Source organism: Kangiella taiwanensis, assembly GCF_020005165.1.
GTDB lineage: Bacteria > Pseudomonadota > Gammaproteobacteria > Enterobacterales > Kangiellaceae > Kangiella > Kangiella taiwanensis.
Genome location: NZ_JAHCLT010000003.1, coordinates 1 through 57,671, shown reverse-complemented (window position 1 = coordinate 57,671; position 57,671 = coordinate 1). Strand labels below are relative to the sequence as shown.

56 protein-coding genes and 1 tRNA gene (1 of these 57 running past the window's edge) are annotated in these 57,671 nt (G+C 43.2%); 22 read left to right on the top strand and 35 right to left on the bottom strand.

The annotated features are described in order from the left end of the window. Positions 1 to 1,010 carry the 3' portion of an alkane 1-monooxygenase gene (locus KFK88_RS09505; protein ID WP_223578967.1) on the top strand. Its footprint begins 94 nt before the window's first position, so only the last 1,010 of its 1,104 coding nucleotides appear in the window; the start codon falls outside the window, past its left edge; its stop codon occupies positions 1,008 to 1,010. A 74-nt stretch (positions 1,011 to 1,084) separates the two neighbouring features. Here the strand turns inward: KFK88_RS09505 and KFK88_RS12035 are convergent, their stop codons facing one another. Next, positions 1,085 to 1,834, bottom strand: a complete 750-nt coding sequence (locus KFK88_RS12035) for a glutaredoxin family protein (RefSeq protein ID WP_223578964.1) — start codon at positions 1,832 to 1,834, stop codon at positions 1,085 to 1,087. 157 nt (positions 1,835 to 1,991) lie between these two features. On the opposite strand from KFK88_RS12035, the gene KFK88_RS09495 reads away from it, so the two are divergent. Continuing rightward, positions 1,992 to 2,375, top strand: a complete 384-nt coding sequence (locus KFK88_RS09495; protein WP_223578961.1) for a MerR family transcriptional regulator — start codon at positions 1,992 to 1,994, stop codon at positions 2,373 to 2,375. Positions 2,376 to 2,435: 60 nt separating this feature from the next. Here KFK88_RS09495 and KFK88_RS09490 read toward each other — a convergent pair whose 3' ends face one another. Both KFK88_RS09490 and KFK88_RS09485 read right to left on the bottom strand, forming a co-directional pair. Continuing rightward, entirely contained in the window at positions 2,436 to 3,167 is a 732-nt protein-coding gene (locus tag KFK88_RS09490; RefSeq protein WP_223578958.1) for a hypothetical protein, read from the bottom strand. 50 nt (positions 3,168 to 3,217) lie between these two features. Beyond that, positions 3,218 to 3,736 carry a CinA family protein gene (locus KFK88_RS09485; protein WP_223578956.1) on the bottom strand — a complete coding sequence of 173 codons (519 nt, stop codon included), beginning with the start codon at positions 3,734 to 3,736 and terminating at the stop codon, positions 3,218 to 3,220. 132 nt (positions 3,737 to 3,868) lie between these two features. Here KFK88_RS09485 and mutS point away from each other — a divergent pair, with 132 nt between their 5' ends. Then, positions 3,869 to 6,475, top strand: a complete 2,607-nt coding sequence (mutS, locus tag KFK88_RS09480; protein WP_223578953.1) for a DNA mismatch repair protein MutS — start codon at positions 3,869 to 3,871, stop codon at positions 6,473 to 6,475. A 75-nt stretch (positions 6,476 to 6,550) separates the two neighbouring features. After that, positions 6,551 to 6,874, top strand: coding sequence for a ferredoxin FdxA (fdxA, locus tag KFK88_RS09475; protein WP_046561234.1), 324 nt, complete (start codon positions 6,551 to 6,553; stop codon positions 6,872 to 6,874). Positions 6,875 to 6,935: 61 nt separating this feature from the next. On the opposite strand, the gene arsJ is transcribed toward fdxA, so the two are convergent. The 6 genes from arsJ to KFK88_RS09445 all read right to left on the bottom strand — a co-directional run bounded on the left by arsJ (position 6,936) and on the right by KFK88_RS09445 (position 13,307). Continuing rightward, the gene (gene arsJ, locus KFK88_RS09470) at positions 6,936 to 8,183 is read right to left on the bottom strand and encodes an organoarsenical effux MFS transporter ArsJ (RefSeq protein WP_223578951.1); all 1,248 of its coding nucleotides are present in this window, start codon (positions 8,181 to 8,183) and stop codon (positions 6,936 to 6,938) included. A 5-nt stretch (positions 8,184 to 8,188) separates the two neighbouring features. Next, positions 8,189 to 9,208 (bottom strand): ArsJ-associated glyceraldehyde-3-phosphate dehydrogenase, encoded by a 1,020-nt coding sequence (locus tag KFK88_RS09465; protein ID WP_223578948.1) that lies wholly within the window; start codon positions 9,206 to 9,208, stop codon positions 8,189 to 8,191. Between the two features lie 34 nt (positions 9,209 to 9,242). Continuing rightward, positions 9,243 to 9,581, bottom strand: a complete 339-nt coding sequence (locus KFK88_RS09460) for a metalloregulator ArsR/SmtB family transcription factor (RefSeq protein WP_223578946.1) — start codon at positions 9,579 to 9,581, stop codon at positions 9,243 to 9,245. A gap of 193 nt (positions 9,582 to 9,774) precedes the next feature. After that, entirely contained in the window at positions 9,775 to 11,928 is a 2,154-nt protein-coding gene (locus KFK88_RS09455) for an amidohydrolase family protein (RefSeq protein WP_223578945.1), read from the bottom strand. A gap of 146 nt (positions 11,929 to 12,074) precedes the next feature. Further along, positions 12,075 to 12,848 (bottom strand): DUF2884 family protein, encoded by a 774-nt coding sequence (locus KFK88_RS09450; RefSeq protein WP_223578943.1) that lies wholly within the window; start codon positions 12,846 to 12,848, stop codon positions 12,075 to 12,077. 174 nt (positions 12,849 to 13,022) lie between these two features. Next, entirely contained in the window at positions 13,023 to 13,307 is a 285-nt protein-coding gene (locus KFK88_RS09445) for a DUF4404 family protein (protein WP_223578941.1), read from the bottom strand. Positions 13,308 to 13,443: 136 nt separating this feature from the next. Between KFK88_RS09445 and KFK88_RS09440 the strand changes: the two genes are divergently transcribed. Further along, positions 13,444 to 15,207, top strand: coding sequence for a hypothetical protein (locus KFK88_RS09440; protein WP_223578939.1), 1,764 nt, complete (start codon positions 13,444 to 13,446; stop codon positions 15,205 to 15,207). Between the two features lie 88 nt (positions 15,208 to 15,295). Here KFK88_RS09440 and megL read toward each other — a convergent pair whose 3' ends face one another. Together megL and KFK88_RS09430 are read right to left on the bottom strand one after the other, a co-directional pair. Further along, positions 15,296 to 16,510 (bottom strand): methionine gamma-lyase, encoded by a 1,215-nt coding sequence (gene megL, locus KFK88_RS09435; protein WP_223578937.1) that lies wholly within the window; start codon positions 16,508 to 16,510, stop codon positions 15,296 to 15,298. A gap of 30 nt (positions 16,511 to 16,540) precedes the next feature. Next, positions 16,541 to 17,023 (bottom strand): Lrp/AsnC family transcriptional regulator, encoded by a 483-nt coding sequence (locus tag KFK88_RS09430; RefSeq protein ID WP_223578935.1) that lies wholly within the window; start codon positions 17,021 to 17,023, stop codon positions 16,541 to 16,543. Between the two features lie 182 nt (positions 17,024 to 17,205). Here KFK88_RS09430 and KFK88_RS09425 point away from each other — a divergent pair, with 182 nt between their 5' ends. Further along, positions 17,206 to 17,889: an alpha/beta fold hydrolase gene (locus tag KFK88_RS09425; RefSeq protein WP_223578931.1), complete on the top strand. Its 684-nt coding sequence runs from the start codon at positions 17,206 to 17,208 to the stop codon at positions 17,887 to 17,889. Here KFK88_RS09425 and KFK88_RS09420 read toward each other — a convergent pair. From KFK88_RS09420 to KFK88_RS09410, 3 genes are all read right to left on the bottom strand, one after another. Further along, the gene (locus KFK88_RS09420) at positions 17,886 to 18,278 is read right to left on the bottom strand and encodes an ACT domain-containing protein (RefSeq protein WP_223578928.1); all 393 of its coding nucleotides are present in this window, start codon (positions 18,276 to 18,278) and stop codon (positions 17,886 to 17,888) included. The genes KFK88_RS09425 and KFK88_RS09420 overlap by 4 nt on opposite strands. A gap of 90 nt (positions 18,279 to 18,368) precedes the next feature. Then, positions 18,369 to 20,438, bottom strand: a complete 2,070-nt coding sequence (locus KFK88_RS09415; RefSeq protein WP_223578925.1) for a S9 family peptidase — start codon at positions 20,436 to 20,438, stop codon at positions 18,369 to 18,371. A gap of 281 nt (positions 20,439 to 20,719) precedes the next feature. Beyond that, positions 20,720 to 20,983 carry a chorismate mutase gene (locus tag KFK88_RS09410; RefSeq protein ID WP_223578922.1) on the bottom strand — a complete coding sequence of 88 codons (264 nt, stop codon included), beginning with the start codon at positions 20,981 to 20,983 and terminating at the stop codon, positions 20,720 to 20,722. A 95-nt stretch (positions 20,984 to 21,078) separates the two neighbouring features. Here KFK88_RS09410 and cmoA point away from each other — a divergent pair, with 95 nt between their 5' ends. From cmoA to KFK88_RS09390, 4 genes are all read left to right on the top strand, one after another. Further along, on the top strand, positions 21,079 to 21,807 hold the full coding sequence (gene cmoA, locus KFK88_RS09405) for a carboxy-S-adenosyl-L-methionine synthase CmoA (protein ID WP_223578919.1): 729 nt from the start codon (positions 21,079 to 21,081) through the stop codon (positions 21,805 to 21,807). An 11-nt stretch (positions 21,808 to 21,818) separates the two neighbouring features. Beyond that, entirely contained in the window at positions 21,819 to 22,814 is a 996-nt protein-coding gene (gene cmoB, locus KFK88_RS09400) for a tRNA 5-methoxyuridine(34)/uridine 5-oxyacetic acid(34) synthase CmoB (protein ID WP_223578916.1), read from the top strand. Between the two features lie 4 nt (positions 22,815 to 22,818). Beyond that, positions 22,819 to 23,493 carry a pseudouridine synthase gene (locus KFK88_RS09395; protein WP_223578914.1) on the top strand — a complete coding sequence of 225 codons (675 nt, stop codon included), beginning with the start codon at positions 22,819 to 22,821 and terminating at the stop codon, positions 23,491 to 23,493. A gap of 286 nt (positions 23,494 to 23,779) precedes the next feature. Further along, positions 23,780 to 23,856, top strand: a tRNA-Arg gene (locus tag KFK88_RS09390). A gap of 1 nt (position 23,857) precedes the next feature. Here the strand turns inward: KFK88_RS09390 and KFK88_RS09385 are convergent. Then, positions 23,858 to 24,337, bottom strand: coding sequence for a DUF2489 domain-containing protein (locus KFK88_RS09385; RefSeq protein ID WP_223578911.1), 480 nt, complete (start codon positions 24,335 to 24,337; stop codon positions 23,858 to 23,860). 319 nt (positions 24,338 to 24,656) lie between these two features. Here KFK88_RS09385 and pheA point away from each other — a divergent pair, with 319 nt between their 5' ends. Together pheA and KFK88_RS09375 are read left to right on the top strand one after the other, a co-directional pair. Beyond that, the gene (gene pheA / locus KFK88_RS09380; RefSeq protein WP_223578909.1) at positions 24,657 to 25,874 is read left to right on the top strand and encodes a prephenate dehydratase; all 1,218 of its coding nucleotides are present in this window, start codon (positions 24,657 to 24,659) and stop codon (positions 25,872 to 25,874) included. A gap of 11 nt (positions 25,875 to 25,885) precedes the next feature. Beyond that, positions 25,886 to 26,914, top strand: coding sequence for a 3-deoxy-7-phosphoheptulonate synthase (locus KFK88_RS09375; protein WP_223578906.1), 1,029 nt, complete (start codon positions 25,886 to 25,888; stop codon positions 26,912 to 26,914). Between the two features lie 44 nt (positions 26,915 to 26,958). Here KFK88_RS09375 and KFK88_RS09370 read toward each other — a convergent pair whose 3' ends face one another. The 8 genes from KFK88_RS09370 to lrp form a co-directional block, all read right to left on the bottom strand. Then, entirely contained in the window at positions 26,959 to 28,353 is a 1,395-nt protein-coding gene (locus tag KFK88_RS09370) for an amidohydrolase family protein (protein ID WP_223578903.1), read from the bottom strand. Positions 28,354 to 28,368: 15 nt separating this feature from the next. Continuing rightward, positions 28,369 to 30,624, bottom strand: a complete 2,256-nt coding sequence (locus tag KFK88_RS09365) for a mechanosensitive ion channel domain-containing protein (RefSeq protein ID WP_223578900.1) — start codon at positions 30,622 to 30,624, stop codon at positions 28,369 to 28,371. Between the two features lie 182 nt (positions 30,625 to 30,806). After that, positions 30,807 to 32,075: a serine--tRNA ligase gene (gene serS, locus KFK88_RS09360; RefSeq protein ID WP_223578898.1), complete on the bottom strand. Its 1,269-nt coding sequence runs from the start codon at positions 32,073 to 32,075 to the stop codon at positions 30,807 to 30,809. Between the two features lie 25 nt (positions 32,076 to 32,100). Then, positions 32,101 to 32,484 carry a fluoride efflux transporter CrcB gene (gene crcB, locus KFK88_RS09355; protein WP_223578896.1) on the bottom strand — a complete coding sequence of 128 codons (384 nt, stop codon included), beginning with the start codon at positions 32,482 to 32,484 and terminating at the stop codon, positions 32,101 to 32,103. A 7-nt stretch (positions 32,485 to 32,491) separates the two neighbouring features. Beyond that, positions 32,492 to 33,832: a replication-associated recombination protein A gene (locus KFK88_RS09350; protein ID WP_223578894.1), complete on the bottom strand. Its 1,341-nt coding sequence runs from the start codon at positions 33,830 to 33,832 to the stop codon at positions 32,492 to 32,494. A 17-nt stretch (positions 33,833 to 33,849) separates the two neighbouring features. Beyond that, positions 33,850 to 34,524, bottom strand: a complete 675-nt coding sequence (gene lolA, locus KFK88_RS09345) for an outer membrane lipoprotein chaperone LolA (RefSeq protein WP_223578892.1) — start codon at positions 34,522 to 34,524, stop codon at positions 33,850 to 33,852. Positions 34,525 to 34,849: 325 nt separating this feature from the next. Beyond that, complete coding sequence (locus KFK88_RS09340; protein ID WP_345252517.1) at positions 34,850 to 37,204, bottom strand: DNA translocase FtsK; 2,355 nt, start codon at positions 37,202 to 37,204, stop codon at positions 34,850 to 34,852. Positions 37,205 to 37,321: 117 nt separating this feature from the next. Then, a complete protein-coding gene (gene lrp / locus KFK88_RS09335) occupies positions 37,322 to 37,825 on the bottom strand; it encodes a leucine-responsive transcriptional regulator Lrp (protein WP_223578889.1) in 504 nt (167 codons plus the stop codon). 150 nt (positions 37,826 to 37,975) lie between these two features. On the opposite strand from lrp, the gene ald reads away from it, so the two are divergent. Next, complete coding sequence (gene ald / locus KFK88_RS09330; protein WP_223578886.1) at positions 37,976 to 39,109, top strand: alanine dehydrogenase; 1,134 nt, start codon at positions 37,976 to 37,978, stop codon at positions 39,107 to 39,109. 68 nt (positions 39,110 to 39,177) lie between these two features. Here ald and KFK88_RS09325 read toward each other — a convergent pair whose 3' ends face one another. Then, positions 39,178 to 39,384 carry a cold-shock protein gene (locus tag KFK88_RS09325; protein ID WP_046561259.1) on the bottom strand — a complete coding sequence of 69 codons (207 nt, stop codon included), beginning with the start codon at positions 39,382 to 39,384 and terminating at the stop codon, positions 39,178 to 39,180. 286 nt (positions 39,385 to 39,670) lie between these two features. On the opposite strand from KFK88_RS09325, the gene KFK88_RS09320 reads away from it, so the two are divergent. Continuing rightward, on the top strand, positions 39,671 to 40,306 hold the full coding sequence (locus tag KFK88_RS09320) for a DsbA family protein (protein ID WP_223578885.1): 636 nt from the start codon (positions 39,671 to 39,673) through the stop codon (positions 40,304 to 40,306). A 3-nt stretch (positions 40,307 to 40,309) separates the two neighbouring features. Continuing rightward, on the top strand, positions 40,310 to 40,738 hold the full coding sequence (locus KFK88_RS09315; protein ID WP_223578882.1) for a DUF1801 domain-containing protein: 429 nt from the start codon (positions 40,310 to 40,312) through the stop codon (positions 40,736 to 40,738). An 18-nt stretch (positions 40,739 to 40,756) separates the two neighbouring features. Here KFK88_RS09315 and KFK88_RS09310 read toward each other — a convergent pair whose 3' ends face one another. Further along, positions 40,757 to 40,936 (bottom strand): hypothetical protein, encoded by a 180-nt coding sequence (locus KFK88_RS09310; protein ID WP_223578880.1) that lies wholly within the window; start codon positions 40,934 to 40,936, stop codon positions 40,757 to 40,759. Between the two features lie 231 nt (positions 40,937 to 41,167). On the opposite strand from KFK88_RS09310, the gene trxB reads away from it, so the two are divergent. Beyond that, on the top strand, positions 41,168 to 42,115 hold the full coding sequence (trxB, locus tag KFK88_RS09305) for a thioredoxin-disulfide reductase (RefSeq protein ID WP_223578877.1): 948 nt from the start codon (positions 41,168 to 41,170) through the stop codon (positions 42,113 to 42,115). A gap of 74 nt (positions 42,116 to 42,189) precedes the next feature. Here trxB and KFK88_RS09300 read toward each other — a convergent pair whose 3' ends face one another. Next, positions 42,190 to 43,365 (bottom strand): fatty acid desaturase, encoded by a 1,176-nt coding sequence (locus tag KFK88_RS09300; RefSeq protein ID WP_223578875.1) that lies wholly within the window; start codon positions 43,363 to 43,365, stop codon positions 42,190 to 42,192. A gap of 152 nt (positions 43,366 to 43,517) precedes the next feature. Here KFK88_RS09300 and fabR point away from each other — a divergent pair, with 152 nt between their 5' ends. Continuing rightward, entirely contained in the window at positions 43,518 to 44,153 is a 636-nt protein-coding gene (fabR, locus tag KFK88_RS09295) for an HTH-type transcriptional repressor FabR (RefSeq protein ID WP_223578872.1), read from the top strand. Here fabR and ltaE read toward each other — a convergent pair. Continuing rightward, complete coding sequence (gene ltaE / locus KFK88_RS09290) at positions 44,140 to 45,153, bottom strand: low-specificity L-threonine aldolase (RefSeq protein WP_223579962.1); 1,014 nt, start codon at positions 45,151 to 45,153, stop codon at positions 44,140 to 44,142. The two genes, fabR and ltaE, sit on opposite strands and share 14 nt — an antisense overlap. Before the next feature lie 219 nt (positions 45,154 to 45,372). Between ltaE and KFK88_RS09285 the strand changes: the two genes are divergently transcribed. Then, the gene (locus KFK88_RS09285; RefSeq protein WP_223578869.1) at positions 45,373 to 45,930 is read left to right on the top strand and encodes a MarR family winged helix-turn-helix transcriptional regulator; all 558 of its coding nucleotides are present in this window, start codon (positions 45,373 to 45,375) and stop codon (positions 45,928 to 45,930) included. A gap of 35 nt (positions 45,931 to 45,965) precedes the next feature. Here the strand turns inward: KFK88_RS09285 and KFK88_RS09280 are convergent, their stop codons facing one another. After that, entirely contained in the window at positions 45,966 to 46,643 is a 678-nt protein-coding gene (locus tag KFK88_RS09280; protein ID WP_223578865.1) for a nitroreductase family protein, read from the bottom strand. A 130-nt stretch (positions 46,644 to 46,773) separates the two neighbouring features. Then, positions 46,774 to 48,999 carry an NADP-dependent isocitrate dehydrogenase gene (locus tag KFK88_RS09275; protein WP_223578862.1) on the bottom strand — a complete coding sequence of 742 codons (2,226 nt, stop codon included), beginning with the start codon at positions 48,997 to 48,999 and terminating at the stop codon, positions 46,774 to 46,776. Between the two features lie 232 nt (positions 49,000 to 49,231). On the opposite strand from KFK88_RS09275, the gene KFK88_RS09270 reads away from it, so the two are divergent. Genes KFK88_RS09270 through hflD form a run of 4 tightly spaced genes read left to right on the top strand, consistent with a single transcriptional unit; the run spans position 49,232 to position 52,103 of the window. Then, complete coding sequence (locus KFK88_RS09270; RefSeq protein WP_223578859.1) at positions 49,232 to 49,840, top strand: pseudouridine synthase; 609 nt, start codon at positions 49,232 to 49,234, stop codon at positions 49,838 to 49,840. Positions 49,841 to 49,876: 36 nt separating this feature from the next. Continuing rightward, on the top strand, positions 49,877 to 50,374 hold the full coding sequence (locus KFK88_RS09265; RefSeq protein ID WP_223578856.1) for an NUDIX hydrolase: 498 nt from the start codon (positions 49,877 to 49,879) through the stop codon (positions 50,372 to 50,374). A 6-nt stretch (positions 50,375 to 50,380) separates the two neighbouring features. Further along, positions 50,381 to 51,487, top strand: coding sequence for a tRNA 2-thiouridine(34) synthase MnmA (gene mnmA / locus KFK88_RS09260; RefSeq protein ID WP_223578853.1), 1,107 nt, complete (start codon positions 50,381 to 50,383; stop codon positions 51,485 to 51,487). Position 51,488: 1 nt separating this feature from the next. After that, on the top strand, positions 51,489 to 52,103 hold the full coding sequence (gene hflD / locus KFK88_RS09255) for a high frequency lysogenization protein HflD (protein ID WP_223578850.1): 615 nt from the start codon (positions 51,489 to 51,491) through the stop codon (positions 52,101 to 52,103). Between the two features lie 19 nt (positions 52,104 to 52,122). Here the strand turns inward: hflD and KFK88_RS09250 are convergent, their stop codons facing one another. From KFK88_RS09250 to KFK88_RS09225, 6 genes are all read right to left on the bottom strand, one after another. Continuing rightward, positions 52,123 to 53,424: a Do family serine endopeptidase gene (locus KFK88_RS09250; RefSeq protein ID WP_223578847.1), complete on the bottom strand. Its 1,302-nt coding sequence runs from the start codon at positions 53,422 to 53,424 to the stop codon at positions 52,123 to 52,125. A gap of 3 nt (positions 53,425 to 53,427) precedes the next feature. Then, positions 53,428 to 53,946 carry a hypothetical protein gene (locus KFK88_RS09245; RefSeq protein WP_223578844.1) on the bottom strand — a complete coding sequence of 173 codons (519 nt, stop codon included), beginning with the start codon at positions 53,944 to 53,946 and terminating at the stop codon, positions 53,428 to 53,430. Next, a complete protein-coding gene (locus KFK88_RS09240; protein WP_223578841.1) occupies positions 53,939 to 54,511 on the bottom strand; it encodes an RNA polymerase sigma factor in 573 nt (190 codons plus the stop codon). The genes KFK88_RS09245 and KFK88_RS09240 overlap by 8 nt, the downstream gene beginning before the upstream one ends. 69 nt (positions 54,512 to 54,580) lie before the next feature. Beyond that, on the bottom strand, positions 54,581 to 55,165 hold the full coding sequence (locus KFK88_RS09235; RefSeq protein ID WP_223578838.1) for a hypothetical protein: 585 nt from the start codon (positions 55,163 to 55,165) through the stop codon (positions 54,581 to 54,583). Positions 55,166 to 55,291: 126 nt separating this feature from the next. Then, on the bottom strand, positions 55,292 to 55,861 hold the full coding sequence (locus KFK88_RS09230; protein WP_223578836.1) for a hypothetical protein: 570 nt from the start codon (positions 55,859 to 55,861) through the stop codon (positions 55,292 to 55,294). Positions 55,862 to 55,955: 94 nt separating this feature from the next. Next, entirely contained in the window at positions 55,956 to 57,566 is a 1,611-nt protein-coding gene (locus tag KFK88_RS09225) for a tetratricopeptide repeat-containing sulfotransferase family protein (protein WP_223578834.1), read from the bottom strand. Positions 57,567 to 57,671: the final 105 nt, after the last annotated feature.

Sequence of the window (57,671 nt, the reverse complement as noted above, 5' to 3'; positions counted from 1 at the left end):
TTATTGCCTTCGCTCTGGCTGAATCACAGTTACTCTCGCTAAATCAAGCGCCCTACCTTATCCTGCTGTTCTTCTTTGGGGTTATTCCAGTTCTTGATGCGTTACTGGGTCGTGACAGCCTCAATGCGCCACAAGAATTGACGAAAGATATCTCTAACGAGTGGTTCTACAAAGCATTAACGCTTCTAACCGTTCCAGTCATGTTTGCAGTGCTGACGTTAGGGTTACTACAATTCGCGAGTTCAGAAGTACAGGTCTTTGGACAAATTGGCTGGCTACTCGGGATCGGCGTGGTCAGTGGCGTATTGGCAATCAATGTTGCCCATGAACTGATTCATAAAGACAGTAAGTTGGAGCGCTTCTGTGGAGGGTTGCTACTGAGTCTTGTGTGCTATGGCGGTTTTAAGGTTGAGCATGTGCGCGGCCATCACGTTAATGTCTCGACACCAGAAGATCCCTCTTCGGCCGACTACAACCAAACCCTTTACCATTTCCTACCCAGAGCTATTTGGCACAACATCACCAATGCTTGGAAACTTGAAGCGACTCGATTAAAACGTAAAGGCAAGTCTATCTGGAGTTTGGATAATGAGTTATTCACTTGGTACGGACTCAGCGCGCTATGGGCAGTTGTATCATTCATCGCCTTTGGCTGGTTAGGTTTGGCCTTCTTCTTAGGCCAGAGCATCGTCGCTTTCGTGTTACTCGAAATCATTAATTACGTCGAGCACTACGGTTTGCGCCGCAAAAAACGAGACAATGGCAAATATGAATACGTCACGCACCACCACTCGTGGAATTCTAATTTCTTCCTAACTAACATTCTGTTGATTCACTTGCAGCGACACTCGGATCATCACGCCTTCCCTAAACGTCGCTACCAAGTCTTGCGTCATCACGAGGATAGCCCACAGTTACCCGCAGGCTACGCAACCATGGTGTTATTAGCTTTAGTGCCACCACTATGGAAAAAAGTCATGAATCCGATTATTGATAAGTACTATAAATAAATACGGTGGCTTTAAGATCTTCGCAATTCGTAGGCTGGGTTAGGAGTTGTCGACCTAACCCAGCAACTAATCTTTTAGAGTAACTTACTGCCCATATAAATCCCCATACCAACCATCATGAGGTTCTCAGTTAAGGAAATAAATCCGAGCGGCACATTATTACCACCACCGACGCAGGCACACTTCAATTCGCGCTTGTCGATATACACCGCTTTAAAGACTGATACGGCACCCACCGTACCGATAAACAAAGCAATAGGCGCAGAAATCCAAGTTAGCGCGCCCGAAACCATCAATGCGCCAGCCAAGCCCTCGGCGAAGGGATAGACGTAGCCATAAGGCACCCAGCGCTTAGCCAATAAGTCATAGTTCAAGAACATGGTGGAGAACTTTTCGACATCCTGCAACTTCAGCATCGCCAACAACACCATCGCGAAGCTCACAAACCATTCGGCTGTTTTAATTGTAAACGCATCACCTGAGCTCGAAAAGCTCGCCGCAATGGCCGTCAACGCCGCCATCACAAACAACACAATGACTGGGCGATACGTTTTCTTGTCCGGATCCTTAACTTTCTTGCCAAGGTGCCTTCTTAAATCTTCATAACCACCGATACGCTCACCATCGACAAACGTCTGTGGCGTTGTTTCCACACCATGTTTTTCCTTAAAAGCATCCGTTTCCTCACGGTTGGCTAAAATATTATCCTCAACCTCAAAGCCTTCGCGCTTTAGCAAGTCCTTAGACTTTAAGCCAAAAGGACAAGTGTGTTTATCCGTCGACATGCGGTAAAGCTGCGCCGTCTTCTTATTGGTAGTGCTCATACAATCAATACTCCTTCATTCAAAAGAATTGTGCATATAACTTGATTCAAACAATAAGCACACTATAAACTCTGTACCATGGTACGGAGTCAAGCACTCTTTATCAAACCCTAACCCGGCTATAAATTTAAACTAAAGTAAAATTTAGGACTGCATCATGTTAACCATTGGAAAGTTAGCCAAAGAAGTGAATATCGGCGTCGAAACCGTCCGCTATTATCAAAGAAAAGGCTTAATCAAAGTTCCAAGTAAAACCGAAGGCTTCAGAAAATACAGCCAAGACGATCTACGACGACTGAAATTCATCAAAGAAGCACAAAAAGCAGGCTTCACCCTCAATGAAATCAAAGAACTGTTAGCGCTAGACACCAGCCATGACCATGAGCGCGCCCAACAACTCGCCAGCGCCAGAATTAAAGAACTCGATGAAAAGATCGAAGAAATGCAGCAAGCCCGCGACCGGCTCAAAACCCTATTTCATCAGTGTGAAACAAGCGGAACGCATAAACCCTGCGCGATTTTAAAGGCTTTTGAGGTTTAGTTAACAGTCTTTAGCCACAATAAAGCAGATGTGACCTGAGACTATACTTATTCATACCCATTAAAAGTAAGGTATATAGCCATGTTCATTTAGTTTTTGATAGACCTCATACACTAAAATGCCTATAGTGGGAAAACCCAATGAAAAAATTACCCAAACCTCACACCATTCAATAAAGTTCAAAGTTTTATGCGGTGAGCTCAAGTTTTCGCTATATAGATTAATTGCTTCTAAAGCATCACTATCAGAGTAGTCTGGATTTACCCCTCTTCTGAAATCATCAAGTAACTCTTGAGCAGAATTACAACCTTCGGTCTCAGCTGCAACACGATTAAGCTCATCACGAGTAGCGATACACGGTTTAATAACTTCTAACGCTCTTTCTATCTGAGTATTTCGTATCGAGTAGTCGACTTTCCATGAGAAGAAGTATAAAACTATTGTAATAATCACAATTGCAAGCAAAAGTATATTGAACTTTAATTCGTTACCACTTTGCAGTCTTATACCCAAAAAGGAGCTTTCTGACAGCTCCACTCCAACCCAAGCGCTACCTAAAATCAAAATACAAGCTGACAGTAAAAACCTTCTAGTAGAAACTGTTCGCTTGCTTTGCCATCCTTCAAATATACTCAGCAATTTGTTACTTGTAAGACCAGAACTCCTTAGGGTCTTGATTGCTGCGCTAACTGCCTCAATATTCTTTGATGATATTGGTAGTTTTCTTTCAGCTTCAAAAGGCTGCGTTGTACGTTCAACACTAGGCCTCCAGTTCTGAATATCTTCAAACATATTAAGCTCCTTTCTTTTAAAGCATAATTCCAAATCTACGCTTGGATTAATTAGTAATTCACTAAATGAGTTAAAGCACACCCTACTGAAAATTCCACCGTCTCTTGACGAATATCAGCTCTTGAGCCATCAAGCTGTAGTAGCTTGCTTTCTACGCCTTTGTCATCGGCATAGCCAACCCAGACTGTGCCGACGGGTTTATCTGATGTGCCGCCGTCGGGGCCTGCGATACCGCTTACAGATATGGCGATTCGATTTTTATTGCCTGCTTTTGTAACGGCACCAGCAGCCATTGCTTCGACGACTTGCTGTGAAACGGCACCATGTTGTTCGATAAGGTCTACTGGAACACCAAGCATGTCATGCTTAGCTTCATTGGTATAAGTGACGAAACCGCGATCAAACCATTGTGAGCTGCCGGGCAATTCGGTACAGGTAGCAGCAATAAGGCCACCTGTGCACGATTCTGCCGTAACCAGCATTAAGTTCTTTTTAATTAATAGGTTAGAGAGTTCTTTTAATAAGCTTTCTAAGTCAGAAGAATCTGTTTCTTTTTGTAAATCGGGCAATCTTCGTCTACCTCTTTTGACTCAAATCCGTTAAGCTATGGGCTATAAATTTGTAGCCGACGCTAGCCAATATTAGAACTAAGAATAGGCGCTAACCGTCACTAACGCAACCTAAGAACGAATCACTCAAGCATGTCTAAAGCTGAAATTATTAACGACGAAGCCTTACAGCATCACACTCCGATGATGCGTCAGTACTGGCGTTTAAAGCAGGATCATAAAGACTACCTATTGTTTTATCGCATGGGTGACTTTTATGAGTTGTTTTATGAGGACGCCAAACGTGCCGCGGAGTTGTTAGACATTACGCTCACTAAGCGTGGCTCTTCTGCTGGCGAGCCAATTCCGATGGCTGGTGTGCCGTTTCATGCAGTAGACTCGTATTTAGCGCGAATCGTGAAACTTGGCGAGTCGGTAGCGATTTGTGAGCAAGTGGGCGATCCTGCGACCAGTAAAGGCCCTGTCGAGCGCAAAGTAGTCCGAATAGTTACACCTGGAACTCTGTATGACGAAAACCTGTTAGATGCCCTTTCTGAGAATATTCTGGCATCTGTCTATAAGAAGCACAACCAATACGGCCTTGCCTGCTTAGATATGGCGAGCGGCCGCTTCTGGCTTTCAGAATTCGACAGTGAGCTAGCGATTCAAGCGGAGCTTCACCGCGTTAAACCCGCCGAGTTGTTGCTGGCAGATAATCAACAAAACTTAAGCCACTTAGTTAAAAGTTCGATTCAATGGCAACCTGACTGGGAGTTTGATTACGAACAGAACCTCGATAAGCTGCTTAATCATTTCAAGGTGAAAAGTTTAGCTTCTTTTGGTTGTGAGGATTATCGCTTGGCGGTGTCGACCGCTGGCGTGGTTCTGGAGTACGCCAAGAAGACTCAGCTGAATGCCCTGCCTCATATCCGTATGTTGCAGCGGCTTTCCGATGCGGATCATTTAGTACTCGACCCTGCGACACGCAAAAACCTAGAGCTCACTGAAAACATTCAAGGGCAGTCGCACAATACGTTGTTTGAAGTCATGAACAGCACACAAACGGTGATGGGCGGTCGTTTACTTAAACGTTGGTTGCACAGCCCGCTTAGCAAGCGTGCCTCCGTTGAAGAACGTCTGCAAGCGGTTTCCGCGCTAAAGAATGATTTAGTCTATAGCGATCTTCAGTCGCACCTGAAAGAGATTGCCGATATCGAACGCATCGTTACTCGGTTAGCGCTTGGGAGCGCCAGTCCTCGTGATTTAAAGCGTTTAGAGCAAGGTTTGCGTAAGTCTGACGAGATTAAAAACTATTTATCGTCGCACCAGGTTCAGTTGCCTCTGCTCGAATCAATTAAGGCATTACCGAGTGTTCAGGAATTATTAGAGCGCGCTATTATTGAGCAGCCACCGATGGTCATTCGCGACGGTGGCGTTATCGCCGAAGGCTATCACGCTGAGCTTGATGAACTACGTAACCTTGCTAACGATGCCAGCGACTTTATGTTGCAACTTGAGCAGCGCGAAAAAGAGCGCTCTGGCATTAATACTCTAAAAGTCGGTTACAACAAGGTTCATGGTTTCTACATTGAGATTTCGCGTGCGCAAAGCGATTTAGCGCCAGCGGAATACGTACGTCGTCAGACGCTGAAAAATGCTGAGCGCTTTATCACGCCAGAACTTAAAGAGTACGAAGAAAAGGTATTAAGCAGCAAAACCCGCGCCTTAACGCTAGAAAAGCGCCTTTATGATGAGCTGGTGCAACAACTGCAAGAGCATGTTGCGGATATTCAGTCGACAGCGGCTGCAATCGCAGAGCTTGATGTCTTCGCGTGTTTCGCTGAACGCGCAGAAAATCTTAACTTATCACGCCCTGAGTTTAGCGATAATGCAGGTATCAATATCACTGCTGGGCGCCACCCTGTGGTCGAATACCACAGCAAAGAGCCTTTTATCCCAAACGATTTAGAGCTTTCGCCCAATCGACGCTCCTTAATTATTACGGGCCCAAACATGGGCGGTAAGTCGACCTATATGCGTCAGGCAGCGTTAATTACATTGCTGGCATACACAGGATCTTATGTTCCAGCTGAATCGTCTATCATCGGACCTATTGATCGTATTTTTACACGAATCGGCGCTTCTGATGATTTAGCCAGTGGTCGCTCAACCTTCATGGTCGAAATGTCCGAAACGGCGAATATCCTTAACAACGCCACCGCCAATAGTCTTGTATTACTCGACGAAATCGGTCGTGGTACCAGCACCTTTGATGGACTTGCCCTCGCCTCGGCAACCATGCGTTATATCCATGAAAAGCTTAATTCTTTAACGCTATTCGCGACTCACTACTTCGAGCTAACGCAACAAATTCAAGAGTGGAAAGACTGCGCCAACGTTCACTTTGGCGCTAGCGAGTACGAATCTGAGAAGACCGGCTCGACAAAATTAGTATTTTCACACCAGGTTGCCGAAGGCCCGGCGAACCAAAGTTACGGTATTCAAGTGGCACAACTGGCGGGCTTACCTAAAGCCGTTATTCAGAATGCCAAGGCGCTTCTGAGTTACTTTGAGAAGAATGGTACTCACAACGAGCAAGCTCAAGAGGTTATGCCTCAGCTGGACTTACTTGATGAAGCGGCTACTGAGAAGCCGGTATCAAGCGAAGCATTACAACTGCTTGAAGACATCGCCCCAGACGATTTATCGCCACGCGAAGCGCTTGAACTATTGTATAAGTTAAAAGAATCGCTAAAATAACGCTGCTACAGGCAATCACCCCAGTAAATTAGCGATAGTGAATTAGCCGAAAGAATTGCAATTTAGGAGACATTCATGGCGTTCGTAGTAACCGAAAACTGCATTAAATGTAAATACACTGACTGTGTTGAAGTCTGTCCTGTGGACTGCTTTTACGAAGGTCCTAACTTTCTGGTAATTAACCCAGACGAGTGTATTGACTGCGCATTATGCGAGCCTGAGTGCCCTGCCGAAGCTATTTTCGAAGAAGACGAAGTGCCAGAAGGTATGGAGCACTTTGTCGAGCTTAACGCCGAACTTTCTGAAGAATGGCCAAATATCACTGAACAAAAAGATCCGCTACCAGACGCCGCTGAGTGGGATGGTAAAGAAGGCAAGTTCGAGCTTTTAGAAAAATAATTCAAACGTATAATAAACAAAAGCCCTCACAAAGAGGGCTTTTTTGTATTTACAGATTTTCCTAAGTCTTGAGGCTAGCAGGCTTAGGGATCAACAATGACAAAACCGCTGCGGCAATAACAAACGCCGTAGAAATCACTAGGCACATGGCAAGTCCATAAGCTTGGTACACCCAGCCTGAGAGCACAGTGCCGATCAAACGTCCCATGGCATTTGCCATATAGTAAAAGCCCACATCTAACGACACGCCATCGTCCGATGCCATGTGCACAATTAAAAAACTGTGCAAAGAAGAATTGATGGCAAAAATTACGCCAAACACTAATAGTCCGACGAGCAATGAGACTTGTGGCGAAAGATCAAAATACAAGGCAGCGGCAATAAAAGCAGGAACCGAGGCAAGAATCATCGCCCATGAAAACGCAGTGCTTCCTGTAGGGGCTTCACTTGATTTTCTGTCTGTGATTTTAGGGGCTAATGTTTGGATAAAACCATAGCCGATGACCCAGAGGGCTAAAAATCCACCCACAAAAGTATGCGGCCAGTTGAATTGGCTGGATAAATATACCGGCAGAGCGACTACAAACCAGACATCTCGCGCACCAAACAAGAACATGCGTGCTGCCGATAAATAGTTAATTGCCGCGCTCTTTGAGAATATTTGTGAAAACTTAGGTTTTGCTTTGCTCCGCCCTAAGTCTTGCTTGAGTTTGATGAGACTAAATACCCACACAGCTAGCAGCATTAATGCCATAAATAAAATCGCACCTTGGAAACCAAGGACAGCTAGCAACAAGCCTCCCATAAAGAAGCCCACGCCTTTTAAGGTGTTTTTAGAACCGGTTAACAGCGCGACCCAACGGTAAAGCTTTCCATCCTCACCTTTGGCTACCAGACTTTTAATAGCGCTTTTGGCACTCATCTTATTCAAATCTTTGGCGATACCAGACACAGCCTGAGCCGACATAACTAACGGTACTGTTAACAAAGCTGCAGGGACTAACAACATTCCTAGCGCTAGGATTTGCAACAAAAGGCCAATGTTCATGGTCTTGTTGAGACCAAGTCGAGCACCTAACCAGCCACCCACAAGATTGGTCACAACACCAAAAAACTCGTAAAACAAAAACAGCATGGCGATTTGCAAAGGGCTGTAACCAAGCTGGTGGAAGTGCAGCACCACCAGCATACGCAAAGCGCCATCGGTCAGCGTGAAGGCCCAGTAATTACCTGTCACTATCATGTACTGACGTACTTCTGGCGACAGGCTTTGAAGTTTGCTTGAGGGCTGGTTCGAGGATTGATTCATGGCGGCTAGATACCTTGGTCAATCACCATCATCGCCAACTCGGCTGTACGGTTGGCATAGCCCCACTCATTGTCATACCACAAGTACAACTTAACCTGGGTTCCATTGACGACCATGGTTGATAAGGCATCAACAATCGATGAGCGTGGGTCAGTTTTGTAATCTATCGATACTAGAGGACGCTCTTCATAACCTAGAATATCTTTTAACTCACCTTCTGCTGCTTGCTTAAACAGCGCATTCACTTCTTCTTCTGTGGTTGCTTTTTCTACCTCAAATACACAGTCCGTAATCGAGGCGTTGGCTAATGGCACACGTACCGCATGGCCATTCAACTTACCTTTCAACTCAGGAAAAATATGCGTAATCGCTGTAGCCGATCCAGTGGTTGTCGGAATCAAACTCATGCCGCAAGCTCTGGCGCGGCGTAAATCTTTATGCGCCGAGTCCAAAATAACCTGAGTATTAGTAATGTCATGAATCGTCGTCATGCTACCGTGTTTAATGCCCAAGTTTTCATGAATCACTTTAACTGCTGGCGCTAGGCAGTTTGTGGTGCAAGAAGCCGCCGTGATGATCGGGTATGTCTCTTTGTCGTACAAATCATGGTTCACGCCCATGACCACATTTAATACGCCCTCTTCTTTTACTGGCGCGGTAACCACTACTTTTTTGACGCCCTGTTCAAGATACGCCTTTAGGGTGTCTTGTGATTTAAACTTGCCAGAAGCTTCAATGACTAAATCGCAGCACGACCAATCAGTATCTTCGATTGAGCGGTTCTGACTAAAGGACACTTCAGACTCCCCAATAACAATTGCGCCGTTGTTTTCTTCGGCATTAAACTTCCAACGACCATGGACAGAATCGAAGTTGAGCAAGTGCGCAAATGTTTTAGCATCGCCTGCTGGATCGTTGATATGGCATATGCTGATGGCATCATTAACAAATCCAGCTTCATAAAGCGCGCGCATGGTCAGTCTTCCCATACGCCCAAAACCATTAATACCAACTTTAATAGGCATTATTCATCTCCAATTAAATAAAGTTTTAAGGTGATCAGTCGCAACAATTCGGACGATCACACATGGCTGATAAATTTTGTAAATACGGCTGAATGGCATCTTTTTGTGCATCAAGCGTCGTTTTGAGCACCTTCATCGACCACTCAGGCAAATCTTCGTTTAACCGATAGTACACCCACTGGCTTTGCCTACGTGTATTTAACACTGACATATTCTTTAGCTGTGCCAAATGTCGAGAGACTTTCGGTTGTGACTCATCTATAGCTTCAGTCAATTCGCACACGCAAAGTTCTTTTTCGTGCAGGATCAATAAAATAGTCTTAAGCCTTGTTTCGTCGCTAAGGCATTTAAAAAACTGGTTTGGGTTGATCATCTTCGTCTCCCTGAGCTCGTTTAGCAGCAATCGATAACATCATGCGAATATACGCATAACCATATATTAAATTGAAGATGATGTAAACCCTATTGGACTCCATACTTGCTTATTAAGGAAAAATGGTAACGGCTGGATCAAATAAAAAACCCGCAGACTATAGTGCCTGCAGGTTTTAAGTGGTGTTTAGTGATTAAAAATCGATAGACTGGGTGAACGGCTTAACACCAATTGTTTGATAAATCTCATCTGGCTTATAGATGCGTTGCTCTTTGATCACCAGAGCAATTTGACGTAAGTGGCTAATATCTTCAAGCGGGTTGCCATCGACAAAAACCAAATCAGCTTGCTTCCCTTCGCTGATAGAACCAACGTTCTCTGCGTTACCGACAACGTCTGCTGAACCAATAGTCGCAAGCTTCAATACATCAGCATTGTAGATTCCCGCGTCAGCATACAGTTCTAATTCACGATGCAAGGTAAAACCAGCAATGGCGTCCGTACCTGGCACAATCGGCACACCGTTTTCATGCAGCTTCTTAACCATGGCTGACATCGCTTTAATCGACTTGTCATAGTCATCGCGTAGTTCTGGCGTAATGTCCATGACTGGCCTGACGTACCCTCTCGACACATTGATGGGCAAGTGGTCGTAAATAGGTTTAATTTCAGGATCAATCACACCGCCTTTACGGAACAAGCTGTTAAATGTTGAAACCGTTGGATCAACTTCAATGCCCTTCTCGGCAAGTTTAGCTACAAAGTCATTGACCTCCTTGCTGTTTAGATCAAGCTCGTGAGCTTTCTCACCCACAATCGAAAAACGTAAACGTTTACGAGTATCAATGTTCTTTCCTAAGAAGTTTAGGAAGATCATATTAATGTGTTGAATTTCATCAAACCCTGCGTCAACGGCCTCTTCAGCGGTCATGAAGGCAGGAATATGGCCACTTAGGCGTAGACCTTTGCTGTGAACGTGCTCGGCCAAAGGCTTAACCCATTCAGGTTCCATTGAGCTGTATGTTTTAATCTGGATATAACCACGCTCTGCATACCAGTCGACGCCATTCTTAGCATCTTCTAACGAATCGACCGTTTGTCCCATTTTCATGGCGTAAGGACTTTCACGATCCATAAAGCCTGCTCGATAGACATCGCCACCGATGATTTCTGCGTCTTCAGCCAGTCGTTCAACGGCAACAATATTGTCATGCGTATTGCCCATGTCACGAACGTTGGTGACACCCGCAGGAATATTCAGCAGACCGTCTGATTTTGATAAGTGACCATGCATATCCCACAAACCTGGAATCAGCGTTTTACCTTTTGCATCAACCACCGTGTACTCATCAGAAGCCTCAACTGTACCCGCGTCGACAATTTTATTAATTTTGCCATCAACCACGACAAGAGTTTTGCCTTCAACCAGTTGCCCAGCTTCTACATCTACGTAGTTCGCGTTAATCACCAAGATTGGTTTTTCAGAAACATAGGTCAGTTTTTTCGACAGGTCTTCTAGATATTGGTTATCCGCTTCTTTTTGTATGGCCTGTAATTTTTCTAGGTTGTCACGACCCCAGCCATCAGCGATAACGCCAAACCAGCCGCCGCTATCCGAAGCAAAGAAATTGTTGTCTTCGTCATACCAACTAAAGTCCGGTGTAAAGCCTAAGCCCACAACACCGAGCAAGCGAACCGTTTTCTGTTCTTCGCCTTTAGTCAGTGTAACGCTATCAAGCTCAATTAGCGACGCATTACCGCTGGGTAGCAACTCAATGCTATTATCGTCATCTTCTAACAAAGCTTTTACAAGATAGTTCGATGAGACGCCGGTACTGTCGCTAGGGATATAAAACTTGCTTTGTTCCGCGCTCGCATTGCCCTGTTCATTCAAGCTTTTCCACTCGGCTTTGCCGTCACTCATGCTGAATGATTCTTTGATTGGAGCGCCGAATGCTGAAGTACCCGAGACTTCTTGACTGATCACATAACCATCTTCACCTAAGACTATTGTCTCATCAATATTAACCCGACGATTATTCCAACCTAACTCAAGATTTGATTTGACCACATTTCCTTCTTGCTCAATGGTCACTTTACCCGCGGTGTCTTCTTTATTGTAGATATTAAAGACCATCGGAGGCTCAACTGGCTTTTTCTCTTGGCTACTGGAGTCCTTGTTAACTTTAGGTTGGGTGCTTTGTGATGCAGCCGTTTGATTCACCGACTCTACTGCCGCTTTTGCTGAGCCCTCTTCTGAACTTTTTTGTTCACTCGAGTCACAGCCCGTAATGGCTAAAGATATGCTAAGCGCAATAGCAGATAGACTTAATTGCTTTAATGACATAATCGTTCCCTTGCGTTTTATTTGCAGTACAGCTTATAACCACTCCTTTCAGCTGTCTATAGCCTGCTTATTAAAATAAGTGACCGGTTATCAATAAAAGACCAGCCATGAACAAGCACGGCTGGTTAACCTTGTCGTTGAAAAGATTACTTGGTAATCAATTGATAAGAATCAAATTTATCAAATGCTTTAACCAGTTGTGTTTCCGTATGATCAATCCGCTCGACGAGGTCGCACAGCTTTTCGGCCTGTAACTCTAACTGCTCCGCGCGACGCTCCATCTTCTCTTCAAGGTCTTTACCGAAAGTTTCCATGCGCTTTTCAAAAGCTTTAACCTTTTCTTCGTTACCACTCATCGCAGCAGCAATCATCTCGCCAACATTGTTTTCCATAAACTCGGTAACGGCAGTTTCAATCAAGGATTCAAACTCAGCCTCGAAGTCCGAGCTTTCGACATAATCAACCACCGCTTCAGGACGAAGGTGTGTGTTACTAATATGTTGCTTCAACTCTGCTGAAATCGTCTCAACACGAGCCACGAACTCTTCGGCTTTATCAGGGTTATCATGAAGTAATGCAGCGGTAACGCTACCCACAGCCTCTATCGCTATCGCGCTTGCCTCTTCGGCTACGCCTGATGCTAACGGCAACAGTTCGCGAACCTTCTGGTTGTATTCTTCTAACAATTCTAACTGGTCTGGTGATAACAGTTGCTTTTGACCATCAAGAAAAAGCTCTGATGAAGAAGTGATGAGGACTTTTTCTTGGTCTTTGCTTGTAAAACTTAAACCTTTGTCTTGTATCTCAATATTGTAGGCAAAATCTGCATCACAGGTCATATCGTTATCATGTGCAGATACGGATGCAGCTGATAGCGATAACGCAACAGCGAGAGTAATCGATTTAATGGGTGCTAACATAGTGTTCTCCTTAAGTCATAATCGTTTTAATTGGCAACAGCTGTGCTGTGCACATACTTTTAGATTAAGGATTTACATCAAAAGGTTTAGCAAATTAATGTTCGAAAAGGCTGTTTAGGGTAACAAAATGTAAACAGTCTAGTACTTTTTGGAAGGAAATGTTCTATTTTTCAGCTAGATACCAATGTTGCTTAAACTGTTCGAAATACGTCGAATAAAGCTGCTTAGCGATGGATATTCACGTTCAAAGTTGTATAAACGCTCTTGAAAACGCTCGATCAAGTACTCTTCTGGGTTCTCTTCAGCGTCTTGTTGAAACAATTTCGACTCGATGATTAGCTCCAACTTCGCTAGAGCCAAAGTATCCTCTTTGCTCAGTGTTTCTCGGCCATCTAGCTCAGTTATTAACTGCTCTGCAAGGGCCTTAAGTTTAGAGTTCTCTATATCTGAATGACTCATATTTATTACCTCTGAAACATTTTTTTACCCATTCTATGTGATAGACACATAAATTTCATTGGTCTAAACAGTATCATGACATATAATTTCCCACGGGTCAGTAGATCCGATAACACAACGATACAGAAGGACTATTATGAAAAAATTACTCATTGTTATTGTGATAGCAATTGCTATTGCGGCAGGGATTTACTTCTTTAAGGGAGGGAAAGTTGGCGGGCTGAGCATTGGTAGCTCATTACCTTCAGATAATCCTGTTCTTGAATACGTTCCAGCAGACACAGTCTTCTTTGCGGGAAGCGTCGAACCTTTAGATTTTGCTAAAACTCTAGAAATGAGCAGTAAAATGGGCTTCGATTACTCAGCAATGATGAGCGCTGGTTTTGATGACCTAAAATCTGATTTAGGCGATGCTCCCGACGCTGCGAAAGTATTAGTTAGCATTTATGGTGACTATTTAAAAGCTGTTAACAAGAAATCGGTTAAAGAGCTAGGTTTACGCAGTGAACTTAACATGGCTGTTTATACGGTTGGCGCATTGCCAGTTATCCGTATAGAGCTAGACGGTACTGACGCTTTCTCAAATGCTATTGCTAAGATCGAAGCTGATCAAGGCGTAACAGCTACTGTTAATACTGTAAACGGTGTTGAATATCGCGAGTACAGCTTGGACGATGGTTATGATGAAGTTCCAATGACTCTTGTTATTGCTACTCATGATAACCAAGCGGTTGTTACTATCAATACTGAGTTGGATGACGCTAAAGACTTACAACGTACTTTGTCTGAAAAACCAACAACTAACATTCTTGATGGCGGCGTTCTAAACGAGCTGGCGTCTGATAACGGTTACTTAGGTTACTCAATCTTCTTACTAGATAATCTTGCGATTGTTGACGGTATTACAAAGCCAAGCGCAAATGCATTTGGTAAAAGCTTACAAGAGCTGATGACGGCTTATGGCGCCGGTAACGAAATGCAGGATATTCAAACACCAGCATGTAACACTGAACTAACCGGCCTAACTAAGAACTGGCCTATGCTTTCAGCAGGTTACACTGAGTTTGATGACAGCAATGCTAGCTACAAAATGGTTCTTAAAGGCGGTAATGCTGACCTACTAGAAACTTTAGGCAAACTTCGTGGCCACATTTCAGACAACGTCTCTAACGATGACTATGTCATGAGCTTTGGTCTTGGTTTCGATATGGATCAAGTAGTTCCTGTTATTACCACTGTTTGGGAAAGTTTGACCAAAGAAGACTTCTCTTGCCCTCCTCTAGTTGAGATGCAAGACGGCCTTCGTCAATCAAACCCAATGATGCTTGGCATGATGTCTGGCATGGTTGCGGGTATTAAAGGTGTTGGCTTTAGCGTTGTAGAAATGAACGAGAACGCGCTTGCAAACATGGAACGCAACCCAATGGCCTTCATGCAAGACAGCCAATTGTTAATCACTGTAACCGCTGAGAAGCCACAAAACCTTCTTCAATCATTAGGCATGTACGCTCCAGAACTTGCTCAAATGAAGCTTGAAGATGGCGGCGAGCCTCAAGTGCTTCCTGCAGGCGTTGGTGCAGAAACTAAAATCGCACTTCGCGGCCACGACTTAGTATTGATGATGGGTCAAACTGATAACTTAATCAGTAAAGTTGAAAGCAATAACAGCTTAGACAAAAACGGCCTAATCACTTTCTCAATGGACTTTAAAAAGTACATGAGCTTACTTGAAGCAACGATGGAATCTGCATCGGCTAACGCTTATGGTAGCGAGAAAGAAATGCTTGAAGAACAAAAAGAAGTGTTCTCTGAGTTGAAAAAAGCTGATGGTCTTATCAAAGGTAGCTTTGATATCACAGACCAAGGCATTGTTACGGACAGCTCGTATCAAGCAAAGTAATACAGCTTTATACCAACCGTAAAAAAGCCCAGCATCCGCTGGGCTTTTCTTTTAGGCTGTTAAATTGTTTGACTAAGGGCTTAAATAATTAAGCAACTCTAATCTTCATCTTTTGCAGTGCTTGGTCTAAATCTGCAATGATGTCTTCAGGATGCTCTAATCCTACAGAAATTCGAATTAATGTTTCGCTGATACCTGCTTCACTACGCTCTTCTGGCGTGTACGTTGAATGCGTCATTGATGCTGGGTGTTGAATCAAAGTTTCAGCATCGCCAAGACTCACTGCAATGTGACAAAGTTCTAGATGATTCATAAAACGAACAGCATCATCAAATCCGCCAGCAGCCTCAAACGCAATGATGCCTCCTGCACGCTTCATCTGTGTACCAATTAAGTGATTCGCGGGATGGTTTTTTAACCCAGGGTAATACACCTGTTCGATGTCACCATGACCTTCTAAATAATCAGCGACCTTTTCTGCGTTATCACAGTGACGCTCAACTCGGACCGATAAAGTCTTTAAACCGCGAGTGATCAGCCACGCATCATTCGGGCTCATTGTGGCGCCCATATCTTTCTGGGTGGTCATTTTGATATGACCAATCTGCTCTGCAGAACCACACACAATACCGCCAATGACGTCGCCATGACCATTTAAGTATTTCGTAGCGCTATGGATGATCAAATCCATTCCGTAATCGCTAGGCTGCTGTAGGACTGGCGACATGAAAGTGTTATCCATAATCGTCAACAAGCTGTGTTTTTTTGCAATAGTACCAATCATCTCCATATCGACACAGACCAAATTCGGGTTGATCGGCGTTTCAAAGTAGATCAGTTTCGTGTTGTCTTTGATTGCTTCTTCAACTTCTTTTTCATCAGTAATATCAACAAACGTCACCTCAATACCGAAATCAGCAAACTTATGATTAATTAGCGCAAAACTACAACCGTATAGTGCAGATGAAGCGACCAAATGATCGCCTTGCTTTAAGTTAGCCAGTAATGTGGCTGACACCGCCCCCATACCAGAGCCAAACGCTGCCGCATCTTCAGTATTCTCAAGCGCTGCCATCTTTTGCTCAAGTTCACGCACCGTTGGGTTACCTAAACGACTATAGATGTAGCCCTGCTCTTCGCCCGCAAAGCGATTAGAGCCTTGCTGGACATCGTCAAAAATAAACGTTGAGGTTTGATGGATCGGGGTTGCTAATGAGCCAAAACTCGGGTCTCCAATGCGACCCGCGTGAATCGCTCGCGTTTCAAGATGATTAAAATGCTGTGGTTTGTTGGACGACTTCATAACTTCACTACCTAGGGTTATTGTAGAAAGTTATTCCTCCAGTTTTATGGCCGTTGTGGTCTTAACCTCTTTCACAACCAAACTGGTGTGAATCCGAGCAATACCATCTAGCGGTATCATTTTCTGAGAAATAAAACTTTCTAGTGCCTGAGTATTTCGTACCGCCACTTTCAATAGATAATCATATTCGCCAGTGACGTTATGACACTCCAATACTTCAGGCCATGAATTTACAGTCGCTAAAATACTTTGGATTTGTTCTACACTGTGAAGCTGGAGGTTAAATTCGACAAAGCATAAGTTGTCAAAACCGAGTCGATGCCGATCGACCAGCGCAGCGTATTGTCGAATGATGCCTTCTTGCTCTAGCCGCTTAACCCTTGCGTGCGTCGCTGGAGGAGATAAATTTACCCTTTTAGCTAATTCGGCATTACTCAAGCGACCTTCAGTTTGTAAAACATTGAGTATCTTCCGATCCAAAGCATCTAGCTTTACTGATGACGATTCTACCACCCAAACCTCCTTTGGCTGAATATAGTTAACCCAATTAAAGCAAAATAAATATATTCAATCATAAAAACAATCTTTTGACGAATATTATTCGACAGGCAATCAATTTCTGCTATCTTTGACGAATATAATCAAGCTGATACACTGAAGTCTGACCAGATAGCAATTGAGTATCACAGAAAACATTGAAAAAAGAAGCAGTTATACTGATTCATGGAATGGGGCGAAGTCGTCGCTCAATGAAAAAATTAGAGCGTTACTTAAGGCATAAAGGGTACGTCACTTATAATCGTAGCTACCCTTCTACAGTAGCTAATGTCGAGCGCTCAGCGGTCCACTATATCAATTCAGCGCTAGCCAATATTTCCCGTGATGAAATTTCTAAAATTCACTTTGTTACCCACAGCCTTGGTGGTTTGTTGGTTCGTTACTACCTGACACACCATAAGATTAAACAGGTGGGTCGTATCGTCATGTTAGCGCCCCCAAATAATGGTTCAGAGGTTGCCGAACGTTATAGAGATCACTTTTGGTATCGCTGGATGACTGGCGCTCCCGGCCAGCAGTTGCATAAAAATGATAACCCCTTACTGAATAAGCTTAGACCTCTTGAAGCTGAAGTTGGCGTTATTGCAGGTACACGCTCGTCTGACCCTTGGTTTAACCACGTTTTCAAAGGAGAGCACGATGGTAAGGTTTCTGTAAATGACACTAAGTTATCTGAAATGAAGGATTTAATTACTGTCGACCATGGTCACACATTCATCATGAACAAGCGTAAAGTGAAACGTCATATCGTCAACTTTCTTGCGCACGGCGACTTTTACCGCTCTCAACAACGAAAACACCTGTATGACCTAGAGAACTAGCGCGATGATTTACTTAACTCACGTATTGCGGCTAGAGCTTTCAATGCATCTTTAGACGGCACAAAAACATGATCGTGATGATAGGCTGCAACGACATTTGCGCTAATATTAGCTTTCGTCAGCACCTCAGATACAGCAGCCGTTAACCCCACAGCCTCAAGACTCGAAAGCACATTTAACGTTATACAACGAAAATGCCCTTCGTAAGCTAACTCAAAGAGTTCAGCCTGCTGTCTCGTGCATATCAGGCTAAGCCCTTCTTCTTCTTGAAAAATCGACAATACCTCTATATCTAAGGGCAACTCTTGCACACTGCAGAATACATAGTCATCGTCTAGTAATTCGGGATTAAGATCTGATAACAGTTTATTGAGATTCTTGATTGCCATACGACTCCATCAACCCTGAAATGAAAAAGCCCCACAATCATACCTCAGTAGGCTAGATTGCAGGGCTTAACTTAGAGACTACCGTTGCCGTTAGTCGTCTTTTTCTTCAGACTTTTTATCTGAATTGATTTTTTCCAATGTTTTCTCATGCTCTAGGTCGTAAGCTGGTGGCTCGCCGCCATCACCTTTCAAGTAGTGATCCATCCAACGCACAAGACGCAATGAATAATCATACTGTCCTGCAGCTTTACGGTTACCGTGACCTTCACCTGGATACAAGACCAAACGCACAGGAGCTTGTCCTAGGGTTTTCACATAGCGGTACAACTCCATCGATTGTGATGGGTGCACACGCGTATCGGAGTCACCGTGCATGATCAATAAAGGGGTTCTAGCATTTTTCACATGATAAATCGGACTTGTTTCGAGCATCCACTGATAGTCGTCCCAAGGCCAAGCTCTAGCGTGTACCGCGTGCATTTCGTTAGGAATGTCCGTTGTACCGAACTTAGACAGCTGATTCGAAATACCCACAAACATAACCGCTGCAGCATAATGCTCAGACAGTTTTGTTGCTGACCAAGCTGTAGCGTAACCGCCATATGAGCCGCCGGTGATACCAACTTTACCACTATCGACCATACCTTTTTCGACTAGAGCCAATTTACCATCAAGAATATCGGTAAACTCAGGATCAGCGTAAGCATGCTGGTCTAAACGTGCAAATTCATCACCACGTCCTGTGCTACCACGGTAGTTTGGAATAAAGGCGAAGTAGCCTTTGGCTGCAACCGCTTGAATCGGATCGGCATAACGCGTATTCCAGCCATTTGAGCGATGAGCTTCTGGGCCACCGTGAATAAACGCAATCATTGGGTAGCGCTTGCCCTTTTTGTAATTCAGCGGATAAACAAGAACGCCTTGAATTTTCAGCCCATCACGCGCTTCATATTCGAAACCTTCTTGCTTGGCTAATGCAACATCGTCTAACCAAGGGTTAGAGTTGGTTAGACGCTGCATGCCTGCGCCAGTAACGGCAAACAACTCTCGTGGATGCTTCGCTGTATCCGCAAGAACATAAACAGCACCATTGTCAGCTACTGAAAGGCTACGCTGAATGCCATTACCATAATCAACCAAAGGCATTGCAGCGATACGACGCTTAACGGCAGCTTTGACAACACGACTTTCTAAGCCTTTGTGCTCAATATAAATCAAGTCATCATTGTGCCACTCAACATCCATGACATGGCTGTTATCGTTAGTCACACGCTTAGAAACGGTTTCGTCATCGACGTTCGCGATATACAAAGCACCAGCCGTTGGGTCGTTATAATCATTCGCACCGATAAACGCGATGTTCTCACCATCGGTTGACCAAACAGCTTTGCCTTGCTTGCCTTCAGTTTTAAACTTAGCAACAACATCACCATCTAAATCAATGACTTGAAGAGTTTTCTTCATGTAGATGTCATCAATCAATGGCGTTGGCGATACTTGCACTAGAAGCTGATCGCTAACCGGACTGAATTTAGCGCTGATCACGCTACCTTCGATATCAATAGCCTGTGGCTTGGCTTCCTCGTCGTTTAAGTCATAAAGCCATGCTTGAACATTCTTGATGTCTTCTTCGTAGACATTGGCTTGAAAGCCTTTTTGAACTAAAGCTTCTTTATGTTCTGGAGCGCCTTCTTTAGCGATAAATACTAACTTATCACCAGCACTATTCAGACTGTAACTTAGGATATTATTATTAGTGCTAACAACTTTTTGCGACTCACCACCATCTACAGGAATGCTGTAAACACCGGCGAATGTGTCGTCATTGCGCATTGCTATGTAATAAATATGCTTGCTGTCTTTTGACCATCGAATGGAGCCTATATTGACTTTACCAGTAATAAAAGGCTTAGCTTCAGCACCAATTGGTTTCACATACAATTCTGACCAAGCTGTGCCGTCATCGTCGATATACGGCTTGCGCTTATTGCTCTTGGTATAAGCAACCCATTGGCCGTCTGGTGACACTTTCGCTGAGCCAACAGACTCAATTTTAGCGATATCTTCTAACGTTAAGCCTTTGTTTTCAGCAGCTTGGCTTGGCATTGAGCCCATAGCGCCGAACAAAGACAACCCCATGAAAAATAGTATTTTTTTCATACAATTACTCTGCTTTTTGGATTTAAGTTAGCATAGTAAAAAATGTGAAACAGGTCTAGTTGGGTTTGAGACTTAGATGAACTTTTATGGGTTTACAATGTTACAAACTGTTACAATTGCCATATGGCAAAATAGATTTGCGTGAATTACAGTACACCCTGAACACGACGGTTAACTACCCCCTAACTGTGTGTTCGCATCTCAAAATATCTCCTTCTCATTTTGAGACGCACTATTTAGCCCCCTTTTTGGGGGCTTTTTTATATCTGACTAACGGCCTATCACTTTTTTAGCTGCATCCTTACACACGCATCAAATATTGGACGATAGATCGCCTCCAACTCCTGCCGTGTAAAATGATTACCATGACGCTGATGAAGTGCAATGATAATGGCCTCTTCTCTTTCGGGAATGCGGGCAGACAAGCCCTGCTCTTGCTTTAAAGACATTAAGGATTGAACAAGCTCTGCCCTCTTTTCTATCAGCTGCACGAGCGCCTCATCAACCTCATCAATACTCCCTCTAATCGTTTCAAGCGACGTCATATCCACCCTTCTGCTGAATAAATCATGGTAACCTATTCTTATTATAGTAGAATTACGCCCATCGTGTTAAACCAACTACAGAGCAAGACAAGCCTATGAGCAAAAAGGATAATATTTACGCCAATCAACTTGAACAAGTTGAATCCTTTAGCTTTGACCAAAAAGTTGTCGAAGTCTTTCCTGACATGATCAAGCGTTCAGTTCCAGGTTATACGGCAATCATTGATGGTATTGGCCAATTAGCAAAGAAATATGTCCAGCCTACCAGCAATGTTTATGACTTAGGCTGCTCTTTAGGCGCTGCAACCTTATCGATCAGACAGGCTGTGAATAAGGAGAGTTGCACGGTATTAGCAATAGATAACTCCTCAGCTATGATTGAGCGGTGCCGCTTGATTCAGTCAGGTTATAACTTTGATATGCCAGTAGATGTTATTGAGGCTGATATTAATGATATCGAATTTGAAAACGCCAGCTTTGTGGTCCTTAACTTTACTTTACAGTTTCTACCAAGAGGCCAGCGGCAGCAGCTGATCAATAAAATCTACCAAGGTCTCAATACTGGCGGCGCATTAGTGCTGTCTGAAAAGCTAACCATGGGTTCGGAGCAACTCGACGCAAATATCATTGATGTGCATCATGACTTTAAAAAACTCAATGGATACAGCGACATGGAAATCGCACAAAAACGTGCGGCGTTAGAAAACGTGTTGATACCTGATACCCGTGAGCAACATTATCAGCGTTTTAAAGAGGCTGGCTTTACTCAGTTCGACACTTGGTTCCAACACTACAATTTCGCATCATTCATCGCCGTTAAATAAGCAGATTTACTATGTTTAGTTTCAACGATACTTACAATGCTTTAAATAATACTCGACTACATCCTTGGGTTGAGCAATTTAAAGATGCTGTGCATAAACGTATGGCCGACTACACCCACGGTAATATTTCTCAATGGGTCCAACTACTGAAAGATTTGCCAGAGATTACACCCGATGAGATTAATATCACTGATAAGGTATCAATCGGCAGTCGGGGCCAACTTAGCGATGGTGAGTTTTCCAAATTAGAGCAACTATTAAAACAGTTTCACCCTTGGCGTAAAGGGCCCTATCATCTGTTTGGTCAACATATTGATACAGAGTGGCGTTCAGACTGGAAGTGGGACCGTATAAAAAATCATATCAGCCCATTGGAAGACCGAATTGTTCTTGATGTAGGTTGTGGCAATGGTTATCACTGTTGGCGCATGGCCGCTCAAAACCCTAAGTTAGTGTTAGGTATCGACCCCTCGCAATTATTTTTAATGCAATTTGCTATCATGCAAAAATATTTATCAGACTATCCCGTACACTATCTACCCGTCGGGCTTGAATATCTGCCTCAGAATATGGGTAAACAGGGTTTTGACACTATTTTTTCGATGGGCGTTCTTTACCACCGTCGTTCTCCTATTGATCATATTATTCACCTTAGGAATTTACTAAAACCTGGCGGAGAGCTGGTGTTAGAAACCCTGGTGATTGATGGCGATGATGATCAGTGCCTTATTCCTAAAGATCGTTACGCACAAATGAATAACGTTTGGTTCTTACCAACAACGGGCATGCTGAAAAACTGGATGCGCAAGTGTGGATTAGAAGATGTGCAAATCGCAAATGTATCTACAACCAGCACCGAAGAACAAAGAGCAACCGACTGGATGACCTTTCAATCTTTAGAAGATTACTTAGATCCTCAGGATAAAAGCCTAACCATTGAAGGCTACCCAGCGCCTAAACGCGCCTTCATGATTGCGCAGAAACCGCTCCACAAAAACAAGACATAACACGATGAGCCACAAAGATTACCACGTTGTCCCATTCTGTCCTGCACCAGTCAGAATTATAAAACCAAACAAGCATTTCTTGTTTGTGGCGAAGCCTGCTGGATTATTAACCATCCCAGGTCGTCATGAAGAAAATAAAGACTGTCTCATCACACGCTTACAGCAACATCCAAAATCGCAAACTGCCACTGTCGTCCACCGCTTGGATATGGCCACATCAGGCATCATGATTATCGCGCTAAGCAAAATGGCTCACCGAGAAATCAGCCGACAATTCGAACACCGTGAAACACATAAACATTACATTGCCGTGGTAGACGGTATCGTAGAAGACGATAATGGCGTTATCGACTTACCTATGATTGCAGACTGGCCAAATCGCCCAAAACAAAAAATTGACTTTGAAGACGGTAAAAAAGCGATCACCGAGTGGCATGTCCTTGACAGAGATACCAGCAACAAGCGAACGCGACTGAAGCTAACACCAGTCACTGGGCGCAGCCACCAACTCAGACTACACTGCTTAGAGCTCGGCCACCCTATTTTAGGCTGTAATTTATACTCCAAAAACGGCTCAGAACACAAAGCCTCTCGACTCTTATTACACGCCGAGTCGCTTACAATCAAAGATCCAAAGACAGGAAAGCTTGTTACAGCTCAAGCGCCTTGCGCTTTTTAACTTGATTAAAAAACCAAGACTTGTCAGAATACCGCCGACTTAGTTGGTCATCCGTAGTTGGGTCTGCCCCGCTTTCAAAGAAAGCAAGGGTACAGTTGGATTTGGAGCGAAGCTCCAACAAGGTTCATCGGTTAAGAGTGAACTTACTGGTGAGCACTGAATATAATATGCACCCGTAGCTGGCCCCGCTTTCGAAGAAAGCAAGGGTACAGTTGGGTTTGGAGCGAAGCTCCAACAAGGATCATCGGTTATGAGTGAACTTACTGGTGAACACTGAAAAAAATATGCACCCGTAGCTCAGTTGGATAGAGCGTCGCCCTCCGGAGGCGAAGGCCGCAGGTTCGACTCCTGCCGGGTGCGCCATTTACTGAGACTTAAGTAGCTCAGACTTAGCCTTAAAGTGCTCAACTGTATTATCAACAACAGCCTTTATTTCGGCCTGATACTCCTGCTCGATCAGCATCATATCTCTAGTGAACTTCATTTGCTGTCGCTTCTCTAAATCAGTCCAAGCTTGATGAGTCGGGATATGAGCGGTTTTATCGTAAACAGTGTAATAAACCTCGAATGGTTTCCTTTCTTCTTCGCTTAAACGCAACTGATCAATCAAAACTTTTAAACGAACACATCCTTCAATAGTTGGGCACTGTTCTTGCTGCATGGCTTTTGATATATCCACAATACTCTCAACGACCGAAATCATCTGGTCCTGCCGTTTCTTAGCTAACGCCGCATGTGCAATTTTTTGTTGGGCTTTCTGCTTTCTCAGCTTTAATAGTAAATAACCTGCATATATGATGAGAACAAGTGTTATTAAAGATGCTACGTAGTAAAAGATTATCATGTATCCACTCTAGGATTTGATTGATGTCATCAGATGTCGTTAGGATACAGTTATTCAAAACACTTTTACAGCACCTAGATGTTGGCATCTGTTCATAGGTTTGATATAACCAAATAGACATTGACTTATTTTTAACAATAACGCTATTATCAGAGACATGAACATTCAAGCACAGCAATATTATTTTTACTTTTTTACTCCAAAGTCACCGGGAGGAGCTGTGTTTGCCTAGAAAAAAGTAAAACGAACAACACAAAAACCTCCCCACTGGGAGGTTTTTTTTTGCCTAAAATTATTTTTGAATCAACGGGATAGAACAATGATTGAACAACACACTATAGCTACAGAAGGCGCACAAGGACTGGATAACCTTCGTCAGTCAATAGGCCGACTTGACGAAGAGTTGCTAAAAGTCTTTGCTGAGCGCCGTAAACTCAGTCTAGCCGTCGCCGCCAACAAACTGGCAGCGAATCGAAAAGTAAGAGATCAAGCCCAGGAAAAAAACCTACTGAGCAACTTAACTGCGAAAGGTAAAGATCTTGGTATCGATCCCTGTGTCACCCTTAGCTTATTTCATAATATTATCGAGGACTCTGTTCGTAGCCAGTATGATTTTTTCTTAGAAAACACTAACCCTGAGGATTTAGCCCCCTTAAAATTGGCTGTGCTTGGTGAGCCAGATTCCTATAGCCATATTGCAGCCCAACAGCACTTCTCTACCAAGAAACGTCGGTTTAATCCTGAGCATTGCCCAAGCTTCCTATCTATTTTCAAGGCAATCGAATCTGGAGATGCTGACTTGGGTATCGTCCCTATCGAAAATACCACGGCAGGCAACATCACAGAAGTTTATGATCTGCTACTACAGTATCAGCTTAAAATCGTTGGAGAAGAAAAGCTCAAGGTCAAACATTGTCTTGTAGCGACCAAAGGCGCAACCATCAGTGATATAAAAGATGTGTACTCACACCCACAAGCTATCGCTCAGTGTAAAAGCTTCTTTAACCAGCACCCCACAATTAATAGTCACTTTCGTAGTAGCACCAGCTCTGCGCTAAAGCTCGTTGCTGAATACCAAAATCCAAGCATTGCAGCTATCGCTAGCGAACAAGCAGCAGAAAACTCAGGACTCGAAGTACTCAGCTACGGTATCAATAACTACCAAGAAAATTACACTCGGTTCCTATTTGTTGCTAAAAAAGATATTGATGTGCCTAGCGCCATTCCGGCGAAAACCACTATAACGTTGCAAACACCACAAAAGCCGGGCGCCCTTCTCGATTGTTTGCAGGTATTTAAAAATCACGGTATCAATATGACTAAACTTGAGTCTCGCCCTATCCCAACGAAACCATGGCAGGAACTGTTCTATATTGATTTTGAAGGTAATGCTTCCGATCTGATTATTGAAAAGGCCATCAGCGAACTTAAGCACTTGGCTTCAGAAGTAACGGTACTGGGCAGCTATCCAATGCATGATATTTTGGCGACTAAACTTGATCGTCATGCGTTAAGCAATCAATTCAATGCACTTTAAGGGTTACTACCATGTCTTCAAAAAATAACACTATCAACAATACCAATATTAACCGCCTCGATCTGTTACTAACTCCAGAGGCACTCAAGATTAAAATCCCTTTGACTGAAAAAGCCGCTAATACAGTCATCAAAGGCCGTAACACGATTCAAGATATTTTAGACGGTAGGGATAATCGAACATTAATTATTGCAGGACCTTGCTCAATTCACGATTTGGAAAGCGCCAAAGAGTACGCACAACGGTTAAAGAAACTCCATGATGAACTATCAGACAAGTTGTACATTGTTATGCGCACCTATTTTGAAAAACCAAGAACCAATGTGGGCTGGAAGGGTTTAATCAACGACCCAAACCTTGACGGCACAAATGATATGAATCTTGGTCTAACAAAAGGACGGGAGTTACTGGCATGGATCGCAGAGTTAGGCTTGCCTACTGCCACTGAAGCATTAGATCCGGTAACCCCACAATATATTGCTGATTTGATTAGCTGGTCAGCTATCGGTGCTAGAACCACAGAGTCACAAACACACCGAGAAATGGCTTCAGGATTATCGATGCCTGTTGGATTCAAGAACAGTACCGATGGTTCATTGACTGCTGCGGTCAACGCCATTATAAGCGCACAATCACCACATACCTTTATTGGTATTGATAACGGTGGGAATACTGCACTCTTACATACCAATGGAAACCCTTACTCACATATCATTTTACGCGGTGGTAAAACGCCTAACTATGATAAGCAAAGCGTGACCCAGTGCATCTCGAATTTAGAAAAAGCTAACATAACACCTCGTATTATTATTGACGCAAGCCATGGCAACTCAAGTAAAGACTTCACTAAACAGCCGGGGGTTGCTAAAGATGTTATCAAGCAAATAAAAGATGGCAACTCAAGCATTAAAGGGATCATGCTGGAAAGCCATCTCGTTGAAGGCAATCAAAAACTGTCCAACAACATGGTTTATGGACAATCCATTACTGATAGCTGCATCAGCTGGGAGACCACAGAAAGTTTATTAAGAGAGCTATAAAAAAGGCCGGGAGTCCCGGCCTATTCTACATCATGGATTAATTTTTAACTTTGCGGATATTGGCGTGTTAGATTTTCTTCCTTTGGAATACCATTCTGTTTATAAATGGTGCCGCCTTTAACAACAAGATCGACATGTTGCAAAAGATTGATGTATTTCAAAGCATCACCTTTAACCGCAATGATATCTGCGTACTTGCCAGGAACAATCGTTCCTATGTCTTTGTCAACGCCCATGAACTTTGCAGGCCAATAGGTAGCCGCCTGAATAGCTTCCATCACTGGAACATCAAAGACATCTACCCATACTTGTAGCTCATGCCATGTGGATTGACAATGAAACTTCATCGGTATACCGCTATCAGTACCGACCAATAAAATAGCACCAGAGTTGCGTAATTGATTAAACTTTGTTTTTAATGTTGGCTTACGTTTTGGTGTTAACTGCATGTAGTCAAGTCGCTCTGGATGTTGTATCGACTGTTCAATATCGGCAACGGTCTCTTTTGTTAAGCCACGTTTCCAGCACTGATTATCCAACTCCTCAGAATTCTTACGTGTGTATTCGTAGTTCCAAAGTCCCTCAACGGTTGGTGTCCAATATAGTGGTCCACCACTGATACGCCCTTTAGCCGTTCTTTCCTTCAACATTTCCATAATGTCATCAGGATATTCTGGCGCTGTAGTTAATCCAGTATGCTCGAAGTTATCAACACCAATCTTTAAGCCGATACGGATCTCATCAGGCTTGTGAGAATGGCCTACTACCTTCATACTTTGCTTATGAGCTTCATCCACAATTGCTTTGGCATGGGACAGCGGCATGACGTCGTGATCAATCAACTTAACAACATCCATTCCGGCTTCTTTTAACTGACGAACTTTCTTTCTGGCATCTCGCTCGCTAGAAACACCCCAGCGGAAAGCTTCTGTTCCAGGGTAAGGTTGGTGTTGCAGAAATGGACCTGACATAAACATTCTAGGTCCACTTAGTTCTCCAGAAGCAATACGTTCTTTAATCGATTTTGACTCATCAAGCGGAGCTCCTAAATCACGCGCACTTGTAACCCCAGCCAACAAGAGTTGCTCAGCTGATGCGGGCATGATTTCACTGCCAAGCTTGTCGATATAAGCTTTGTCCCAGTAAGCGTAGTCTGAATGGCCATTAATCATCAGGTGGACATGCATATCCCACAACCCAGGCAATACCGTCATTCCTTCTGTAGAAATCGTTTCATAACCATCAGGTACGGCTAAGCTCTGCTCAGTACCAACAGCAACAATTCGTTCGTCCTTAACTAGGATCACACTGTCATGGATGACATTGCCACCCGTGCCATCGACCAGAGTACCACCCACAAAAGCTTTTAAAGCTGATGCGCCTGCAACATTAGGTAGCCATAAACCAACGATAACTGCTAATAAATATTTAATTTTCATTATCACCTCTTTGAGTTATTTCTTATCGTCTTTTTTTGATTCTTTAGCATCTTTTAAAGGTAGCGACTCACCTGTAACCGACTGTAAAGGCAAAGACTGCTTATCTTCATCGTTAACAATATTCAGGTGCACATCGCGTTGTGGGAAAGGAATTTCAATACCGTACTTTTTAAACGCTGTATCAAGCTCCCACATGTAAATACTGCTGATCCTCGTCGGGCGTCTGACGCCATAATGCGCAACCCACACCAATAACAAAAAGTTGACACTGTTGTCACCAAAGTCAGTTAACCAGACATCAGGCTCTTTGCCAGGAATATTTTTTAACGTGTACTGGACATTATTAGCCGCTTCTATCGCTGCTTTTTTAACGATTTCTTTATCTGTACCGTATGCAACGCCAAATGGAATACGAACTCGTCGGGTTGACTCTTTGAGCGTCCAGTTGGTCACAATGTTCGTCACCATGTATGAATTCGGAATAATTACATCAATGTTGTCATTGGTGTTAATCCGAGTGCTACGAGTTTTAATCTCACGAACCTGCCCGGTTGTACCGTCTTCAAGTTCGATATAATCGCCCACTTTGAGCGTTTTCTCGAACATGATGGTTAAACCCGACACGAAGTTACTAACTAAATTCTGTAAACCAAAGCCGATACCAACCGATAGTGCACCAGCAATTAAGGTTAAATTGCTAAGGTTTAACCCTAGTGCGCTAAAGCCGGCGACTGCTGCAATAAAGATAATCAGGTAGTGAATCAGTCTGTGTAATAAATACAACGACGAGCTGTTTTTAATTTTGTGCTTCTTTTCAAATCGATGAACAAGGAAGCTGACCAGCTTAGAAACAAGATAACCAATTAAAATGATGAAGCAGAGATTAATCAGCGGCAATAGTGTGATTGGGCGTTCGTTAATGCTAAATAAAGGTCTGTTTACCAACTTCACAGCGGAATCCCAGGCCTGCTCAGTAAACTCTTTGATTGAGTCCCAAGTTTTGTTGAGCCCCGTTTGTTGTTTATCTTCGATATCCTTTAAAAGGGATAAGAGTAATTCGTTATCGCTAATCGTGATTCTGACGTCAGACATGGCCCGTAGTAACTGCTGAGCCTTACGTCGTCGCTCATCTGATAACCTTTGTAGGTTTTGCTTCTCTTCCGTGGTTTGCTGCCTTAAGTTAATGTCTGAAGACAGTAATGTGTCCCTAGCTAAGGTCTCAGCTTTTGTTACCTCATCCTCAGCTAATTGAATCGCTCGCTCTGAGCCCGCGATAAGATTTCGCAATTCGTCTAAATCGGGCTTGTCTCCTTCTTCAAGTAAGCTAATAGCAGCTAACCGATCTTGATCATCAGCACGTTGAATTTTAAGTAATACTTCGTGATAAGCCAGTAAAGACAGCGCCAAATCTAGCTTTAAAATTTCATAGCTAGTAAATCCTATGCTCGTTTCGGAGATATCACGACTTAACTTTAAATTGAGCTGCTTGAGATCCTCATCCAGTTCTTCTTTTTCTTGTTGAAGCTTTTCTCTTTCTTCTTGCGGGTAAGGCTCAAATGAAATTCTCTGACGAGCCTCTTCAAGAGTACTCTCCAAGCTTTCATACTCAGTGTTTAAACTATCCTCACGACTTTTAAGGTTAGCTAAAAGTTGTTCTTCAATAACTTTGCTGAGTTGACTGTTAATCCAGTTTAATACTATCGATAGTTGCTCAACACTACCGGCATCACTATTAAGGTATGAAACCTTGAGAACATCCAGTGTGTTCGATGTTTGCCCAATACTATCCGTTACTCGGCTAATCTCTTCTTGCGTTTGTTTAAGCAAAAAGTCTACCTGCAGTCGAAGTTGGTTTACTTCTAAATAGTCTTTAACACTGTAGGTCTCTTTGAGAATTAACGCTTTGGGTATATCGAGGTCATTTTTCTTGGAGTATTTAAGCTTTTTGTACTCTTGTGCAAGGTTCCGAATAATCGCTATTCGCTCTAATAATTCACCTCGTTGCTCCCCTTCTACCTCATTAACAGCAGACTCTAGTTTTTTTATGAATTTTTGGAACTGGTCTTCGAACGTTTTAGCTTCTTCTAATTCTTTATACTGATTCCACCAACGACTACTTAAATCTCGAATATTGGGAGTTTTATCTGCCGAGTCTTGTTTGTCATTGAGTAAATTGAGAGGGTCTTGATTAGAGGCAGCATAAAGAGAGGCAGGAGGCACTGATATGCCTAGTATAAACAGTAACAGTATTAGGCCAAAGTAGCGTTTCATCAAAAGTATTTTAGTTCCTTAAAAGTCATGTATTGCTTCAATATTGATAATCAGTGTATCACTTTACGTCGCTAAATTATTCTATCATAAGGAGTTTTTTGTAAAATCAAGCTAGCTTCTTATGTTTTACTGCCCAGTTTTTGGGCATACATAAAAAAAGCTGCACAAGGCAGCTTTTTCTTTTAACTCATGTAAGGCTTTAAAGCATCGGGAATATCTATGGTGCCATCTTCATTCTGGTAGTTCTCCAAAATAGCGACTAACGTACGCCCTACAGCCAAACCAGAGCCATTCAAAGTATGTAGCAACTCCGGCTTACCGGTTTCAGGGTTTCTCCAGCGCGCCTGCATACGACGTGCTTGAAAGTCACCCGTATTACTGCACGAAGAGATTTCGCGGTAAGTATTTTGGCTTGGCAGCCAAACTTCAATATCGTAGGTCTTGGTCGCACCAAAACCAATATCGCCTGAACATAAATTAACGACTCGATACGGAAGCTCAAGCAGCTGCAACACCTTCTCGGCATGACCAATTAACTCTTCAAGCGCTTGCATAGAGTCTTGAGGCTTAGTCATATGCACCAACTCAACCTTTTCAAACTGGTGCAAACGAATCAAGCCACGGACATCACGCCCATACGATCCCGCTTCACTTCTAAAGCATGGTGTGTGTGCAGTGAACTTCATAGGTAGCTCATCTGCCTCAATGATTTCATCCCGCACCATGTTCGTCACAGGTACTTCAGCCGTTGGGATCATGTAAAGTTGCTTGCCGTCTTGGTTCTTGCCTTGGGCTTTGAACAAGTCCTCTTCGAACTTTGGTAACTGCCCCGTCCCAGTCAAACTTTCAGCATTAACTAGGTACGGCACATAGATTTCTTCATAACCATGCTCTTTTGTATGCAGATCGAGCATCATCTGTATCAAAGCACGATGAAGCTTGGCCACAATACCACGCTTAATCACAAAGCGACTTGCTGAAATTTTGGCAGCACTAGCAAAATCGATACCGTTAAGGTTTTCACCCACTTCTACGTGGTCTTTTGGTTCAAAAGAGAAATCCCTTGGTGTCCCCCACTGCCTAACTTCTACGTTATCGTTTTCGTCTTTACCTTCGGGAACAGACTCATCTAACAGGTTAGGAATACCAGCCAGCATATCATCAAGCTGCGCCATAACCTCATTAAGACGCTCTTTTCCGGCATCTAATTTCTTTCCTAGGTCAGCAACTTGGTCTAATAAAGGCTGGATATCTTCACCACGAGCTTTAGCTTGACCGATAGACTTGGAACTCGTATTACGCTCGTTTTGTAATTCCTGAGTTTCCACTTGAATTTGCTTACGCTCATCTTCAAGTTTTTGATACGTTGCAACGTCCAGCTCAAACCCGCGTTTGGCTAAGTTTGCTGCGACTGCGTCAATGTCGTTACGTAATAGTTTTGGATCAAGCATTAGAATTTAATAGTCCTATGAATTATTAGCCCGACATTCTACCACCAAGCCAAGCGCCAACAAACACGAAAAGCAGGCAAAGTACTAAATTTCCAAGAATATTCATGCCGGCTTTTAGCCAAACTTGTTGTTGCAACAGGTACATCGTTTCTAGTGAGAATGTCGAAAAGGTGGTTAGGGCTCCCAAGAAGCCAATCATAATGCCCTCTTTAAGGGTCATCGAAACCTGAGCATTCTGCCAATAACTGAGCAAAAAACCAGCAACGAAGCAGCCCACAACATTTGCAATCAAGGTACCGTATAGAAACTGCTCACCGAATAACCACTGTGAAAAATCACGAATTTTGAAGCGCGTAATAGCACCGAAAGCACCGCCCAGACCTATAGCTACTATAACTGCCCAGTTCATACCTTAGCTAACTCCTCTTAAGTGCTTCTTCTGTTCGTTGTTGTAGCCACGCCATTTTTTCAGCAATTTTCTTTTCCAAACCACGCGGCACAGGCTGATAGTACTCAGCTGGCATTTTTTCTTCCGGAAAATACTCCTGTCCTGCCGAAAATGCATCTGGTTCATTATGATCGTAACGATACCCTTTACCATACTCCAAGTCTTTCATCAGACTGGTTGGAGCGTTTCGAATATGCATCGGCACTTCATAAGTTGGCTCATTACTGACATCTTTGCGCGCTTGATTGTAAGCGTTATACACAGCATTACTTTTGGGTGCGCAGGCTAAGTACAAGATCGCTTGTGCAATCGTCAATTCTCCCTCTGGACTCCCAAGACGCTCTTGTACATCCCAAGCATTAAGCGCCAGGGTTAAACCACGAGGGTCAGCGTTTCCAATATCTTCACTGGCCATCCTGACCACACGGCGAGCCACATACAGCGGATCACAGCCCCCATCTAGCATTCGGCAGTACCAATACAAAGCGGCGTTAGGGTCACTGCCACGAACAGACTTATGAAGCGCTGAAATTTGGTCATAAAAGTGCTCACCACCTTTGTCAAAACGCCTCAGGGACTGAGTTAAAGTTTCCTCAAGGATTTTTTGGTTGATCAATGGCGCTTCGTCATTATCAGCCTGCGCTAATTCGGAGGCTAACTCAAGAAAATTTAACAGTCTGCGACCGTCACCATCAGCAGCCTGGATGAGTATTTCAGCTGCATCCTCTTCGACATTCAGCCCAGTGGCGCCAAGGCCTTGTTTTTCATCTTTAAGCGCACGATCTAGTAGTTTTCGTAGCGCCGAGCTGGATAAGTCTTTGAGAACAAAGACTCTTGCTCGCGATAACAATGCATTGTTTAGCTCGAACGACGGATTTTCAGTGGTGGCCCCAATAAAAGTCACGGTGCCATTTTCCACATAAGGTAAAAAAGCATCTTGCTGCGCTTTATTGAAACGATGAACCTCATCAACAAACAGTAAGGTTTGCTTGCCCTGCGCTTGGTATTGTTTCGCTTCCTCAACTGCTGCTCGAATATCTTTTACGCCAGCTAACACTGCTGAGATAGTAATAAAGTGTGCGTTTGAAGTATTGGCGATTAATCGAGCTAAGGTGGTTTTCCCAGTGCCGGGAGGGCCCCAGAAAATCATCGAGAAAGGTTTTTGGGCTTCTATGGCCTGAAAAAGAGGTTTTCCAGGCGCCAGTAAATGCTCTTGACCAACATAGTCCTCAATATTCTGAGGGCGCATACGGTCGGCCAAGGGGACATAAACATGTGAGTCGTTAAATAATTGGTCCTGTTGACTCATGTAAGTCGCATAAATCGCTAAGGTTTATCAGCATTGTCCGCGACTTTTTCACGATTATCAATAACATCAACACCTTCAGGGATTTCAAAGCTAAAATGCCCTTCTTCGAATTCTGGTTCAAGGTTAACTTCAGAGAATTCAATTAGGGTGCTCTGACCAAGGTTGTCATTAACCTGTAAGGCCACCAGATCATCCCCTTTAAACTCAATAAGCAAGCGCTCAAATAAAGCGTCATCAGCTTTAGAACTCAACTGGAACAACAAAGAATCTTCCGTTTCAGACGCTATTTCGGCAACATTATAATTATCAACGATATCAACCTGCTCTTTGGTCAGGATAGCGGCAGGTGTCGTTTCTAAGCTTTCATCAAGCCCCGATACATTGATTTGTTCAATATCACGGTCAAACTGCCACAAGCTCTCTCCATCCGCGACAATTTCTTGCTCGTAGGGATCTGACACAACCCAGCGAAACTGTTTAGGACGTTGCAGTTCGAAAGAGCCCGACGAACGATCTAGCACCGTATTAAACTCATCACGAATTTCTTGGGTGAAAGCCGCTTTGTACGTATTGATATTCTGTAGCTTTTCTTGCAGCTTGTGAGCTGCATCAGCTTGAACATTCAAACTAGCAACTAATAAACTGATTCCCAGCGTTAAAATTCTAACGGCTTGTTCAAATAACGTTTTCATATAAAACCTTAAAAGCTTTTATTTATTGTTTACTGTTATACAGCCCCAAGGCTGAATTTTGACTTAACAATTTTGTTGTTTAGAGGCATAGAGCCAGTTATGGAGCTTAGAATCATTAACGAAACAGCCCAGTGCAGATTCAGCGTTAGTGGCCTAAAACTGCACATTTGGTTTTGAGCGTTAACGAAAACAGTTTAGTACAGATTCAGCGTTAGTGGTGCTGGCAAGACGCGGCGTAACTTATTTTTTGCTAGGAGTTTACATGCAGTAAATGACGAAGCAAAAAATAAGTTACAACAAAGTATTGCCAAACAAACTAGCTGAATTAGTCTTTAGGCGGTGGCGGCGCTAACACCTCCCTCGCCCCGTTACTGCCCATCTCCGACACAATACCCGCAGCCTCCATAGCCTCAACCATACGCGCGGCTCGGTTATAGCCAATCTTTAAGCGACGCTGGATACCTGAAATTGAGGCACGACGACTTTCTGTCACAATGGCAACCGCTTGGTCAAACAATTCATCTTGCTCGCTATCACCACCGTCCATTCCCGGCATGCCTGGCACTGGCACTTCGGAAGTCCCGCTGATCACCTCTTCGATATAGTCTGGCTCACCGCGTTGTTTCCAATCTTCGACTACTCGATGTACTTCATCATCATCAACAAAGGCACCATGAACACGGGTCGGAATATTGCTACCACCCGGTAAGTACAGCATGTCACCCATGCCGAGAAGTTGCTCGGCACCTGTCTGATCAAGCACGGTTCGTGAATCAATCTTTGAGGATACCTGGAAACCGATACGAGACGGGATATTCGCTTTAATCAAGCCGGTGATAACATCTACCGATGGACGCTGTGTCGCCAGTATCAAGTGGATACCTGCAGCACGCGCTTTTTGTGCAATACGCGCGATTAATTCTTCAACTTTTTTGCCGACAATCATCATCATGTCAGCTAGCTCATCAATCACAATCACTATTGACGGTAACTTATCCAATGTTGGCGGCGCTTCTTCTAAATCATCCGTCGGTTGCCATAATGGATCTTTAATTGGCTCGCCAGCCTTGATAGCATCTTTAACTTTCTTATTGAAGCCCGCAAGATTACGCACACCTAACGCCGACATTAAACGATAACGACGCTCCATTTCACCAACAGACCAACGTAATGCATTCGCCGCGTCCTTCATATCCGTGACCACTTCACACAATAGGTGCGGGATCCCTTCATAAACACTCAACTCAAGCATCTTAGGGTCAATCATGATCATGCGTAAATCTTCAGGCGATGACTTATAGAGCATACTGATGATCATGGCGTTCACACCGACGGATTTACCTGAGCCCGTTGTACCAGCAACCAGTAAATGCGGCATCTTAGCCATATTAACCACCACAGGATTACCAGCGATATCCTTACCCAGCGCCATACTCAATGGTGATTTAGACTTTTCAAATTCATCACACGCAAGAACTTCACGAAGTCGAACAATCTCACGGCTTTCATTAGGTATCTCAATACCGATGTAAGTTTTCCCAGGAATGACTTCAACCACTCGCACAGAGATAGTCGATAATGAACGAGCTAAGTCTTTCGCCAGATTCGAAATCTTACTGACCTTAACGCCTGGTGCTAGCTCGAGTTCGAACCGAGTGATCACAGGACCAGGGTGAACTTCCATCACTTCGGCATCAACATTAAAGTCTTTGAGCTTCAATTCGACTAGGCGAGACATCGCCTCAAGCGCTTCTTCCGAATAATGATTCTTTGGCGGTTCAGGCTCGTCCAACAGCTCCATTCTGGGCAAAGGGCCTTCGCCTGCACCTTCGAATAATGGCTTCTGCCGTGTTTTCTTTTCCACTGTCGCGCTTGGAGGAACCGAGGCAACTTTCGGTTCAATTTTGACCGGCTTTCGTGTTTCTCTTTTGGTTTTTTCTTGCTTGATGGCTTCTTTTCGCTTCACCACCACCTGTTTCACTTCTTTGGCTTCTTGTTTCTTTTCCTTAAACGACGCATACCAAGCTCTGAAATTGTTGAAACTATTGATAGTCCAGCTGCCCACAGCGTCCATGATTTTAAGCCATGAAATCCCTGTGAAGAGAGTGACACCTGACAGGAATAGCGCCAGCAAGATCAAAGTAGTACCGTAAAGCCCCAAAGAACCAATAATAAGGCCCACAATGGCTTTACCTAAAATTCCTCCCGAGAAATATACAATGTCCGTTTGTTGCTGACACACTTCCATGCCTGCAACACAACGATCGCCAAAATGCTGATAGAGCAAGCCCGCACCTGCAATGATAGCGATTACCAAGCCAACACTTTTAATGAGCCAAAAGCTTTTAGGGTGAGAAACATCTTCTTTGCGTTCGCTATAGACAAGGTAGCCAAAGTAAGCAACGACCAATGGAATCAAGTAAGCCAGATAACCGAACAGATGTAGGAAAAAGTCTGCGAACCATGCTCCACCCTTACCTGCCGCGTTTTGCACAGGCGCACCGCTACCGTTGGTAAAAGAACCGGGATCATTCGGGTTATAGCTCAGCAAAGCCAACAGCAAAAACAAAGCAATCGTAACCAGGATGATCATCCCGCCTTCGCTAAGTCTTTTACGGAGTATTGCCTTTGAATCTAACTGAGTATCTTTTTTCTTCGTTGCAGCTTGTTTTGTTTTAATTTTACTCAAAATATTATCCTAATCGCTACCTACTACCCATTCTAATCGAAGTTACAGCTATCTCAAGCACCATAATGCAAAAACGCTAACGAAGCATAATTGCGCATAAAGTTGACATTAATCATTTGATTTTTGGTCAGAAATTGGCAACAAACTGGTTTCTTTGACCTCTTCCATCACCATATATGAGCGTGAAGCCCTGACACCCGGCAACTTCAACAAGGTTTCGCCCAACAATTTACGATATGCCTGCATGTCCCCAACGCGCGCTTTAACCAAATAGTCGAAATCGCCAGACACCAAATGGCACTCTAATATTTCTGGAATATTGGCCACCGCATTATTGAACTCAGTAAACATGTGTGGCGAAGTGTGCATCAATCTAATTTCAGCAAATACCAGCAATGATGCTGACAGTTTCTTTGGATTTAATTTCGCCGAATAACCTTCAATAAAACCATCCTGCTCAAGCCTTTTCACACGCTCCAAACAAGGCGTTGCACTTAAGCCAACCAATTTAGCCAACTCTACATTAGAGATCCGACCATTAGCCTGTAATTCACGAAGAATTCGGCGGTCAATACGGTCAAGAATTTGCTTGTTTGAACTTTTAACTTTCACAGAATAAAAACACTGTTTTTTTAACTAATACAGATATTTATACTACAAAAAGCCAAACATTAGCAAATAAAACTGGATAAACAGCATTATAATAGCGATTTTTACTACCCCTCAAAGGGCTTAATTCAACCGTCAATTTGGAGCAATATTATGTTGATCGGTGTACCTAAAGAAATCAAAAATCACGAGTACCGCGCAGGTATGGTACCGGGCAGTGTTCGTGAAGTTATCGCGCATGGTCACGAGGTTATCGTCGAGACTAATGCTGGTGCTGGCATCGGCTTTACTGACGACGATTATGTCGCAGCTGGCGCTACTGTTGTGGATACTGCAGAAGAGGTATTCGCGAAAGCTGAAATGATCGTCAAGGTCAAAGAACCTTTGGCTGAAGAGCGTAAACGTTTACGTAAAGACCAAATTCTATTTACATACCTGCACCTTGCTCCAGATATGCCACAAACTCAAGATTTGGTTGATTCAGGCGCTATTTGTATTGCGTATGAAACAGTTACTGGCCGTACAGGTGGTTTACCACTATTAGCACCGATGTCTGAAGTTGCTGGCCGTATGTCTATCCAAGCAGGCGCTCAATGCCTTGAGAAGTCTCGCGGTGGTCTAGGTATGCTATTAGGCGGTGTTCCGGGCGTATCTCCAGCTAAGTGTGTTGTTATTGGGGCTGGTGTTGTTGGTAGTAACGCTATCCGCATGGCCGTTGGTCTTGGCGCTCGAGTCGTTGTTCTCGATCGCAACGTTGACGCCCTACGTCGTGTCACAGCAGAATTTGGTTCTCGCGTTGAAACGGTATTCTCAAGCCAAGAATCGCTTGAGCAAGAAGTAACTACAGCAGATTTGGTTATCGGCGGCGTATTAATTCCAGGTGCAGCAGCTCCAAAGCTGGTTACAGAAGACATGGTCAAAAACATGAAACCTGGCTCTGTATTAGTGGACGTAGCTATTGACCAAGGCGGTTGTTTCGCAACCTCTAAGGCAACAACTCACGCAGAGCCTACTTATATCATGCATGATGTTGTTCACTATTGTGTTGCCAACATGCCTGGCGCTGTACCGCGCACATCAACCTTCGCATTGAATAACGTAACCCTGCCATACATTATCACCATCGCGAATAAAGGCTACCACGAAGCGCTAGCTCGTGATCCGCACTTGTTGAATGGTCTGAATGTCTACAAAGGGAAAGTTACTGAAAAATCAGTAGCAGAGAACCTAGGCTTTGAGTACGTTGATCCGAAAGATGCGTTAGAAATCAGTTACGATACCCTGTAAAAAGTATCAACCAATAAAAAAGCCGCTCAATTGAGCGGCATTTTTTTTTGAAACGTTTAAAGTATCAATTATACTTTAGTAACGTTAGCAGCTTGAGCGCCTTTTGGGCCTTGCTCGATTTCGAACTCAACCTGTTGGCCTTCTGCTAAAGTTTTGAAACCGTCACCTTGAATAGCGCGGAAGTGTACGAATACGTCTTCGCCAGCTTGCTGTTCGATGAAACCAAAACCTTTAGACTCGTTGAACCACTTAACTGTACCAGTTACTTTTGACATCTTATTTCTCCAAAGCTAATTGCTTAAAATTAATGTTTGCGTTCTTTGTCCCCTATGGACGTTAACGCGGGTGTTACTGAGATAAAAACGGCATTAACTTAGATAACAAATAGCGGTGGTACGACAGTAAGTGTTCAAAGTTGGTACTTTTCATCACTTGGGTGTAGCATCGAACATATGTATCTTTCGTGTTAGCTGTTATTTTAACCAGCGTGAGTAGAATACTATATACACAGGGGAAGTAAAGTATTATTTTGTACATTCATGTAACTGTCACGCTTTTCATATGTCTGTAAAACTCTTTTATTTTCATGATCCTATGTGTAGCTGGTGCTGGGGTTTTGCACCAACTTGGACCCAACTTCAGAGCCGTCTGTACGATGAACTTGGAGATCAACTTTCGATTGAGTACGTTCTCGGAGGATTAGCACCTGACAATGATCAGCCAATGCCCGAGGAAATGCAAAACACACTACAAGGCTATTGGCGTAGAATTGAAAGCTTACTAGGGACTCAGTTTAATTACGATTTCTGGGATCAATGTCAGCCTAGACGTTCAACCTACCCTGCTTGTCGCGCGGTTATTGCAGCGGCAAAGCAAAATCATGAAAAACACATGATTAGGGCAATCCAGGAAGCCTATTATCTCCGCGCTATGAATCCTTCTGATACCGCTACGCTTGAGCAATTAGCCAGTGAACTAGAACTTAAAAAAGAGCAATTCGCACAAGACTTACGCTCACCAGAGACCGAGCAATTACTTATGGAGCAAATTGGGCAGTATAGGACATTATCAGCAAACGGTTTTCCCTCTTTAGTTCTAGCCTTGGATTCTGAGCTTATTCCTATAGCGATAGATTACAAGCGTGATGAAACGATGTTTGCTATGATAAAAAATACCTTAAAAGAAAAGCTTCAGTAAGTTATGGCTAAAACGGAAAACAAAACAAAACCGACGGGCAAGTCTGTTACAGAGTTCTTAAACAAAGTGGAGAACGAACAAAAGCGTGCTGACAGCTTCGCTATTCTAGAAATGATGAAGGCGCAAACTGGCTTAGAGCCTAAAATGTGGGGCGATAGTATGATTGGATTTGGAGAGTTTCACTATAAATATGCTAGTGGGCACGAGGGTGATATTTTTCTGGTTGGCTTTTCTCCTAGAAAGCAAAATCTCACGTTATACGTAATGGCTGGAATCAATCAACATCCAGAGTTGCTAGAACGGCTTGGAAAGCATAAAACGAGCAAAGCTTGCTTATATATCAATAAGTTATCAGATGTTGATACTGAAGTACTGGAAGAGATTATTAAGAGCTCAGCAGAGTATACTGCAGAGCACCAATCAGGATGCTAGAAACCAAGGTTTAGTGCCTTAATGAGCTTGTCGTTCTAACTCGTTATCCGCGACTTGGCGAAGTAAAGCGTCTAGCCAAATCTCTTTAACTTTTTCAGCATCTAAACCGTACAATGAAGCATCGTTAGCGACCTGCTGAATCACTTTATCGATGTCTTTATCCTGCTCTAGGCCGTTTTCAAAAGTGTCTGTGTTCATAATTCATACAAATATCTGATGTAGATTTAGAATAACTACAATTTGCATCAAGAGCAATGCAAATATGCATTAATTTACAATCTAGGTGACCCTTTTAAACTGCCCTTGAACTCCATTGTCTATGACTCCATAGAATAAGGTAATGAATTAAAGGTTTATTTATTGTTAACAAATACCTACAATTTAGCCCAAATTGTTAGAATTACTAAAGAACTTCGGAGATAACGACCTATGAGCGATACGCGCCATATAAAGTGCTTAATTCTTGGTTCTGGTCCAGCAGGATACAGTGCCGCTGTTTACGCAGCACGTGCGAACCTCGAGCCAGCCATCATCACAGGCCTACAGCAAGGTGGTCAGCTAACCACAACCACTGACGTTGATAACTGGCCAGGCGACAATGAAGGTGTTCAAGGGCCTGATTTGATGATTCGCATGCAAAAGCACGCTGAGCGCTTCGGGACGGAGATGATCTTTGACCACATCAATGAAGTGGACCTAAAGAACAAGCCTTACACTTTAAAAGGCGATAGCGGTACTTATACCTGTGACGCTTTAATTATTTGTACAGGCGCTTCTGCTAAATACTTGGGCCTTCCCTCTGAAGAAGCATTCATGGGTAAAGGGGTTTCAGCTTGCGCAACTTGCGACGGTTTCTTCTATAAGAACCAAAAAGTTGCCGTCGTTGGTGGTGGTAATACGGCGGTTGAAGAAGCTTTATACCTATCCAATCTTGCTAGTGAAGTACACCTAATTCACCGCCGAGATGAGCTGCGCGCTGAGAAAATCTTGCAGGACAAACTGTTTGAAAAAGCTGAAAATGGTAATGTCGTTCTACACTGGCACCGTACGCTAGAAGAAGTTGTGGGCGATGACATGGGCGTTACCGGTTTGCGCATGAAGAGCACGCAAGACGATTCAATTGAAGAGTTAGAGCTACAAGGTGTCTTTATCGCGATTGGCCATAAACCAAACACTGATATTTTCGAAGGCCAGCTTGAAATGAAAGATGGCTATATTCAAGTCCAAAGCGGCTTGAAAGGTAACGCTACGGCAACATCTGTAGAAGGTGTATTCGCTGCGGGTGATGTATCAGACAATGTCTATCGCCAAGCTGTGACATCTGCAGGTACAGGCTGTATGGCTGCATTAGATGCTGAGAAATACTTAGACCAATAAAGTTTCTCAAGCTATCAATACAAAAAAAGCCCAGCAAACGCTGGGCTTTTTTGTGACTTAAATAAAACTAACAATTAAGCATATTGCTTGGCGAGTTTCATCCAGTTAAGTTTTTGTTCTTCTAACTTTAATTTGAACTGCTCATAGTTTTCGATGAGATGCTTCTTCTCTTCTGCGATCTCATGAGCAATATCAGCTTTTTTAGACTCCAACCAAGCTTTCTTTGCCTCGTAGAACTCAGTCATATTCAGCACTAACTGATCATACTCATGATGAAGCTTTTGCATAATTTCTTCTGCATTTGGTAAATGGGCCGTCTTTTCTTTCGCTTTTAATAATAAAGTCTGAGCTTTTGCACGCTCGATCTTATCTTTCGGCACTACCTTCAGGTTCTTTGTCATACCGAACCAGCTGAACGCTTTAATCCACCACTTTGATGGATCGAAATGCCACCAGCTGATGCCATTGCGATAGTCGTACTGAAATTTGTGGTGATAGTTATGGTAGCCTTCACCACCGGTTAACACTGCTAAGATAAAGTTATCGCGAGCTGAGTTTTCCTCAGTGTAAGGGCGAGAGCCCCAGATGTGTGCCAGCGAGTTAATGAAGAAGGTTAAGTGATGTGACCACACTAAACGGAACACACCAGCCACTAACATCATTTCCCAGAATAAGCCGTATGCTAGGCCTAGTAACGCAGGGATCATCACATTAGCCCCGATACTCAGTATCCAGTAATATTTGTGCTGGAACATCACAATAGGATCACGCTTCAAGTCTGGGCAGCGATCATATTGTTCATCATAACGCGTCTCGTTGCGACGTTTCAGGATCCAACCAATATGCGAGTGCCAGAAGCCTAAGCTCGCTGAGTAGGGATCTTTCTCATCATGATCAACATGCTTATGGTGAATACGGTGATCAGAAGACCAGTGTAATGCACTGTTTTGTAACGCGAGACAGCCACCAAAAGCTAAGATTCCACGTAATAAACCATTCGCTTCATACGCTCTGTGAGACCATAGTCTATGGTAACCCATTGAAATTGAAGTACTTGAAAAGAGCCAAAGCCCTGTTGCCCAAAGCCATGTTGACCAGTGGAAACCATACTCGAACCCATACCAAGGTACGACGGTGACTGCGATCAAGAAGCTTAGACCAAAGAAAATAATATTCGCCCAAATAGGACGGCCTTCTTGTGAAGGTTGCTGATTCGGTTTTTGCTTAGATACCGATTGCGATACGGACATTTACTTACCTCTATATTACAGCGTACACTTGTACGCTAGAAACTGAGCACAGTATAACGATAGATCGGAGCTTTTGCAATCCAGCGTACAGCTGTACACTTAAGCCATTGTTTTCTATACTAGGCATACTCTGCACCTATAAATACTACATCATGTCAGGCACTCGCGCACTACAGAAAGAGAAAACTCGGCAAGCCATTATTCAGGCGGCCTTGGCTCATCTATCCGCGGATCACAGCTTCTCCAGCATGAGTTTGCGTGAAGTTGCGCGTGAAGCTGGCATCGCACCGACCTCCTTTTATCGCCACTTTGACGACATGGAAGCACTCGGTTTAACTCTTGTCGATGAATCAGGCGTCACCCTTCGCAGCTTAATGCGTAAAGCTAGAAGCCGCATTGAGCGTAAAGGTAGCGTCATCCAAACCTCTGTCGATACTTTTATGGAGTTCGTTGAGAAGAACCCTAACATTTTTAGGTTACTACTTCGTGAAAGAACGGGAATATCCCCTGCTTTTCGAGATGCTGTGGCTCGCGAAATCCAACATTTTAAAGAAGAACTGAGCGACTACCTTGCCCAAGAGTCGGATTACACTCCTGATCAAGCATTTACACTAGCTGAAGGGTTGGTTACTTTAGTATTCAACGCAGGCGCTGAAGCCTTGGATTTAGCAGCTGATAAAAGAGATGCGCTCAAAGAGCGCACCATTATGCAGTTACGTTATCTAACGTTTGGAGCCAAGGCTTGTCACCTAGATGACGCTCTGAACGTTAGCATTAAAGCGAGCTAAAAAAAGCTTCAACCTGCTGGCACACGTAGTCCAACTGCTCACTCGTCACATCAAGGTGCATGACCCACCTCATGGTCTCACCAGCAATGATTCTAATACCCTTAGATTCTAAGAATTGAGCCAGTTGTTGCGCGGTTTCTAGCTCAGCTTTAACAAACACCATATTGGTTTGGACAAGCTCAGGCTTCACACTCAACATCTCAAATTGCGACAAACGCTCAGCTAGAATTTTAGCTTTGGCATGATCTTTAGCTAAACGTTCAATATGATGTTCCAGCGCATAAATACCAGCTGCCGCCAGCACACCAGCTTGACGCATCCCGCCACCGACCATTTTACGCCAACGACGTGCCCATTTGATGATATCTTTGTCACCACACAACACCGATCCAACGGGAGCTCCAAGCCCCTTTGATAAGCAAATAGATACTGAGTCAGCATATTGAGCCATGTCGTTTAAATTACAGCCTAATGCAACGGTGGCATTAAAAGCTCTAGCGCCATCAAGGTGTAAGCCTAAGCCCCTAGATTGCGCAAACTCGTAAGCTTGCTTCATGTAGTCGAGCGAGATGACTTTACCGTTATGAGTGTTTTCCAGACACAGCAGTTTCGTGCGAGCAAAGTGGTAATCATCTTTTTTGATTACTCCTACAACCTTATTCAAGTCTAAGGTACCATCAGCCTCAACTGGAACTGGCTGTGGCACGATACTACCTAAAACTGGCGCACCACCAGCTTCGTATAAATAGGTATGGTAATCTTGTCCAACGATGTACTCTTCTCCTCGCTGGCAGTGGGCCAAAAGCCCGACAAGGTTTGACATGGTTCCCGAAGGAACGAACAAAGCATCTGCTTTACCAGACATTTCAGCCATAACTTCTTCTAGGCGATTGACCGTTGGATCATCATGAAAAACATCATCCCCAACCGCGGCTTTAGCCATTGCTTTACGCATTGCTTCAGTCGGTTGAGTCACTGTATCGCTTCGTAGATCAATCATCATCGCCTCTTGTGTTTATCGCTTGTTCGAACCTGAACTAGCCATTATGCATAAAAACGTTTTAAGATGAAGCACCATAACTATTTGTTGCTAAACAAAATACTTGTGACACCACAGCTCACTTTCAAACCACGCGACTTTGAACATAAATAATTGCGCGCTATACTAATATACGTAATTGCTTAAGAAGAACCCCACACAACAAGAAGTGAATGGATAATGACAACAACACCGAGCAATACTGAAAACAACAAACCTTATGAGCTGGATGACCACCTCCCCTACCGCATTGCGGTAATTAGTAACATTTTACAGCTAGGGAGGGATATCGAAATTAGGAAAATCACCGATCTTGGTTCAAGAGAATTACGTGTCTTACTTAACATTGGTACCTACTCTCCTGTCTCAGCAGCTCAAATTGCTTTCCAAACCAAACTAGACAGCTACACTGTCAGTCGGGGCGTTAAAACGCTACTCAATCAAGAGCTCATAGAAAAGCGCTCTTTGCCAAATAACAAAAAAGAAAAGCTCTTATATTTAACAAGAAAAGGAAAGGCCTTATACGACCAAGTCACAGAAAGCCTCAAACGACGCGATGAACAGTTTGCTTCATTCCTCACAGAAAAACAGCGACAGTCACTTATCAAGAACCTACAAAAACTTGAACAACAAGCGGTAGAATTATTAGCTCAACATGCTCTAAAAGAGCAGGATGCAGGCCATGAGCTATCAGGCGATCAAAAAGAGATTATCAGATGGTTTAATAAAATGGACTAGAGCGTTAATCTAATCCATTCACTATAAACCCTACATTAAATAAACTCGGCGATATCATTCAGTGGTTTCTTAACGGTTGCATGTACTGGTATCGTCGCACCTTCAGCTGGATAGCCTGTGACTAAAAGAATATAAGGTCTTTCAGTTTTAGGACGATCACAAATTTCATTCAAAAACCCCATAGGTTTAGGTGTATGCGTTAACGTTACCAAACCACTGGAATGCAATGCATTGATTAAAAAGCCCGTCGCAATACCCACTGACTCTGGAACATAATAATTCTTTTTATGTTCACCGGCGTGCATACCACCACGTCGTTGACCAAAAATTGAAATCAACCAAGGTGCTGTTTCTAAATAGGGTTTATGAGAATCTGTACCAAGTGGTTTTAGTGCATCCAGCCAAACCTCACCCGCTTTCTTTTCCTCATAAAAAGCTCGCTCTTCTTTTTCAGCATGAATACGAACTTGCTTTTTAGCTTCGGGACTACCGATCACGCTAAAAAACCATGGTTGATGATTGGCACCGCTAGGCGCAGTTCCAGCGGCTTTTAAGCAATTCTCGATAATTTCTCTAGGTACAGGTCTGTCTGAGAACTCTCTTACCGTATGACGACGCTTAATCTCCTCATAGAACATCTTTGAGCGCGAAGTCATTTCTTCCACTGGATATTCCTTATAATCAGGTAGGATAATATTGTCATGTTCCTGCATTGCTTATTCTCTTGATAGTCGACATGAATTGCATACTACCATTTATTTGTGCATTTGCAATAATATAAAACTATTTGCATATAAACAAAAAAGGCGCCCGAGGGCGCCCTTTCTTTAAAAGCCAAACGTGTTAGCTCATTTGCTCAAGTGCCGTATTCAAAATGCTACTTGGACGCATAGCTTCTGAAGCCAGTTTGTCGTCTGGCGAGTAGTAACCACCAATGTCCATCGCTTGCCCTTGAACTTTGTTAAGCTCTTCGACAATCGCCTGCTCATTATTAGTCAACGTCTCAGCCAGTGGTGCAAATTGTGCTTTAAGTTCTGCATCATCATCTTGCTTAGCAAGTTCTTGAGCCCAATACATTGCTAGATAGAAGTGGCTGCCTCGGTTATCCAACTCATTCACTTTACGTGATGGTGATTTGCCATTAAGTAATAAGGCTTCTGTAGCGACGTCCAGTGCATCAGCCAGTACTTGAGCTTTCTTATTGCCATTCTTTTCAGACATGTGCTCAAGCGATACACCCAAAGCTAAGAACTCACCAAGAGAGTCCCAACGTAAGTGATTCTCTTTCATGAACTGCTGAACGTGCTTAGGTGCAGAGCCGCCAGCACCAGTTTCGAATAAACCGCCGCCATTCATTAACGGTACTACTGACAACATTTTCGCACTGGTACCCAACTCAAGAATTGGAAACAAGTCAGTCAGGTAATCACGCAATACGTTACCTGTTACTGAAATGGTATCTTTACCTTCTTTAACACGCTTCAAGGTAAACTCAGTCGCAGCGATTGGAGCCAAAATATGAATCTCTAAGCCATCGGTGTCATGATCTTTCAAGTAGGTTTCAACCTTCTTGATCAACTCAGCATCATGAGCTCGCTCACTATCCAACCAGAATACTGCTGGAGTATCAGACAAGCGAGCACGATTTACCGCTAGTTTGACCCAGTCTTGAATCGGCGCGTCTTTAACCTGACACATTCTCCAGATATCGCCTTCTTCAACTTGGTGCTCAAGCAGTATAGTGCCCGAAGCATCAACCACGCGTACTGAACCATTGCCAGCCATTTCGAATGTTTTATCGTGCGAACCATACTCTTCGGCTTTTTGTGCCATCAAACCAACGTTAGGAACCGTGCCCATGGTTGTTGGGTCAAAAGCACCGTGCTCTTTACAGAAATCAATAGTCGCTTTGTACACGCCTGAGTAGCTGCTGTCAGGAATAACGGCTTTAGTGTCTTTAGTGTTGCCATCTGGGCCCCACATCTGCCCTGAGTTACGGATCATCGCAGGCATTGATGCATCGATGATCACATCACTAGGGACATGCAAGTTAGTGATACCGTTATCAGAATCAACCATCGCAAGCTCAGGGTTCTGCTCATAAACTGCTTTAATGTCGGCTTCAATAGCTTCACGTGTATCCTGAGGAATATCATCTAAGCTACTGATTAAGTTACCAAAACCGTTATTAACATTAACACCTGCTTGTTCTAAAGCTGGCGCATGCTTAGCAAACACCTCTTTAAAGAATACTTTAACTGCGTGACCAAAGATGATCGGATCAGACACTTTCATCATAGTTGCTTTCATGTGCAACGAGAATAGAACGTCTTGTTGCTTTGCTTCTGCAACTTGCTCTTCCAAGAAGCTCACTAAAGCATTTTTACTCATGACTGATGAATCAATTACTTCGCCAGCCTGTAGTGGGAACGCAGGCTTGAGTTCAGTCACATCACCATTCTCAGCAACAAACTCAATCTTAACCTCAGTAGCTGCGTCAAGCGTGGTCGACTTTTCATTCGAACGGAAGTCGCCCGACGTCATACTTGCAACGTGTGATTTAGAGTCGCTAGACCAAGCACCCATTTTGTGAGGGTTCTTCTTAGCAAAATTCTTTACGGCCTTTGGCGCACGACGATCAGAGTTACCTTCACGCAACACAGGGTTTACAGCACTACCCTTGATTTTGTCATAGCGCGCACGGACATCACGCTCCACATCCGAAGATGGGCTGTCTGGGTAGTCAGGAAGCGCGTAGCCTTTGCCCTGCAGTTCTTTAATCGTTGCTTTTAGTTGCGGAATTGATGCACTGATGTTTGGCAACTTGATAATATTCGCGTCTGGCTTCTTAACCATTTCGCCCAATTGAGCCAACGCATCTGGAATACGTTGCTCTTCTTTTAAATATTCAGGGAAGTTAGCGATAACGCGACCAGCCAATGAAATATCGCTGGTTTCAACACTGATGCCTGCAGCTTTAGTGAAAGCTTCGATGATTGGCAGAAAAGATTTTGTCGCCAAAGCTGGCGCTTCATCAGTGTGAGTATAAATAATCTTTGATGTTGTCATACAGTTTCCTAAGAGTCGTTGCAATCCAAACAGATTTTCGACCCGCCACCAAATGTCATGACGGTATCTTTATGAATGAAGTGCGCGACATTATACGCGAAAAGAAAAAATCCTGCATGCTCAATAGACTAAACTTTATTCACAATTGAAATGAAACTCGTACCATAAGTCGTTACAATACCTAACAATTCTTTAGTTGTTTATTTTTCAACCAAGTCGCGTAACCTACAACATGAGCCAACTGGTCCTCTTTAACAAACCGTTTAATACGCTTTGCCAGTTCACTGGTGAACCGGGGGATTCTACCCTGTCTGACTTCATACCAATCAAAAAGGTATATCCTGCAGGTCGTTTAGATAAAGATTCTGAGGGGCTGATGCTGCTAACGGATGATGGGCAGCTACAACACCAAATCGCCAATCCTAAGAAAAAAATGGCTAAAACCTACTGGGTTCAAGTAGAAGGTTCGCCGACCAACGACGATCTCGAGCCTTTAAGACAAGGGATTACTATTCAAAAATACACTACTAAGCCAGCCAAAGTGGAAATTATCTCAGCCCCCCAAATTTGGCCAAGAAATCCCCCAATCAGGGAACGTAAGAATGTCTCGGATAGCTGGCTTGAATTAACGATAAAGGAAGGCAAAAACCGTCAAGTTCGACGCATGACGGCTGCTATTGGCTTCCCTACTCTAAGACTTATTAGAGCAAAGATAGGCCCATGGTCTCTATCGGACTTGGCCCCTGGTGAGTATCAAGTAATCGAGGTCGAACCGCCCAAGAACCCGAACCGCGAAGCTCCACATAATACACGTAAAAGGTTCAGTAAAAGCCGTAAATAAGCTATGATACGCGCTTGATTACGCTAGGTATCTTGTATGTTACCCATTCATGTAACGGTTGCTGCTGTTATCGAGTCTAATGGCAGATTTTTAATGGTTGAAGAGCATACCTCTAATGGTGGTATTGCTTACAACCAACCTGCGGGGCACCTTGACCCAGATGAAAGTATTGAACAGGCTGTAATTCGCGAAGTCCAGGAAGAAACAGGGCTAGATTTCGAGCCAGAAGCTTTAGTCGGTGTCTATACCCTAAACCCTGCAGGGAACGGTAATTATTACCAGCGATTCTGTTTTACAGGTTCCGTTCATGGCAACCTTGAAACATCTCCACAGGATCCCGATATTATAGCTGCACACTGGATGACCCTCGAAGAAATTCTAGAGTGCTTAAATGCCCATCGAAGTGGGCTAATTGTGAAATGTTTACAAGACTATATGAATGGTTATCGTTTTCCGCTTGATGTTCTTCATTACAGTGGTGACGAAGATTTATTACAGCAGCAGAGCCTAAACTTTCTGCACGATCAGCTATAACGTATTATGACCACACTCAAAGATCCACAAGACACCAAGGTTATTGTCGGCATGTCAGGCGGCGTCGATTCTTCGGTTTCAGCCTACCTTCTTCAGCAACAAGGTTATCAGGTCGAAGGCCTGTTCATGAAGAACTGGGAAGAAGATGACGATACAGAGTATTGCTCAGCGGCTGAAGATTTAGCTGATGCACAAGCCGTTTGCGATAAAATTGGTATCAAACTTCGCACTATCAACTTTGCAGCTGAGTATTGGGATAACGTGTTTGAGCACTTCCTCGCTGAATACAAAGCGGGCCGCACGCCAAACCCGGATATTATGTGTAACAAAGAAATCAAATTTAAAGCATTTCTAGATTACGCCAAATTACTCGGTGCAGACTATATTGCTACAGGACATTATGTACGTCGTGGCGAGCATAATGGCAAAGCCGCTCTTTTACGCGGACTGGATAACAATAAAGATCAGTCATACTTCCTCTATGCCGTGGGTCATGAACAGATTGCCAAAACACTATTCCCTGTTGGCGAGCTCGAAAAGCCAGAAGTCAGGCAAATAGCCGAAGAGCAAGGTTTTGTGACTGCAGAGAAAAAAGACAGCACAGGCATATGCTTCATAGGCGAACGTAAGTTCACAGATTTTCTGCAACAATACCTACCAGCTCAGCCGGGTGACATTGAAAGCCCCGAAGGCGATGTTATTGGCCAGCATAATGGTTTGATGTATCACACACTGGGACAACGCAAAGGACTTGGTGTCGGTGGATTGAAAGATGCGCCAGAAGAGCCTTGGTTTGCTGCGAAGAAGGACCTAGAGAGAAATGTACTAATTGCTGTACAAGGCCATCAGCACCCTCTCCTTATGAGTAAATCTCTTCGTGCGAAACAAATGGATTGGGTCGCAAGCGAAGCACCTGCTGAAAAGTTCAGTTGCACTGCAAAAACGCGCTATCGCCAAGCGGATGTAAGTTGCACCGTGAGTCGTTTGAACGATGACGACTGGCTGGTAGAATTCGATGAACAACAAAGAGCCGTAACACCGGGTCAGTCCGTCGTTTTCTACGACGGAGAGGTTTGCCTAGGTGGCGGAATCATAGAAAGCACACAACATTGATATGACCCAATACAATTTTTCAGACTCTGTAATCGCGTTAGCTGGTATTTGCCAGGCGATTAGTTGCGTAAAAGACATTTCACAAAAAGGGCAAACTGATCAGGTCGATATGGATATTATGCTTGAAAGTATTCTCAAGACTGAGTCAGATAGTACAGAAGCCATTTTCAATAGTCATCAATACCTAGCCACTGGCTTTAAAGTCTTAATCGACTTATTAACAGGGCCAAGAACCGATGCAGATTTAAGTCGCTACTTGGTGAGTGTTTTGAGCCTACAAAAACGCTTTATGAGCGATAGCAACATGCAACAAGTCATGAGCTCTCGTGTTGCTCAGGCTAAACGGCTACATGAGTATCAAGAAAAAATTGATCAAGATCTGGTCGAGCAACTAGCTCATATCTACAAAGATACGATTTCGTCCTACCCTACAAAAATCCAAGTGTCTGGCAATAGCCAGTATCTACAACAGCCTGCTAACCAGTCAAAAATACGCGCATTATTGTTATCCGCTATACGTAGTGCAGTATTGTGGAATCAAGTTGGTGGAAAAAAGCGTCACTTTCTTTTTTCAAAAGCTAAGATCGTCGACACAGCTAAAGCTTTTCTGGCTTAGTCGCTCGTGACAGAGTGCTCTAATCATCCAAAGAGCACTCATAATCTTCAACCTTCCAAACATACGGCTCCCAAGAGTCACCACGTGCTGAGAAGCGTTTAGAACGATCATACTTAACGCCTAAGAAATAGCGTTTATCGGGGACGACCATAAACTCAACGAGTTTTCCAAGCGAACGACTACGGCTTGTATTATCAGGCACATTGGCATGAATCAATATTTCATGACGCCCAGCAGGTAAGACTAAAGAGTCATTGCGAACAAGTTTAGGCAAAAGATTGCCGTTAGCCTCTGTGATTTGAGCTTTATAGATATCTTTTGTGAAAGGCGGATCAAAAAATACGGTTATTACTCCGCAGGCCTTACTTTCGTCACCTGAGGGTTTACTGATCTTCATACTCCAGCTTGGATTTACCGTAGGCTTTGCTACTCCAGTAAGAACAAGAACATTGCCTTTTCTCTGTACTTGTAAAGTAAAGCTTGCATTAGGTTTAAGTACCAGAGAAGGGACGCTTGTATTAAACGCTTGGTTTTCTTGGAAGCGATAGCTTCTAATAACGTCACCAACCTGTAGTCCAATTCGATCAGCATTACTGTCAGGTTTAATACTTAACACTTTAAAACTTTGATCGAGCGATACGCCTAAATCTGTACTAACTCTGGCTACTTTACTTAAATACAAGTCCAGCTTTTGGCTTTCTTTTGACTCAACATGGTATATTTTGCTCAGAGTGTAATTTATTCTTGCTTCTAGCTTACTCAATAATTGTAATGACTTCTCGGACTGAAGGTTCATAGACAGCTCTTCAACATTAGCAGTTTTAAGTGTCTTACCTAAGCTGTTAGTGGATGATGAATAAAGTTGCCAACTAGGAACAAGGCTCGATTCCACGCGGTGCTTGAGCGTTATTGTTTTTGTGTTACGTAAGATAGTCACAGCTAATTCATCACCGTGCTCAAACTCTGACGATGAAAGGCTTTCTGAAAAGTCTTTTCCATTCAGCTTTACACTTTGAATAATATCACCCGTAAGTAAACCTAAACTCTTTGCTGTGCTGTCCGCAGCAACAGATAACACAGTGCGAGTCGAAGGCTCAACCACAAGCCCTACTCTAACCAGCCGTCCATTTGTTTGTGACAAATACACGGTCCAGTCTTGATCTGATTCAATATCGGCAACTAGGCTTAATGTAGATGAAATATCCTCTCGTATATTATCTAAAAGTAACTTTCCTTTTTCCGTCTCTAGTTGATCAGCTTGGCTACTGAAGACTACCGCCAGGATAAATATTGAAAAAAGGTGTTTAAAGAATGTCTTCATAATTTATATCCTAGCTACAAGAGAGTCTGCTTGATAAACTGACTTTAGACTTTTAGCAGCATTAATCCGTTGTTTCCATAGCTGATAAATCTCAGGCTTTGACTGTGTTGTTTTTCCACTCAGATAAAAATCGTTGAGCTGTTGATCAATCTGCTCTATCTCTAACCGCAACCTTATGTGTTCCGCATATTGCTCTGCGTTTAGACTTTGGTCATTATAAGCAGAAAGCTGTTGTTCGATCTGACTTGAAGACTCTATGAGCTCGGATAGTTTATGACTTTCTACCCCTTCCTCGAAAGGACTTTGAATGTAAACTGTCATAAGACTGATGGACAAAAGCAGTACCGCAGCAACAGTCCATTTGTATAAGTTTGGAAAAATTTTGCGCTCTTGATGTTGCAAATGCTTATTCAGATTCTCTTGGAAAACGTGGTCCTGTTCAGGAGCCGGAACTTTTTGTTCCAACCTTTCAACGGAGTTCTTGAGTTTTGCCTTCACTAAAGAATCATTGATGTCATTCATACTTACCTCCTGACGTCTTCCCACTGTACCGAGGGTCGGAAGCTAGGGATTTTAAAGTTTTCATCGCTCGACTGTAAATGATACGTGAATTCTGCTCACTCACTTCAATTCTCTTGCCGACTTCGGCATGGCTCAAACCCTCAATGGCATAGAGCCACACTACAATACGTTCGCGCTCATCTAAGACTGCAAAAAACTGCTCCAAGTCCCACTGTGGATTATCGATATGTTTTACAATTTCTTCAGGCGAGTACTCAAACTCTGACTCATCGGAAACATCGATAAGTTTTTTATTTGAGCGAATGACGTCTATAACCGTATTGTGAGTTATTCGCTTTAACCAACCATTAAACTTTTTAGTATTACTGAGCTCATTAATTGAGTTAAGAACCTTAACCATAACTGTTTGCAGCACATCATTCGCACGATGTTCATCTCTTAACATGTGATAAGCTAAGTGAAAAATAGGTGCTTTATAAAGCTCATAAATCTGCGTCAGAGCAAACTTATCTCCTTTCTGAGCTTTAAGAATGACCTTCTTTGGACACTTCTGATGAAAAGACAAAGTATTTCCACTTAACCATTTGAATTAAAGACGTGACCAGAACGAAAAGTGTGACAAAAGTATATAACGCTACGTCATTACACAGTTTGTATAAAAGTCACCTGATGGGGCCTTAACCCAGCGCAAGTTTTGATCAGTTCCTATAACGCTCTGAACGAGAACTTTTTTATTCTTGTCCTTAATGAAGCACTTTCTACTGTATGTTGTTAAGTTTTTTACACTGATGTAATGCTTACCTGAATCTACTTTCAGAAGTACCTGATAGAACTGATCTCCATAATCTTTCCAGACCTCAGCTCTCTTCGCCCACTTTTTACAATTGTACTTCAATGAACCAGACATCCTGCCAATATACTGTAACTCTGTAGTTTCCATCGGATTTGCATAAACAGTGTTCGCTTTGCTTCCATTAATGGTATTGGCGCAACGAATGGTGTAATCACTATAGTTGCGTATTTGTCCTTGCCAATCATTACATAACCCACCAGTTTTGTAAGAGAAGCCGTCAAATGAATCCACCTCATACTCAGCTTCAGTCAGACAAGTACGCTGCCCCCCCATACCTGCATTGAACTCATCCATTGCGCGTAAGAATGCGTCTGAGCATCCAAATGTCAGTAAACATAAACAACAAATCAACAACGTCTTGGCCATACAGCCCCCTTTTTTGAGAAGTAACTCACAAACATACTAGCTAGTGTCAAACGGAAAGTCTATCCATTACAAAAGAAAAAGCCCCTGAAATCAGGGGCTTAAAGTCTTAATTATAAGAAAATAGACTTATACGGCGGCAGGCCATAACCATGTGAAGGTTGCTGCGATGACGGCACTATAAATGACCGCATCAATTAAGTACTTCACTGTAACAAGCCAAGGGTGACCAAACCAAATGCTGTAGGGTATAGAAGCCCAGCCAAAGCCAAAGAAACCGGTAATGAATAGTAACTGAAAGACTTCCAATCCTTGAGCACCCTTTGTTAGGCTCAGGCAACCCACAACAGCAACTAAAAGGCTACCTAATATGAAAAATAGGAGCTGTTGTGAAAGCAACTTGCCCATCGGGGGCAGCCCTTTCTCCATAATAGTCACAATAGCAATTGGGCCCTTTTTGAAGCGGGCTTGAACCGCTGGGTCATTCATTTCATTGAAGTCTGCACAATGAGGTAAAGTGTAAAAACCAACATCATCACCAGATTTTTCTATCGCATTTGAAATACCATCTTCATCTCTAAGCTTTTTATAGTCTGTGTTGTGATATTTAATTACCATGTGTATCAAAGCACTGGCTATCCAAGCAAATAAACCACTCAGTAGAATAGGTAGCCAAAGCTCAACTATTGATATAGTCATATATTTCCCCCTTTATTAGTGTTAGCTATAAGTTTATATACCACTTTTAGTGCCTAATTGGTAACAAAAGAAGATCTTGGGGACAATGTCGCCACTAATACTCCCACCCTTCTAAGCAGCCTAGTGACTCGAGCTTTTGTATTAGAGGCTCAAGTTGCTTGTGATAATTCTTCCACATCCCAATTGAACTGGAGTAAACTTTTTGCCTTACTTGGCTTGCACTCGCTGTAGTCGACGCTTGAGTATTTTTATGGAAATTCAAGCAGTCTTCTTGCCAGTCCAGTTGGCAGAAACGAATAACATCAACAGCAGTACTCTCCAAATCGCTAACCAAGTCTTCATATTTTACGGTTTTGACTGACTCAGAAAGTATTGATTGCCAGTGCTTTACAAGCTTCTGATGTTCGAAATAATACTCAGCAAGTTCATCGAAATCATACGAAAACTGGAATGCTTCAGTAAATAATTGCTTATAAACAGAATAACAAACATCAAGGGGATGCCGTTCCAGTAGTAGGAACTTTGCGTTCGGTAAGGCAAGATGAATGGGCCCTATGTGCAAAGAGTTTTGAGGGAATTTGTCAATAAAGTGTTTAGCCTGTTGCTCTACCGGCCTACTCATCTCTAAATAACGCTGGCCTAGCTTAGAAAAGTTTAGCTTAACCGACTCAGTAACTAGCTGGCTACGGCTCAAACTGGGGCTTAACTGCAACTGTTCTATACCTGAGCTCATCAACCTACTGAAGTGAGGAAGTTCACCACAGGAATATACATCACTATGACTCCCAACAATACGCTCCAATAGTGTTGTTCCAGAGCGAGGCAGCCCGGCTATAAAAATAGGTTCAGCGGAACTGTTAACTTGTTTTTGAGTATTTAAAAGATCAGTTATGGTGTCACGCGTATAAGTCGCTCTTATAGTCTTAAGAAAATTGATATCTTCTCTAAAGTTATAGCGCAAGCTTTTACGGTATGTTTTAGCGGCCTTGCTTCTTACAGTAAAACTTTTGTCATACTCCTCGCAGTCTTCGAGCTCCTTGGCCAGTGCATACAGCCCTTTTGCTTTTTTTACAGGATCGTTTGATGACTTACTATTTAATGTCTCAAGTTCTTTAATGTGGTTATTATCCGAACTTTGTTTTTTTAAATTACTTCTAAAAAAGTGTATATCAAAATCTAAATCACTTCCCTGTAAAGCCTTTGTAGATAAAGATTCTGCATCATCAATACGACCGAGAAAAAGGTTAATTGTTGCTAGATTAAACAGCAGGGATTGATTACCAGGATCAATTTTTAGTGCTTTTTCATAACACTGTTTTACTTGAGGGTAGAGTTGATGCCTTTGATAAAACGCAGCTAAAGTCATTATTGCCCTGATATCACTAAAAGTCGCTACATCTAGGCTTTGAGCTAATGTTATTGATTGCTTGCGATACCCACCTTGCTCCAAAATCATGACTTTGTGCAGCAATAGATTTAATTGCTTAGGCTGAAGAGCGATTGCTTTATTAATAGCACTAAGAGCTTCCTTATAATTACTCATTCTAGTAGCTACCATTGATTGCATTAACCAACCATCACCAAACTTTGGTTTTTTCTTGGTAAGCTTTAGGCATTGCTTCCAAGCTTCTTGCGTTTGATTTGAGTTGATAAAGTAATTTATTTTTTTTAATAGTTCTTGTTCTTTTGGTATTGTTTGCTGCATAAAGACTCCCATAAAATCCTCAAATAATTATACAGAAAGATAACGATAAAGATATGAGAATAGAGGCCATTTGCATACTGACATAACGCTATACAAACATGACCC

Coding starts and splice junctions, on each gene's coding strand:
- hflD (WP_223578850.1), top strand. CDS start 51,489: ATGACCCAATACAATTTTTCAGACTCTGTAATCGCGTTAGCTGGTATT.
- cmoB (WP_223578916.1), top strand. CDS start 21,819: ATGTTTAGTTTCAACGATACTTACAATGCTTTAAATAATACTCGACTA.
- KFK88_RS09280 (WP_223578865.1), bottom strand. CDS start 46,643: ATGCAGGAACATGACAATATTATCCTACCTGATTATAAGGAATATCCA.
- KFK88_RS09395 (WP_223578914.1), top strand. CDS start 22,819: ATGAGCCACAAAGATTACCACGTTGTCCCATTCTGTCCTGCACCAGTC.
- KFK88_RS09420 (WP_223578928.1), bottom strand. CDS start 18,278: ATGGCAATCAAGAATCTCAATAAACTGTTATCAGATCTTAATCCCGAA.
- mnmA (WP_223578853.1), top strand. CDS start 50,381: ATGACCACACTCAAAGATCCACAAGACACCAAGGTTATTGTCGGCATG.
- fdxA (WP_046561234.1), top strand. CDS start 6,551: ATGGCGTTCGTAGTAACCGAAAACTGCATTAAATGTAAATACACTGAC.
- KFK88_RS09230 (WP_223578836.1), bottom strand. CDS start 55,861: ATGACTATATCAATAGTTGAGCTTTGGCTACCTATTCTACTGAGTGGT.
- KFK88_RS09495 (WP_223578961.1), top strand. CDS start 1,992: ATGTTAACCATTGGAAAGTTAGCCAAAGAAGTGAATATCGGCGTCGAA.
- KFK88_RS09300 (WP_223578875.1), bottom strand. CDS start 43,365: ATGTCCGTATCGCAATCGGTATCTAAGCAAAAACCGAATCAGCAACCT.
- megL (WP_223578937.1), bottom strand. CDS start 16,510: ATGAAGTCGTCCAACAAACCACAGCATTTTAATCATCTTGAAACGCGA.
- mutS (WP_223578953.1), top strand. CDS start 3,869: ATGTCTAAAGCTGAAATTATTAACGACGAAGCCTTACAGCATCACACT.
- KFK88_RS09490 (WP_223578958.1), bottom strand. CDS start 3,167: ATGTTTGAAGATATTCAGAACTGGAGGCCTAGTGTTGAACGTACAACG.
- KFK88_RS09415 (WP_223578925.1), bottom strand. CDS start 20,438: ATGAAAAAAATACTATTTTTCATGGGGTTGTCTTTGTTCGGCGCTATG.
- KFK88_RS09450 (WP_223578943.1), bottom strand. CDS start 12,848: ATGTTAGCACCCATTAAATCGATTACTCTCGCTGTTGCGTTATCGCTA.
- ald (WP_223578886.1), top strand. CDS start 37,976: ATGTTGATCGGTGTACCTAAAGAAATCAAAAATCACGAGTACCGCGCA.
- KFK88_RS09465 (WP_223578948.1), bottom strand. CDS start 9,208: ATGCCTATTAAAGTTGGTATTAATGGTTTTGGGCGTATGGGAAGACTG.
- KFK88_RS09225 (WP_223578834.1), bottom strand. CDS start 57,566: ATGCAGCAAACAATACCAAAAGAACAAGAACTATTAAAAAAAATAAAT.
- KFK88_RS09270 (WP_223578859.1), top strand. CDS start 49,232: ATGAGCCAACTGGTCCTCTTTAACAAACCGTTTAATACGCTTTGCCAG.
- KFK88_RS09320 (WP_223578885.1), top strand. CDS start 39,671: ATGTCTGTAAAACTCTTTTATTTTCATGATCCTATGTGTAGCTGGTGC.
- serS (WP_223578898.1), bottom strand. CDS start 32,075: ATGCTTGATCCAAAACTATTACGTAACGACATTGACGCAGTCGCAGCA.
- KFK88_RS09315 (WP_223578882.1), top strand. CDS start 40,310: ATGGCTAAAACGGAAAACAAAACAAAACCGACGGGCAAGTCTGTTACA.
- pheA (WP_223578909.1), top strand. CDS start 24,657: ATGATTGAACAACACACTATAGCTACAGAAGGCGCACAAGGACTGGAT.
- crcB (WP_223578896.1), bottom strand. CDS start 32,484: ATGAACTGGGCAGTTATAGTAGCTATAGGTCTGGGCGGTGCTTTCGGT.
- KFK88_RS09265 (WP_223578856.1), top strand. CDS start 49,877: ATGTTACCCATTCATGTAACGGTTGCTGCTGTTATCGAGTCTAATGGC.
- KFK88_RS09250 (WP_223578847.1), bottom strand. CDS start 53,424: ATGAAGACATTCTTTAAACACCTTTTTTCAATATTTATCCTGGCGGTA.
- arsJ (WP_223578951.1), bottom strand. CDS start 8,183: ATGAATCAATCCTCGAACCAGCCCTCAAGCAAACTTCAAAGCCTGTCG.
- KFK88_RS09275 (WP_223578862.1), bottom strand. CDS start 48,999: ATGACAACATCAAAGATTATTTATACTCACACTGATGAAGCGCCAGCT.
- KFK88_RS09245 (WP_223578844.1), bottom strand. CDS start 53,946: ATGAATGACATCAATGATTCTTTAGTGAAGGCAAAACTCAAGAACTCC.
- ltaE (WP_223579962.1), bottom strand. CDS start 45,153: ATGATTGATCTACGAAGCGATACAGTGACTCAACCGACTGAAGCAATG.
- KFK88_RS12035 (WP_223578964.1), bottom strand. CDS start 1,834: ATGAGCACTACCAATAAGAAGACGGCGCAGCTTTACCGCATGTCGACG.
- KFK88_RS09375 (WP_223578906.1), top strand. CDS start 25,886: ATGTCTTCAAAAAATAACACTATCAACAATACCAATATTAACCGCCTC.
- KFK88_RS09365 (WP_223578900.1), bottom strand. CDS start 30,624: ATGAAACGCTACTTTGGCCTAATACTGTTACTGTTTATACTAGGCATA.
- KFK88_RS09370 (WP_223578903.1), bottom strand. CDS start 28,353: ATGAAAATTAAATATTTATTAGCAGTTATCGTTGGTTTATGGCTACCT.
- KFK88_RS09385 (WP_223578911.1), bottom strand. CDS start 24,337: ATGATAATCTTTTACTACGTAGCATCTTTAATAACACTTGTTCTCATC.
- cmoA (WP_223578919.1), top strand. CDS start 21,079: ATGAGCAAAAAGGATAATATTTACGCCAATCAACTTGAACAAGTTGAA.
- trxB (WP_223578877.1), top strand. CDS start 41,168: ATGAGCGATACGCGCCATATAAAGTGCTTAATTCTTGGTTCTGGTCCA.
- KFK88_RS09235 (WP_223578838.1), bottom strand. CDS start 55,165: ATGGCCAAGACGTTGTTGATTTGTTGTTTATGTTTACTGACATTTGGA.
- KFK88_RS09285 (WP_223578869.1), top strand. CDS start 45,373: ATGACAACAACACCGAGCAATACTGAAAACAACAAACCTTATGAGCTG.
- fabR (WP_223578872.1), top strand. CDS start 43,518: ATGTCAGGCACTCGCGCACTACAGAAAGAGAAAACTCGGCAAGCCATT.
- KFK88_RS09455 (WP_223578945.1), bottom strand. CDS start 11,928: ATGTCATTAAAGCAATTAAGTCTATCTGCTATTGCGCTTAGCATATCT.
- KFK88_RS09460 (WP_223578946.1), bottom strand. CDS start 9,581: ATGATCAACCCAAACCAGTTTTTTAAATGCCTTAGCGACGAAACAAGG.
- KFK88_RS09325 (WP_046561259.1), bottom strand. CDS start 39,384: ATGTCAAAAGTAACTGGTACAGTTAAGTGGTTCAACGAGTCTAAAGGT.
- KFK88_RS09350 (WP_223578894.1), bottom strand. CDS start 33,832: ATGAGTCAACAGGACCAATTATTTAACGACTCACATGTTTATGTCCCC.
- KFK88_RS09445 (WP_223578941.1), bottom strand. CDS start 13,307: ATGAGTCATTCAGATATAGAGAACTCTAAACTTAAGGCCCTTGCAGAG.
- KFK88_RS09410 (WP_223578922.1), bottom strand. CDS start 20,983: ATGACGTCGCTTGAAACGATTAGAGGGAGTATTGATGAGGTTGATGAG.
- KFK88_RS09310 (WP_223578880.1), bottom strand. CDS start 40,936: ATGAACACAGACACTTTTGAAAACGGCCTAGAGCAGGATAAAGACATC.
- KFK88_RS09440 (WP_223578939.1), top strand. CDS start 13,444: ATGAAAAAATTACTCATTGTTATTGTGATAGCAATTGCTATTGCGGCA.
- lolA (WP_223578892.1), bottom strand. CDS start 34,524: ATGAAAACGTTATTTGAACAAGCCGTTAGAATTTTAACGCTGGGAATC.